At 33.7% G+C, this 57671-nt stretch carries 66 protein-coding genes, 4 tRNA genes and 7 pseudogenes (2 of these 77 cut by a window edge); 20 read left to right on the forward strand and 57 right to left on the reverse strand.

The features are described 5' to 3' along the window. The 3 genes and pseudogenes from wVul_RS01665 to wVul_RS01675 form a co-directional block, all read right to left on the reverse strand. A pseudogene (locus wVul_RS01665) lies at window positions 1-435 on the reverse strand (cbb3-type cytochrome c oxidase subunit I) (its annotated part extends 12 nt beyond the left edge of the window); the annotation flags it as partial. Between the two features lie 65 nt (window positions 436-500). Further along, window positions 501-1569: pseudogene (locus wVul_RS08310) on the reverse strand (transposase). A 363-nt stretch (window positions 1570-1932) separates the two neighbouring features. Further along, the gene (locus wVul_RS01675; RefSeq protein ID WP_047758887.1) at window positions 1933-2700 is read right to left on the reverse strand and encodes a response regulator transcription factor; all 768 of its coding nucleotides are present in this window, start codon (window positions 2698-2700) and stop codon (window positions 1933-1935) included. Between the two features lie 332 nt (window positions 2701-3032). On the opposite strand from wVul_RS01675, the gene wVul_RS01680 reads away from it, so the two are divergent. The 4 genes and pseudogenes from wVul_RS01680 (at window position 3033) to wVul_RS01695 (ending at window position 6474) form a co-directional block, all read left to right on the forward strand. Continuing rightward, window positions 3033-4016 (forward strand): NAD(P)H-dependent glycerol-3-phosphate dehydrogenase, encoded by a 984-nt coding sequence (locus tag wVul_RS01680; protein ID WP_047758888.1) that lies wholly within the window; start codon window positions 3033-3035, stop codon window positions 4014-4016. A gap of 19 nt (window positions 4017-4035) precedes the next feature. Next, a complete protein-coding gene (locus tag wVul_RS01685) occupies window positions 4036-4518 on the forward strand; it encodes a phosphatidylglycerophosphatase A family protein (protein ID WP_047758889.1) in 483 nt (160 codons plus the stop codon). Then, entirely contained in the window at window positions 4508-5287 is a 780-nt protein-coding gene (locus wVul_RS01690; RefSeq protein ID WP_047758890.1) for a GNAT family N-acetyltransferase, read from the forward strand. The genes wVul_RS01685 and wVul_RS01690 overlap by 11 nt, the downstream gene beginning before the upstream one ends. Window positions 5288-5335: 48 nt before the next feature. Then, window positions 5336-6474: pseudogene (locus wVul_RS01695) on the forward strand (hypothetical protein). Window positions 6475-6477: 3 nt separating this feature from the next. On the opposite strand, the gene wVul_RS01700 reads toward wVul_RS01695, so the two are convergent. From wVul_RS01700 to wVul_RS01725, 6 genes are all read right to left on the reverse strand, one after another. Then, window positions 6478-7266 (reverse strand): succinate dehydrogenase iron-sulfur subunit, encoded by a 789-nt coding sequence (locus wVul_RS01700; RefSeq protein WP_047758891.1) that lies wholly within the window; start codon window positions 7264-7266, stop codon window positions 6478-6480. 55 nt (window positions 7267-7321) lie between these two features. Further along, a complete protein-coding gene (gene ybeY, locus wVul_RS01705; protein WP_047758892.1) occupies window positions 7322-7780 on the reverse strand; it encodes an rRNA maturation RNase YbeY in 459 nt (152 codons plus the stop codon). Window positions 7781-8119: 339 nt separating this feature from the next. Beyond that, window positions 8120-8518, reverse strand: a complete 399-nt coding sequence (locus wVul_RS01710) for an EVE domain-containing protein (RefSeq protein ID WP_047758893.1) — start codon at window positions 8516-8518, stop codon at window positions 8120-8122. Beyond that, entirely contained in the window at window positions 8518-9702 is a 1185-nt protein-coding gene (gene ftsZ, locus wVul_RS01715) for a cell division protein FtsZ (protein WP_047758894.1), read from the reverse strand. The genes wVul_RS01710 and ftsZ overlap by 1 nt, the downstream gene beginning before the upstream one ends. Window positions 9703-9946: 244 nt before the next feature. Continuing rightward, window positions 9947-10465: a hypothetical protein gene (locus wVul_RS01720; RefSeq protein ID WP_238580357.1), complete on the reverse strand. Its 519-nt coding sequence runs from the start codon at window positions 10463-10465 to the stop codon at window positions 9947-9949. Window positions 10466-10550: 85 nt separating this feature from the next. Continuing rightward, window positions 10551-12059 carry a YifB family Mg chelatase-like AAA ATPase gene (locus tag wVul_RS01725; protein ID WP_047758895.1) on the reverse strand — a complete coding sequence of 503 codons (1509 nt, stop codon included), beginning with the start codon at window positions 12057-12059 and terminating at the stop codon, window positions 10551-10553. A gap of 120 nt (window positions 12060-12179) precedes the next feature. Here wVul_RS01725 and wVul_RS01730 point away from each other — a divergent pair, with 120 nt between their 5' ends. Then, on the forward strand, window positions 12180-13016 hold the full coding sequence (locus wVul_RS01730) for a polysaccharide deacetylase family protein (RefSeq protein WP_047758896.1): 837 nt from the start codon (window positions 12180-12182) through the stop codon (window positions 13014-13016). Then, window positions 12971-14527, forward strand: a complete 1557-nt coding sequence (locus wVul_RS01735; protein ID WP_047758897.1) for a penicillin-binding transpeptidase domain-containing protein — start codon at window positions 12971-12973, stop codon at window positions 14525-14527. Before wVul_RS01730 ends, wVul_RS01735 begins: the two co-directional genes overlap by 46 nt. A 98-nt stretch (window positions 14528-14625) precedes the next feature. Here wVul_RS01735 and lon read toward each other — a convergent pair whose 3' ends face one another. From lon to wVul_RS01760, 5 genes are all read right to left on the reverse strand, one after another. Then, the gene (gene lon, locus wVul_RS01740) at window positions 14626-17082 is read right to left on the reverse strand and encodes an endopeptidase La (protein ID WP_047758898.1); all 2457 of its coding nucleotides are present in this window, start codon (window positions 17080-17082) and stop codon (window positions 14626-14628) included. 15 nt (window positions 17083-17097) lie between these two features. Next, window positions 17098-18375 (reverse strand): ATP-dependent Clp protease ATP-binding subunit ClpX, encoded by a 1278-nt coding sequence (clpX, locus tag wVul_RS01745; protein WP_047758899.1) that lies wholly within the window; start codon window positions 18373-18375, stop codon window positions 17098-17100. Beyond that, entirely contained in the window at window positions 18375-19001 is a 627-nt protein-coding gene (clpP, locus tag wVul_RS01750) for an ATP-dependent Clp endopeptidase proteolytic subunit ClpP (RefSeq protein WP_047758900.1), read from the reverse strand. Before clpP ends, clpX begins: the two co-directional genes overlap by 1 nt. A gap of 11 nt (window positions 19002-19012) precedes the next feature. Beyond that, the gene (gene tig / locus wVul_RS01755) at window positions 19013-20356 is read right to left on the reverse strand and encodes a trigger factor (protein WP_047758901.1); all 1344 of its coding nucleotides are present in this window, start codon (window positions 20354-20356) and stop codon (window positions 19013-19015) included. A 157-nt stretch (window positions 20357-20513) separates the two neighbouring features. Beyond that, window positions 20514-20595: transfer RNA gene (locus wVul_RS01760), tRNA-Leu, on the reverse strand. Window positions 20596-20813: 218 nt separating this feature from the next. Between wVul_RS01760 and wVul_RS01765 the strand changes: the two genes are divergently transcribed. Beyond that, window positions 20814-21407: a BON domain-containing protein gene (locus wVul_RS01765; protein ID WP_047758902.1), complete on the forward strand. Its 594-nt coding sequence runs from the start codon at window positions 20814-20816 to the stop codon at window positions 21405-21407. A gap of 129 nt (window positions 21408-21536) precedes the next feature. Here wVul_RS01765 and wVul_RS10430 read toward each other — a convergent pair. Beyond that, window positions 21537-22040 (reverse strand): annotated as a pseudogene (locus wVul_RS10430) (transposase); the annotation flags it as partial. Between the two features lie 617 nt (window positions 22041-22657). Here wVul_RS10430 and fabG point away from each other — a divergent pair. Together fabG and wVul_RS01780 are read left to right on the forward strand one after the other, a co-directional pair. After that, window positions 22658-23392, forward strand: coding sequence for a 3-oxoacyl-[acyl-carrier-protein] reductase (gene fabG / locus wVul_RS01775; protein WP_047758904.1), 735 nt, complete (start codon window positions 22658-22660; stop codon window positions 23390-23392). Between the two features lie 93 nt (window positions 23393-23485). Continuing rightward, a complete protein-coding gene (locus wVul_RS01780; protein WP_047758905.1) occupies window positions 23486-23821 on the forward strand; it encodes a TrbC/VirB2 family protein in 336 nt (111 codons plus the stop codon). Between the two features lie 29 nt (window positions 23822-23850). Here the strand turns inward: wVul_RS01780 and wVul_RS01785 are convergent, their stop codons facing one another. The 36 genes from wVul_RS01785 to carA all read right to left on the reverse strand — a co-directional run bounded on the left by wVul_RS01785 (window position 23851) and on the right by carA (window position 44675). Further along, window positions 23851-25122, reverse strand: coding sequence for a M48 family metalloprotease (locus wVul_RS01785; protein ID WP_047758906.1), 1272 nt, complete (start codon window positions 25120-25122; stop codon window positions 23851-23853). 71 nt (window positions 25123-25193) lie between these two features. Beyond that, window positions 25194-25847: a 3,4-dihydroxy-2-butanone-4-phosphate synthase gene (ribB, locus tag wVul_RS01790; RefSeq protein WP_047758907.1), complete on the reverse strand. Its 654-nt coding sequence runs from the start codon at window positions 25845-25847 to the stop codon at window positions 25194-25196. Window positions 25848-25850: 3 nt separating this feature from the next. After that, window positions 25851-26345 carry a transcription elongation factor GreA gene (greA, locus tag wVul_RS01795; protein WP_047758908.1) on the reverse strand — a complete coding sequence of 165 codons (495 nt, stop codon included), beginning with the start codon at window positions 26343-26345 and terminating at the stop codon, window positions 25851-25853. A gap of 9 nt (window positions 26346-26354) precedes the next feature. Further along, window positions 26355-27896, reverse strand: a complete 1542-nt coding sequence (gene atpA, locus wVul_RS01800) for a F0F1 ATP synthase subunit alpha (protein WP_047758909.1) — start codon at window positions 27894-27896, stop codon at window positions 26355-26357. Next, window positions 27893-28444, reverse strand: a complete 552-nt coding sequence (atpH, locus tag wVul_RS01805) for an ATP synthase F1 subunit delta (protein WP_047758910.1) — start codon at window positions 28442-28444, stop codon at window positions 27893-27895. The genes atpA and atpH overlap by 4 nt, the downstream gene beginning before the upstream one ends. Before the next feature lie 38 nt (window positions 28445-28482). Further along, window positions 28483-28836 (reverse strand): YraN family protein, encoded by a 354-nt coding sequence (locus tag wVul_RS01810; protein ID WP_047758911.1) that lies wholly within the window; start codon window positions 28834-28836, stop codon window positions 28483-28485. Window positions 28837-28859: 23 nt separating this feature from the next. Further along, entirely contained in the window at window positions 28860-29288 is a 429-nt protein-coding gene (rplQ, locus tag wVul_RS01815) for a 50S ribosomal protein L17 (protein WP_047758912.1), read from the reverse strand. A 7-nt stretch (window positions 29289-29295) separates the two neighbouring features. Further along, a complete protein-coding gene (locus wVul_RS01820; protein WP_047758913.1) occupies window positions 29296-30363 on the reverse strand; it encodes a DNA-directed RNA polymerase subunit alpha in 1068 nt (355 codons plus the stop codon). A 21-nt stretch (window positions 30364-30384) separates the two neighbouring features. Next, on the reverse strand, window positions 30385-30771 hold the full coding sequence (gene rpsK, locus wVul_RS01825) for a 30S ribosomal protein S11 (protein ID WP_047758914.1): 387 nt from the start codon (window positions 30769-30771) through the stop codon (window positions 30385-30387). Between the two features lie 24 nt (window positions 30772-30795). Next, the gene (rpsM, locus tag wVul_RS01830) at window positions 30796-31164 is read right to left on the reverse strand and encodes a 30S ribosomal protein S13 (protein WP_047758915.1); all 369 of its coding nucleotides are present in this window, start codon (window positions 31162-31164) and stop codon (window positions 30796-30798) included. A 59-nt stretch (window positions 31165-31223) separates the two neighbouring features. Further along, entirely contained in the window at window positions 31224-31865 is a 642-nt protein-coding gene (locus tag wVul_RS01835) for an adenylate kinase family protein (protein ID WP_047758916.1), read from the reverse strand. Beyond that, window positions 31862-33190 (reverse strand): preprotein translocase subunit SecY, encoded by a 1329-nt coding sequence (secY, locus tag wVul_RS01840; protein WP_047758917.1) that lies wholly within the window; start codon window positions 33188-33190, stop codon window positions 31862-31864. The genes wVul_RS01835 and secY overlap by 4 nt, the downstream gene beginning before the upstream one ends. A 3-nt stretch (window positions 33191-33193) precedes the next feature. Continuing rightward, a complete protein-coding gene (rplO, locus tag wVul_RS01845) occupies window positions 33194-33664 on the reverse strand; it encodes a 50S ribosomal protein L15 (protein WP_047758918.1) in 471 nt (156 codons plus the stop codon). Window positions 33665-33667: 3 nt separating this feature from the next. Then, window positions 33668-34180, reverse strand: a complete 513-nt coding sequence (gene rpsE / locus wVul_RS01850; RefSeq protein WP_047758919.1) for a 30S ribosomal protein S5 — start codon at window positions 34178-34180, stop codon at window positions 33668-33670. A 12-nt stretch (window positions 34181-34192) separates the two neighbouring features. Next, window positions 34193-34564: a 50S ribosomal protein L18 gene (locus wVul_RS01855; RefSeq protein WP_047758920.1), complete on the reverse strand. Its 372-nt coding sequence runs from the start codon at window positions 34562-34564 to the stop codon at window positions 34193-34195. A 5-nt stretch (window positions 34565-34569) separates the two neighbouring features. Next, on the reverse strand, window positions 34570-35115 hold the full coding sequence (rplF, locus tag wVul_RS01860; RefSeq protein ID WP_047758921.1) for a 50S ribosomal protein L6: 546 nt from the start codon (window positions 35113-35115) through the stop codon (window positions 34570-34572). A 16-nt stretch (window positions 35116-35131) separates the two neighbouring features. Beyond that, window positions 35132-35527: a 30S ribosomal protein S8 gene (gene rpsH, locus wVul_RS01865; RefSeq protein WP_047758922.1), complete on the reverse strand. Its 396-nt coding sequence runs from the start codon at window positions 35525-35527 to the stop codon at window positions 35132-35134. A 21-nt stretch (window positions 35528-35548) separates the two neighbouring features. Then, window positions 35549-35857 carry a 30S ribosomal protein S14 gene (gene rpsN, locus wVul_RS01870; protein ID WP_047758923.1) on the reverse strand — a complete coding sequence of 103 codons (309 nt, stop codon included), beginning with the start codon at window positions 35855-35857 and terminating at the stop codon, window positions 35549-35551. 16 nt (window positions 35858-35873) lie between these two features. After that, window positions 35874-36407: a 50S ribosomal protein L5 gene (gene rplE / locus wVul_RS01875; protein WP_047758924.1), complete on the reverse strand. Its 534-nt coding sequence runs from the start codon at window positions 36405-36407 to the stop codon at window positions 35874-35876. Window positions 36408-36413: 6 nt separating this feature from the next. Further along, a complete protein-coding gene (gene rplX, locus wVul_RS01880) occupies window positions 36414-36731 on the reverse strand; it encodes a 50S ribosomal protein L24 (RefSeq protein ID WP_047758925.1) in 318 nt (105 codons plus the stop codon). Then, the gene (rplN, locus tag wVul_RS01885; protein ID WP_047758926.1) at window positions 36731-37090 is read right to left on the reverse strand and encodes a 50S ribosomal protein L14; all 360 of its coding nucleotides are present in this window, start codon (window positions 37088-37090) and stop codon (window positions 36731-36733) included. The genes rplX and rplN overlap by 1 nt, the downstream gene beginning before the upstream one ends. Before the next feature lie 18 nt (window positions 37091-37108). Next, window positions 37109-37339: a 30S ribosomal protein S17 gene (rpsQ, locus tag wVul_RS01890; RefSeq protein ID WP_047758927.1), complete on the reverse strand. Its 231-nt coding sequence runs from the start codon at window positions 37337-37339 to the stop codon at window positions 37109-37111. After that, on the reverse strand, window positions 37332-37535 hold the full coding sequence (gene rpmC / locus wVul_RS01895) for a 50S ribosomal protein L29 (protein WP_047758928.1): 204 nt from the start codon (window positions 37533-37535) through the stop codon (window positions 37332-37334). Before rpmC ends, rpsQ begins: the two co-directional genes overlap by 8 nt. 11 nt (window positions 37536-37546) lie before the next feature. After that, entirely contained in the window at window positions 37547-37960 is a 414-nt protein-coding gene (gene rplP, locus wVul_RS01900) for a 50S ribosomal protein L16 (protein ID WP_047758929.1), read from the reverse strand. Window positions 37961-37971: 11 nt separating this feature from the next. After that, the gene (gene rpsC / locus wVul_RS01905) at window positions 37972-38592 is read right to left on the reverse strand and encodes a 30S ribosomal protein S3 (protein ID WP_047758930.1); all 621 of its coding nucleotides are present in this window, start codon (window positions 38590-38592) and stop codon (window positions 37972-37974) included. A gap of 39 nt (window positions 38593-38631) precedes the next feature. Beyond that, window positions 38632-38982, reverse strand: a complete 351-nt coding sequence (rplV, locus tag wVul_RS01910) for a 50S ribosomal protein L22 (protein WP_047758931.1) — start codon at window positions 38980-38982, stop codon at window positions 38632-38634. A 5-nt stretch (window positions 38983-38987) separates the two neighbouring features. Continuing rightward, window positions 38988-39272 (reverse strand): 30S ribosomal protein S19, encoded by a 285-nt coding sequence (gene rpsS, locus wVul_RS01915; RefSeq protein ID WP_047758932.1) that lies wholly within the window; start codon window positions 39270-39272, stop codon window positions 38988-38990. 3 nt (window positions 39273-39275) lie between these two features. Next, the gene (gene rplB, locus wVul_RS01920; protein ID WP_047759089.1) at window positions 39276-40100 is read right to left on the reverse strand and encodes a 50S ribosomal protein L2; all 825 of its coding nucleotides are present in this window, start codon (window positions 40098-40100) and stop codon (window positions 39276-39278) included. A 1-nt stretch (window position 40101) separates the two neighbouring features. Continuing rightward, the gene (locus tag wVul_RS01925; RefSeq protein WP_047758933.1) at window positions 40102-40389 is read right to left on the reverse strand and encodes a 50S ribosomal protein L23; all 288 of its coding nucleotides are present in this window, start codon (window positions 40387-40389) and stop codon (window positions 40102-40104) included. Next, entirely contained in the window at window positions 40386-41000 is a 615-nt protein-coding gene (gene rplD / locus wVul_RS01930; protein WP_047758934.1) for a 50S ribosomal protein L4, read from the reverse strand. Before rplD ends, wVul_RS01925 begins: the two co-directional genes overlap by 4 nt. A 2-nt stretch (window positions 41001-41002) precedes the next feature. Continuing rightward, complete coding sequence (rplC, locus tag wVul_RS01935; RefSeq protein WP_047758935.1) at window positions 41003-41725, reverse strand: 50S ribosomal protein L3; 723 nt, start codon at window positions 41723-41725, stop codon at window positions 41003-41005. 9 nt (window positions 41726-41734) lie between these two features. Further along, the gene (gene rpsJ, locus wVul_RS01940; RefSeq protein WP_047758936.1) at window positions 41735-42055 is read right to left on the reverse strand and encodes a 30S ribosomal protein S10; all 321 of its coding nucleotides are present in this window, start codon (window positions 42053-42055) and stop codon (window positions 41735-41737) included. Window positions 42056-42069: 14 nt separating this feature from the next. Next, entirely contained in the window at window positions 42070-43242 is a 1173-nt protein-coding gene (tuf, locus tag wVul_RS01945) for an elongation factor Tu (RefSeq protein ID WP_047758937.1), read from the reverse strand. A gap of 77 nt (window positions 43243-43319) precedes the next feature. Further along, window positions 43320-43390, reverse strand: a tRNA-Gly gene (locus tag wVul_RS01950). A gap of 4 nt (window positions 43391-43394) precedes the next feature. Beyond that, window positions 43395-43477, reverse strand: a tRNA-Tyr gene (locus wVul_RS01955). A gap of 106 nt (window positions 43478-43583) precedes the next feature. Further along, the gene (gene carA, locus wVul_RS01960) at window positions 43584-44675 is read right to left on the reverse strand and encodes a glutamine-hydrolyzing carbamoyl-phosphate synthase small subunit (RefSeq protein ID WP_047758938.1); all 1092 of its coding nucleotides are present in this window, start codon (window positions 44673-44675) and stop codon (window positions 43584-43586) included. 201 nt (window positions 44676-44876) lie between these two features. Here carA and wVul_RS10155 point away from each other — a divergent pair. Then, a pseudogene (locus wVul_RS10155) lies at window positions 44877-45353 on the forward strand (hypothetical protein). A gap of 472 nt (window positions 45354-45825) precedes the next feature. On the opposite strand, the gene wVul_RS01970 reads toward wVul_RS10155, so the two are convergent. Both wVul_RS01970 and prfA read right to left on the reverse strand, forming a co-directional pair. Further along, a complete protein-coding gene (locus wVul_RS01970; RefSeq protein WP_238580360.1) occupies window positions 45826-46113 on the reverse strand; it encodes a hypothetical protein in 288 nt (95 codons plus the stop codon). A gap of 89 nt (window positions 46114-46202) precedes the next feature. Continuing rightward, window positions 46203-47283 (reverse strand): annotated as a pseudogene (prfA, locus tag wVul_RS01975) (peptide chain release factor 1). A 106-nt stretch (window positions 47284-47389) separates the two neighbouring features. Between prfA and yihA the strand changes: the two are divergent. The 3 genes from yihA (at window position 47390) to wVul_RS01990 (ending at window position 50251) form a co-directional block, all read left to right on the forward strand. After that, window positions 47390-47983, forward strand: a complete 594-nt coding sequence (yihA, locus tag wVul_RS01980; RefSeq protein WP_047758939.1) for a ribosome biogenesis GTP-binding protein YihA/YsxC — start codon at window positions 47390-47392, stop codon at window positions 47981-47983. Window positions 47984-47987: 4 nt separating this feature from the next. Beyond that, window positions 47988-48917, forward strand: coding sequence for an acetylglutamate kinase (gene argB, locus wVul_RS01985; RefSeq protein ID WP_047759091.1), 930 nt, complete (start codon window positions 47988-47990; stop codon window positions 48915-48917). 299 nt (window positions 48918-49216) lie between these two features. Further along, window positions 49217-50251 (forward strand): efflux RND transporter periplasmic adaptor subunit, encoded by a 1035-nt coding sequence (locus tag wVul_RS01990; protein ID WP_238580362.1) that lies wholly within the window; start codon window positions 49217-49219, stop codon window positions 50249-50251. Window positions 50252-50261: 10 nt separating this feature from the next. Here the strand turns inward: wVul_RS01990 and grxD are convergent, their stop codons facing one another. Genes grxD through wVul_RS02005 form a run of 3 tightly spaced genes read right to left on the reverse strand, consistent with a single transcriptional unit; the run spans window position 50262 to window position 52177 of the window. After that, window positions 50262-50585, reverse strand: coding sequence for a Grx4 family monothiol glutaredoxin (gene grxD / locus wVul_RS01995; RefSeq protein WP_047758941.1), 324 nt, complete (start codon window positions 50583-50585; stop codon window positions 50262-50264). Between the two features lie 15 nt (window positions 50586-50600). Then, complete coding sequence (locus wVul_RS02000; protein ID WP_047758942.1) at window positions 50601-50819, reverse strand: BolA/IbaG family iron-sulfur metabolism protein; 219 nt, start codon at window positions 50817-50819, stop codon at window positions 50601-50603. Window positions 50820-50857: 38 nt separating this feature from the next. Continuing rightward, window positions 50858-52177 (reverse strand): malic enzyme-like NAD(P)-binding protein, encoded by a 1320-nt coding sequence (locus wVul_RS02005; protein WP_153295438.1) that lies wholly within the window; start codon window positions 52175-52177, stop codon window positions 50858-50860. A gap of 72 nt (window positions 52178-52249) precedes the next feature. Between wVul_RS02005 and wVul_RS08320 the strand changes: the two genes are divergently transcribed. Next, window positions 52250-52420, forward strand: coding sequence for a hypothetical protein (locus tag wVul_RS08320; RefSeq protein ID WP_153295440.1), 171 nt, complete (start codon window positions 52250-52252; stop codon window positions 52418-52420). A 36-nt stretch (window positions 52421-52456) separates the two neighbouring features. After that, window positions 52457-53255 (forward strand): annotated as a pseudogene (locus wVul_RS02010) (transposase); the annotation flags it as partial. Window positions 53256-53299: 44 nt separating this feature from the next. Here the strand turns inward: wVul_RS02010 and wVul_RS02015 are convergent. After that, window positions 53300-53373 (reverse strand) — tRNA-Arg (locus wVul_RS02015). 151 nt (window positions 53374-53524) lie between these two features. Here wVul_RS02015 and wVul_RS02020 point away from each other — a divergent pair. The 5 genes from wVul_RS02020 to cysS all read left to right on the forward strand — a co-directional run. Further along, window positions 53525-54268, forward strand: coding sequence for an ABC transporter ATP-binding protein (locus tag wVul_RS02020; protein WP_047758943.1), 744 nt, complete (start codon window positions 53525-53527; stop codon window positions 54266-54268). A gap of 143 nt (window positions 54269-54411) precedes the next feature. Next, window positions 54412-54579, forward strand: coding sequence for a twin-arginine translocase TatA (gene tatA / locus wVul_RS02025; RefSeq protein WP_006013840.1), 168 nt, complete (start codon window positions 54412-54414; stop codon window positions 54577-54579). Window positions 54580-54828: 249 nt separating this feature from the next. After that, entirely contained in the window at window positions 54829-55923 is a 1095-nt protein-coding gene (locus wVul_RS02030) for a hypothetical protein (protein WP_047758944.1), read from the forward strand. Between the two features lie 154 nt (window positions 55924-56077). Continuing rightward, window positions 56078-56734 (forward strand): exopolysaccharide biosynthesis protein, encoded by a 657-nt coding sequence (locus wVul_RS02035; RefSeq protein WP_047758945.1) that lies wholly within the window; start codon window positions 56078-56080, stop codon window positions 56732-56734. Next, on the forward strand, window positions 56727-57671 hold the 5' portion of the coding sequence (gene cysS, locus wVul_RS02040) for a cysteine--tRNA ligase (protein ID WP_047758946.1). 420 nt of this gene lie beyond the right edge of the window; only the first 945 of its 1365 coding nucleotides appear in the window; it begins with the start codon at window positions 56727-56729; its stop codon lies off the right edge, out of view. Before wVul_RS02035 ends, cysS begins: the two co-directional genes overlap by 8 nt.

The following is a 57671-nucleotide window of genomic DNA, read 5'->3' on the forward strand; positions in this document are numbered from 1 at the left end:
AGCTTTGCCTTTAAGCAGATGTAAAAGCACAATTATTACGAATAACATTCCACCAATAACTGATATAGCTCCACCCGTAATAAAACAAGCACGTGCCAACATTGATGAAATGTTTGGCAGATCTGCAACTTTTCTTAAGGCACCATATCCACCAAGCCAAACAAGGCCAGTAATATGGAGAAAATGTCCCAAACTGTATGCATAAATCTGTAATCTTGCTATGGAGCTTTTTATTTCTTTACAGCCCAATTTTGGTAACAGCCAGTAGATAAAATTCATGAAAGCTATAGTAATACCAACTACAGAACCGTGATAATGCGCAGGAATGGTGACGTTTCCTTCAATAGTTAGAACTCCAAGCACGCCTCCATAGATGAACAATACAAACGAGTGCAGTAAATAGTTGCCCTTATCATTGAGCAGGGTTTTTATGTGTGCGCCAAGAAAAGCGCTTAGAATACAGTTGGTCAACCTAGGCAAAGTCTAGCCAACCATACGCGTCAAGTTAAGGAATGTAGAGAGCTTAAAGTAGATACCCTGGTCTTCCTATATCTGTCTTTCAAAGAAAACTTTGACCAGATTACAGTAAGCTTTTTAAGAAAAGTTTTCAAACTATTAACTTTATTCTTTAGTGCTAAAAATAACTCTCTAACCCGCCTTTTTAGCTCAATGAATGCCTTTGTTAAACTGTATTCTTTTTCATTTCTGTGCAACCAACTATGCCGTGAAATATAAGAATTGCGCACAATTTAGCATATAGTTCACATAATACTCTGCACGGTAGCTTATCAAGTCTGATATGGCTTTTATACAATTTAAATAATTTGCCACCTTACTCTGTTGCTCAGCACTAATTTTATTTTCTGGAAATTAGTATTGACCAGTTTAACAATTTTTGTAGAGGATGTATATCCTTGTGATCTCGCTAATCTATTAGCTTTCCTTCTTCTGGCCATACTCAGTTAGTTTTTGACATATAATTCTTACTCTAATTTTTACTTCCTTTCCTAATCTTTTTCGTGAAGATAATTGACCTTCCAAATACTCCAATAGCTCTATTTTTTGATTTTATCATATATATTGGTATCAACGACTTACAAAATATGCACCTGCTTCGTCAATCTGTTTAAAAGAACTAGGCACAAAGTAGCCAAAATCAAAAAATCATTGGCTGTTCAAGATAATCCCTATAACCTCGATCTGACCTCCATTAAATTTAATTTATCTAGCGCTTGATTCAGGTAATCAAAGACTAACTGTAGCTTTATTCTTGATTTAGTATTACTCTCACAATCTCTATAGCTATCCTTTGTACATATCTTCCATGCTACCGGGTATGCTAATGTAACTGCTATCCAATAATTTAACGCTTCCTAATTGCTGTAAAATTTTGCAATCAACTTGCAAGATATTTTTAAAGAGAACCACAGATTCATTCTTTTCATAAATTCCACTGCTTCTTCAGTAAATCTGAAATCCAATTATAAACCTTGTTGTAATTGAGATTTTGTCTGCTTTTTCATTAAAAAATTCTTTGAGCTTTTTTGAGATGCAAGTTATTTTATTCATTGGTTCTCTCACTAAAAGTATACCTGGGAGAACTTATTATTCTATCTCTTTCATACCTTTATTTCCTTAACTTGACGCCTATGGTTTATTTTACACTCCCCTTTACGCTCAACTTGACCACTTATGTTTCTTTTGCTTCTTGGCTTGTCTCTTTTTTATTTCCTTTAACTCAGCATTCTTTATCTCTAAAGCCTTATTTTCTTTCCTCTAACTTTTTAGCTCCGCTTCCAACTTTTTTATTTTTTGTTGTAAATCTTTCTAAAGTTCTAAAAGATTAACCATGTTACCTCACTTTTACGATTGATTTTTATCTTACTTAGTCTACCTATTTTGCTGCTTTAATGAATGGATAAATAAATCATTTCACGCACTGTCCTTAACTTGTTCTGTTTGATATCCACTACTACTTTCGCCTATAGCATTAGAATATTCTTCATCGTCAATATATTCTTTTAGAACATATCCTCTGCCCCAAACGGTTTCTATGTGGCTTATTCCATCATTTGCATTTTCAAGTTTCTTACGTAATTTGCACATAAAAACATCAACTATCTTGTTATCTGAAGGTTCGTCCAAGCCATTGTAAAGATGATTTAAAAACATTTCTTTTGTCAAAACCGTTCCTTTACGTAATGCCAACAATTCTATCATGGAATACTCTTTGTTAGTAAGGTGAACCGTTTTGCCTTTCACTTCAACAACCCTGTGGTCAAAATTGATATTTATATTACCAATCTTTATCACTGATTCGGGATGGCCTTTAGTACGACGCACTATGGCCTTTATTCGAGCTAATAATTCGCTCTTATGAAATGGCTTGGTTAAGTAATCATCGGCACCATACCCAAGTCCTTTAGCTTTATGGTTGACGGCGGAGATACACGAAAGTATTAAAACAGGAACTTTGATTTTTGCACTTCTTAATCTTAACAGTATATCATATCCATCAATATCACCAGGCAGGTGTATATCTAGAATAACTAGATCGTAACAATCTCCACCCGAGGAAACCATATTATTGTTATAATCTTGTGCAGAAGTAACAATGTCGCAAAAATGTCCATCGGAAGCTAAGGCATTAACTACAGTCTTTGCACTTACTTGATCATCTTCAATTAATAATATACGCATATTTTACACCCCATAAATAATTTATAATTTTAGTAATATATATAACCAAGGAAAGTAACAAATCAAATTTTTATTAACGAATAATAGAAATTACACTTATTAATTAATAGTTAACATGTCGTTCCAAAATTATACAAGTAGATCTAAAATATAATAGATATATTATATACTATAATAATAATAGTATTTTTAGTAAATATTGAAAAAAAGCTATTCTTATTAAAAGAATACTTAAGTTAATAGATATTTAACTATTTTTTATATCTATGTTATATTTTTAATTTACTTGTTTTACTGTTTTAAATTATAAGTAATACTTTCAGGAATATTGAGTGGCAATATCAATTTTAGGTGCTGGTGCATGGGGTACAGCAATTGCAATTTCACTAAGTAGTAAGAAAAATGTAATTTTGTGGACTCGCAATGAGGCCACATTTGAATCAATTAAGGAAAAAAGAGAAAGTGACAAGCTACCTGGTTATCCAATTTCTGATAATGTATCAGTAAAATTAGCTATTGAAGATACAGTTAATGCTTCAGTAATAATCCTAGCTGTTCCCACTCAGTCTCTAAGGGAAATATGTCATCAATTGCATGATTGTAACCTAAAAAAAAATGCAGCAGTAATTTTGGCTTGTAAAGGAATAGAAAAATCTACATTAAAATTACCTAGTGAAATAGTCAATGAAGTTTTACCTAATAATCCTATTGCTGTTTTTTCTGGCCCTAGTTTTGCTATAGAAGTTGCAAGAGAATTACCATATTCGATGGTTCTTGCATGTCAAAATGATGTATTATGTCCAAAACTAGTATCAGAGCTACAGCAAGAAAACGTTAAGTTATATCTCAGTAGCGATGTTATAGGTATACAAGTTTGTGCAGCGTTAAAGAATGTTTTTGCTATAGCATGTGGGATTGTTCTAGGTAGCAAGCTTGGGTTTAATGCTCATGCAGCATTGATTACGAAGAGTATGAGCGAAATTAAGAATTTATACTCGGCAAAAGTTGGTGACCATAATATAGATATGAATACACTACTTGGGCCAGCATGTTTAGGTGATCTAGTTATGACATGCACATCCTTGAATTCAAGAAATCTATCTTTTGGATTTAAAGTAGGTAGTAATAACAATAGCTTTGATGTTCAGCAAATTTTATCAGAAGGCAAATCAGTGATTGAAGGCTTTAACACTGCTAAGTCCGCGTTTGATTTAGCAGGAAAGCTAAAGATAAAAATGCCTGTATGTGAAGCGATCTATAGATTATTATATGAAAATACCTCCATAAAAGATACTATTTCTGTTCTTGTAACTTAGTTTTGTATTTTGGTATATTATGAAATTTTTATATAAACTGATATCAACATGGTGGCTATCTGGCACGGTAAAAAACATGCCAGGTACTATAGGCAGCTTGGCTGCTTACCCAATTGTTCCCGTAATACTGAGTGACAGAATTTTAGGTGTAGCAATTATTTTTTTTTTATTTTTGATTGGATTATGGTCTACAGGCAATTATATACAACATTACAAAGCTCCATGTGATCCAAAAGAGGTAGTAATTGATGAAGTAGTTGGTCAATTGCTGACAGTACTTCTAGTTTCAATATTATTAGACCAAGAAATGAATAGCTCTGTATTGTTGGCGTGCTTTTTCTCCTTTAGGTTTTTTGATATAATAAAAGTGTGGCCTATAAATTTGATTGATAGGAATACCAAAGGTCCTTTGGGTATTATGCTAGATGATGTTGTAGCTGCAATTTTAGCCTGCGTTTTTATAGGAGCCTTTTATTGTTTATTGTTGGTTTATGCAGGATAAAAAAATTTATTATTCAAACTTAATTGTTCAAAACCTGAAGGATTATATACTTTATGCAACGAATTTATCCAAGTGGGAAATACATGATAGATTTGATAACATTATATTTACAATAAATGGTACTAGGGAGTCATTATTTAATTTTGTGTTTTGTGAAGATCAATGTACTGAGCTTTCTATATGGAGAACTCTAGATTATCTCAGAGCAAGAAATATAGAAGCAACATGGGTAATGGACTCACATCTAAAAACAAGAGATATTTTAGAAAAGTATGAAATAAAACACGTTAGCACACCAAAAAAAGCTTTACTTAATATGAAAAATTATTTTTTACCTGCTGATGCTGTTCCGAATTTGAGATTGAATATTGTAAATAGTAGTGAACTCTTAGAACAGTTAGATTTGCACACTTCTAAAATTTTTTATCATAATGTTGGAATTGTCAGCACATTTTTTCGCCGGTTATCAAATTATGATGATAAGAGCTCAGGATTAAGATTTTTTCTTGTAAAATTAAATAATGAAATTATTGGGACATGCGGTCTTTATATTCAAGACAGCGTAGCTGGTTTTTATAGTGATGGGGTTTTGCCAATTTATAGGGATCATGGGTTAGGTACTCAAATTGTTTTAGAAAGAATAAAGATAGCTAAGCAACTTGAATGCAAATATGTAGTAGCACATTGTATGAAACCTTCTGTAAACCTTTACAAGAGGTTAGGTTTTCAGATGTTGGGCAACCTTTATCTATATACCTCTTCAGTATAATTTCTTTGCTGAGCAGTTGCAAGTTTTTACGTTCGTTTTAACAACGCTATGTTTTTTTTGTATGAAGTAGTTTTAATATTAATTCCTAATATTCTTTCTTTTTCTCATATTCTAAATTAAAAATTAGTAATAAAATTAAAGACTTACAACATCAAAATGTTATCATAAATAATTTAATAGATACTGTAAATGATGGATTTTATATTTGGGATGCAAAAAAACGTATAGAAAAGTTCTCTCCCAATTTACTAATTTTGCTTAATACTGTTTTTTATTCGTTTAATGAGTTTGTAAATTTTTTTGAGCAATCAGAAAGCTTAATTACAAGCTTTGCTGAGGCAAAGGAAATAAATAAATCTTTTACTCTAGATTTAAAGTCAAAAGACAGTGAGGTTTATTGTACATGTTATGGTAGAAGCATAATAGATTACTCTAATAACGTGATTGGTGTGTTGTTATGGATAAGGAATATCTCAGATTATAAGATAAAAGCTAACGAACTTGAGTTAGAAAATAGTAAGCTTATGCGAGAAGTGGAAAGCTATAAAAAAGTTTTTGACTCTTTACCATTTCCAATACTGAAGTGCAACAAGAATGAAAAAGTAAGGTTTTATAACTTATTTTATGATAAATATATAGGCAGCTCTAAAAAATTTACTGTTGCGAGTGGCTCCTATAACGTAAAACCAGGAAAGTGTGTAATAACTTACAAGAACGAACCTAAGGTTTTTAATTTTGTTAAAGTTCCAATACAAAATTCTAGTAGCATGGTAATGTATGGAAAAGATGTTAGTGATGAAGAAAAATTACATACTGAGCTAAACAATTGTTTGGCTGCACAAAAAAGTTTGCTTGAGAAGTTATCGATTGCTGTAGCGATATATAGTAAGAATCAAGAGTTAAAATTTTATAATAATGCTTTTATAAAAACTTTTCAGTTTGACCCAAAATTTTTGGCATCTGACCCAACTTATCACGAAATTATGCTTTACCTATTCGAATCTAAAAAGCTTTTAGGAAAAGAGGATTTTCAAACTATTAGTAAACAAAGACATGAGTTGTTCAAAGGATTATTTGAATCATATGATGAAACAATGCATTTCATGAATGGAAGAACGTTTAGAGTATTAACAATACCCTACGCTTCAGAGGGTTTACTATTTTCTTACGAAGAGTGTAAGAAATAATGCTCAAACTCCTTCTCTCTCTACCATGAGCTGTTTTACTTTTGCTATCGCTCTTGCTGGATTAAGCCCTTTCGGACAGGTTTTTGTACAGTTCATTATTGTATGACAACGATACAACTTAAATGGGTCGTTTAAAGAATCAAGTCTTTCTCCTGTCTTATTATCACGACTGTCGGCAATCCATCTGTAAGCTTGCAGTAATATTGCTGGCCCTAAAAATTTATCACTATTCCACCAATAGCTTGGGCAACCAGTCGAACAGCAAGCACATAGTATACAATCAGACAGACCATCTAATTTTTTTCTATCTTCAGGAGATTGAGGATATTCTTTATTCGGCAGGGTAGGTTTGTCTGTCTGTAACCAAGGCTTAATTGATTTATACTGCTCATAAAATTGGCTTAGATCTGAAACTAGATCCTTTACTATAAACATATGAGGTAGTGGATATATTTTTATTTCACCTTTTATATCACATATAGATTTAGTGCATGCAAGAGTGTTGGTACCATCTATATTCATTGCACAAGATCCACATATCCCTTCTCTGCAAGAACGTCTAAAAGTTAAGGTCGAATCTATTTCGTCCTTTATTTTTATTAATGCATCAAGTACCATAGGACCACAATTATCCATATCGATAAAAAATGTGTCTATTCTTGGATTTTTATCATCATCAGCAGACCAACGGTAAATTTGAAATCTTCTAATATTTTTTGCTCCAGTAGGAGTAGGATAAATTTTGCCCTTTTTATTAACTTTAGAATTCTTTGGCAAAGAAAACTGAACCATATTGCTTACCTTTTACAGCTAAAACCCCTTTATTTGTAAATAACATATTTTGGTATTATCTACCATACTTTTCCTTTTCAAATTCAAGCAAAGCTAAAATCTTATTTTCTAAATTCTTCATTATAATTTCCTCATCTTCTTTTTGATGATCATAGCCAAGTAAATGCAATAATCCATGAACTAACATGTGTGCAGTGTGAGTAAGGATGGATATACAGTACTCATGAGACTCTCTTTCTATTGTATCTATTGCAATTGCTATGTCTCCTAGATCACATTTACTAGATAATTGTTCGCATGGAAATGATAGTACATTAGTTGGCTTGTCTATTTTTCTAAACTTAAGATTAAGTTGATGTAGCAAGTTATCATCAGCGAGAGCTATTGATATATTTGGTTTATAGTGGTCTATTATTAATTCTTTTAGAGAAGCATTAATAATATTTAATACAAAACTCTCTGGGTCCTCCGTAATACTATGCCACCTCTTATCAAGAATGTTTACTTCTAACATGAATAACGCACCAGAAAGGACATTATCCCATAACTTGACATTGAAACCCAAAAAAGAAGAGTTATAGACCATCGTATCATACATACAACTATACGAATATTGTACACTAGAAGGATGCCATCCCAGTGCCCCGACATTGGGATCCAGGAATTCTGATTAGATATTAGGTGAGTGAATATAAAAGCTATATTAAAACACAACATTTTTAATGTGGTTGCATTACAGGCAGATTCCAGTGTCAAGCACTGCTTTGTGTTTGATGAAAAATCGGCTACTTCGAAACAAACACTCATACAGCTGTATGTTGTGTGCTGAGGTAATATTGTTTGGCAACAGGTATTACACATCACTCATCCTTATTATTTCATTCCACTCAGTCTCTAAAACTGGAGAAACTGATAAACGTGATTGTTTTAATATAACCATATTTTTCAAAAGTGGGTTTTGTTTTATACTTTTTAACGTCACTTGGTTACTTAAAGGTTTCAAAAGTTTTACATTCACTAGTCCAAATTTGGAATTATAAACATGATAATACTCCTTTAATACTTCAACTATTCCAAGTATAACTCTCTCTTTACCTGTATGATAAAAAAATGCAAGGTCGCCTAATTTCATAGCTCTCATGTAATTTTGAGCTTGATAATTGCATACACCATTCCACTGCGTCACCTGCTCCTTTCCCATTTTTTGCCACGAGTATTCACTTGGTTCTGACTTTAGTAGCCAAAATTGCATTATTTTTTTCTTCTTAAATAAGCTGGTATATCATAAACATTGCTACCCCACTTAACTCTTTCGTTTGTTTGCTCAGTTGAAGCATATTCTTTTGTTTCTAATGTTGGAATTTGATTATAAGGCCATTTAAAATTTTTTTCCTCTGCTGGGATCTTGTTTTGATTAACAGATGAATTGTCGTTACAGCTATCAATGCCAGTTGCAAGAACAGAAACTCTAACTCTTCCCTCCATCGCCTGATCAAAAGTGGCACCAAATATTATATTTGCATTTTCATCCACTTCTTCACGCACTCTATTGGCTGCAGAATCAACTTCAAATAGAGTCATGTCTCCACCACCAGTAATATTAATCAATATTCCTTGCGCACCTTTCATTGATACATTGTCAAGCAATGGATTAGATATCGCAGCCTCTGCAGCACTAATTGCCCTATCTTCTCCTTCTGCTTCTCCAGTACCAATCATTGCCTTACCCATCTCACTCATTACTGTTTCTATATCAGCAAAATCAAGATTAATCAGTCCTGGCATGATCATCAAATCAGTTACTCCTCTTATGCCAATATGCAGAACATTATCGGCGAGTTGAAATGCGTCAGCAAATGTAGTTTTCTCGTTAGCAATTCTAAATAAATTTTGATTGGGAATGACAATAAGTGTATCTACGTATTTTTGCAACTCTTCAAGTCCAAGCTCTGCAATGCGCATACGTCGCACACCTTCAAAACCGAACGGCTTAGTTACAACTCCAACAGTCAGTATCTTTTTTTCTTTTGCTCCTTTATCTTTAACTACCGCTCTTGCTTCTCTGGCTGCTTTTGCAATTACCGGTGCAGCACCTGTTCCAGTACCACCACCCATCCCTGCTGTGATAAAGAGCATATGGCTATCTTTTATATGCTCCATAATTTCATCAATTGATTCTTCTGCTGCACCTTTACCAACATCAGGCAAAGCACCAGCACCAAGGCCCTTAGTTAAGTTAATACCAAGTTGAATTTTTTTATCACATAATGACTTCTCTAACGCTTGAGCATCGGTATTTGCTACAACAAAATTTACTCCTTGTAAATTGGATTGAATCATGTTGTTCACAGCATTTCCACCAGCACCACCCACTCCCACAACGGTAATCCTTGGGTGTAATATAGGTAACTCCGGCAGACTAAGATCAATAGACATTTAAATTACTCAAATTTAGCGAATTCACTTGATAGTAAGTTACCGCTTTTTTAATAATATGCAAATACTTTTCACTTCTATAGGCTATAAATAGTAAATATGGTTTACTTATTCTTAATAATACTCAAGTACCATGAAACAACAGGCAAAAATTTTGCACCTATAGAGAGTGTAACTCCACTGGTGCAAAAAAATAGAAATATCTATGAAAAAAGGGATAGAAACTACCCTCTTGTTGTGTAGGCTATACCTGTGCTTTTTGTTCCCAACCGACTGCTACAGCAATCTTGTCTAAAACTGTTTCCGGATTCTCTACATTGAGCTTGGTAGTACCATTCTCTGTGTTTAATAACTCCTTCACTCCACCAATTTGACCCGCCTTACTACTGTTCATATATGCATATACAGGTGCAGCTATTAAAGCTGCCACCGCAGCAACAACTATAAAACTAGCAACTAGTGGATGAGCAACTAAAAATGCAGATACTGCAGTAATAGCAGGACTAACGAGTGTTGCAGCCTTTGTTCCAACCGTACCGACGAAAGCCGCATAAGCTGGACTCAAAAAATAAGCTGCTGTAAGCGAAGCTACTGCTGCAATTGCTACAAAAGTCGCGGCCGTCTTGTATGGATGGTGACATACGTATTGCCAATTTGCGCTAGCAACACCCTTAGTTGTATTCAAAAACCCTTTCTCAGACTGATCCCACCCTTTTCCATTAGCTTCCCAGAGGGAATCATTTTCTAAAACATTTACTGTCATAACTCTACTCCTTAAATAGAATATTAAAATTTCATTAAGAATAATATATAGTAAAAAAAAGCTGCCTGTCAAGTAATTTAATTTATTAGTATAATCTTATTCTGTAATTCAGCGCTTCAGCAATGTGTGCTCTTTTTACTTCTTCACTTTTTGCAAGATCTGCAATTGTTCTTGCAACTTTTAATACGCGTGTGTAGCCTCGATTGGAAATGTAATTTTCTTTCAGTACGTATTTTAGCAATTCTAACCCTGCCTGATCTGGTTCAGTAAATTTATTAAATGCTTCACCGCTTACTTCTGAATTGCAACGAATATTTAATTCACTATAGCGCTCAGTTTGAACTTTTCTTGCTGCTACCACTCTTTCTCTTATGATTTTAGTACTTTCTCCCTCCATAGAGATTTCAGGAGAGAGTATGCTAACGTTTGGCATTTCAATGCATATGTCTATTCTATCAAGCAATGGGCCTGATATTTTGTTTTTGTAATCTGTGCCACACTTTGGAGCTTTGTTGCACGATCTGCTTGCATCACCTAAATAACCGCACCTGCAAGGGTTCATTGCAGCAATCAGTTGAAAATTTGCAGGGTAGGTTATGTGAGCATTTGCCCTTGCAACGGTAACTTTTCTATCTTCAAGTGGTTGGCGTAGAGAATCAAGCACAAGTCTTGGAAATTCAGGTAGCTCATCAAGGAATAACACGCCATTATGAGCCATGGTAATTTCTCCGGGTTTTGCATTCTTTCCTCCCCCTATCATTGCTGGCATAGAGCATGAATGATGAGGTTCACGAAAGGGACGCGCTACTTTGAATATTTCATTACCAGTCTTTATTATACTGGAAATAATATTAACGTCAATCATCTCCTGTTCGGTCAAATCAGGCAGCAATCCTATAAAGCGCTTAGCAAGCATTGATTTTCCAGTACCAGGAGGGCCAACAAGAAGCATATTATGCCCACCTGCTGCCGCAATTTCGGCTGCTCTTTTTGCAACAACTTGGCCTTTGATATCCTTCATATCGGGAACCAATCTTTTTTCTTTGGGTGCAGCGCTATAGTTAAAAGTTACCGGCTGAATTAATTGCTCACCCTTAAAGTGTCTGATAATATCAGTTAATTTCTCTATAGCCAGAATTGAAACATTCTTCACCCATACAGTTTCTACACCATTTCCTCTCGGGCAAATTACTCCTTTATTTACCTGTTTTGCATTGATTGCTGTTGGAAGTACTCCTGAGATTGGTATGACTCTGCTGTCTAGTGCAAGCTCGCCCATAATTATATAAGACTGAACTTTTTCAACTGGTATCACATTCATGACAACAAGTAGTCCAACAGCAATAGCTAAGTCATAATGACTACCTTCTTTAAGCAAATCCGCAGGGGAAAGATTAACTGTGATTCTTTTTGGAGGTAGTAGTAAATTAATTGAGTTTAATGCCGCTCTGATGCGCTCTTTAGATTCTGCAACAGTTTTATCCGGCAGTCCAACAATATTAAAAGCTGGAATACCATTTGCCATGTGAATTTGTGCATTAACATTTACTGTGCTGGTTCCCTGAAGTGCAACGGTATTTATATTTGCAATCATACTATATTATATAAAGTTATTAATATAATATATTGACAAAGTAACGAAGTAAACAGTAGCTGTTAAAAGTGGTTTAATTTAGCAAAAAAGTGCAGTATTCTATCACTTTGCTGATTATATATGTTTATAAGAATAATCGCTTTTCTTTTGCTATATTCAAGCGCAGTTTTCTGTAGTGATTGTAACTTTAACTTACCGTATCGTGGGCTCAGTTGTGATTTGGATCTATCATATAGAAATTTAAGTAATATAAAGAAATTATTGAATAACAAAGATAAGTTTGTTGCACTTACGTTTGATGATGGACCGTCTTATAATAGAGCAGGAGATATTATTAATATTCTGGAGAGCAATAAAACAAAAGCGACATTTTTTGTGCTTGGTGAACGTATAAATAAAAAAACATATGAGATAGTAAAGAAAATCCATGAAGCAGGTCATGAGTTAGGCAATCACTCTTGGTCGCATAGGAAGTTGACATCACTTTCAAGTGAGGAACAATTGCAAGAGTTGGAAAAGACAAATATAGCAATTAAAAATGTAACAGAACAGAGTGTAAAATGGTTTCGTCCACCATATGGATGTCACAATGATAATTTGATCGAAAATACTAATAGATTAAATATGTATTCCATATTATGGACAGTTGACTCTCTGGACTGGCAAGGCGATAAATCAGAGATTTTAATTGAAAGAATTGTAAGCAACGCACATAATGGAGCAATTATATTATTCCATGATCACGATAACAAGTCAAATACAGTTGAAGCTTTACCTCAGATTATTGAAATACTAAAAAAATCAGGTTACGAGTTTGTTACCTTAAGTGAGTGGGAGGAAAGGGTTTGTAATGTAGTAAAAGCTAGAAATGTGCCAATAAAAGGAGGAGGAGTGCATTTTAAAGGAATCCTATGTGGACAAAAAACAAGGTCTTCAACCGCAGAGCATTTATATTAGGTGGTATTCAGCTTACTATTTCTGCTATTTTTAGTTATAGGTTGTATACTTTACAAGTACGAGATAGACAAAAATATGAAGTGCTATCCAATAATAATAGGATAAAAGTTGTTACTATTGTGCCTAAACGAGGCAGGATTTTGGATAGGAATAGCGCTGAACTCGCAGTAAACAAAATTTCGTATATTGTTTTGTTTGATGGGCAAAGAACCTTTACTAGGGAAGTTGATTTGCAAATGTTATCAGAAATTAAACCTGATGCGACAAAATCATCAGAAACGAAAATAACTGCTCTTTATAAACGTTACTACCCGTTTGGTTCGATATGTTCTCATATAGTCGGATATACAAAAAGACAGCAAGGCATAAACGAAGCAGGGGTCAGCGGCATTGAATATACATATGATCATATATTAAAAGGCAAGCCAGGAAAGTCTGAGCAGGAAATAAATTCTAAGAAGCGTATCATGAGAGAGTTATCTAGCATACCGCAGCAAGACGGACAAGATGTACAGCTGACAATTGACGTTGATTTGCAGAGGAAAATTGCAGAGGTATTTAAAGACCACCAAGGTTCCACAGTGGTAATTGATGTAAATAACGGAGAAATTTTAGCATTGTATAATTCACCTTCTTACGATAATAATCTTTTCACTAGCAGATTATCAAATGAAACTTGGGAAAATTTAAACAATCCTTCATTACCGCTTGTAAACCGTGCATTATCATATCAAATTCCACCTGGTTCAATATTTAAAATAATAGATGCGCTTGCGGGTTTAAAAGATGGAATAATAACACCAGAAGAAAAATTCTCGTGTAGGGGCTATATGAAGATAGGTGAGCGGAAATTTCGTTGCCTAAAAAGCAAAGTCCATGGATATGTATCTTTAAACGAGGCAATGGCCTTCTCATGCAACACTTACTTTTATAATATAGGAAAAAAAATAAATGTAGATTCTCTACTAGAAATGGCTAGCAAATTTGGTATAGGAAGTGGACCATTAATTGGAATGTTTAAGGAAGAAGCTCCGGGATTGTTGCCTGATGTGGATTGGCGTGCACGCAAGCTATATTCAGAGTGGTATTTAGGTGATACCATTAACTTAGTTATAGGACAAGGGTATTTACTTACAACGCCATTACAGCTTGCGGTTCTTGCAGCGAGGGTTGCAACAGGAAAGGAGGTAATTCCCCACATTGAGATGAGTAAATCAGGGCAAGACTTTCTTGATATTGATGTGAATCATGAGCATCTTAGTGTGGTTCGAAAAGCTATGTTTGACGTGGTGAATTCTAACTATAGAAAAGGGCTAGGCAGTGTACAAATTGCTGGAAAAACTGGTACACCAGAGATAAACTCTAAGGGTGAAAGTCATAAATTGTTTATCGCTTATGGCCCCTACCATGATCCGCGCTATGCAATCTCAGTGTTTATAGAACACGGCAAAGCTCCACGCCAAGATGTTGCAATTGCTAGTGAGATATTGCGATATATGCTTGAAAAATGACCTTATGAAATGGTCATATATGTTACTTGTAATTCATCTATCCAAATCATAACTGTTTAGACTGAAAAAAGAAACGAAAATTGTATAAACCTTTCAATTTAGTGCTTTAATGTTTCTGACAAAGGAAAGGCATTATCTTTATTTTCTATAGAGAGAGACACACTACTTTCATTGTTATCATCAATTGAAGTAATAGGGTGCATCAAAGCAACTTTTATAACTTTATCAATATTCTTAGCAAAAATTACGTTGATCCCTTTTTTAATATTTGCAGGAATCTCTTGCATATCTTTCTCATTTTCACTTGGTATAATCACAGTTTTGATCGATCCTCTTAGCGCAGCAAGCAACTTCTCTCTCAAGCCCCCAATAGCTAAAACTCTACCACGCAATGTTACTTCGCCTGTCATAGCAACACTTTTGTTAACTGGTATATTTGTCATAAGAGAAACAATAGATGTACATACTGCACTGCCAGCAGAGGGACCATCTTTTGGCACAGCACCCTCAGGTACATGCAAATGTATATCATTATTTTGAAATTTTTCGGGTTTTATACCGAAAAATAAACAATTTGACCGTACATAACTATATGCAGCTTTTATAGACTCTTGCATAACCTCTCCAAGCTTTCCTGTGTATTTTATTTCCCCCTTACCCGGAATTAGGACTGACTCTATCATCAAAATATCACCACCTGTTTCAGTATAGGCGAGACCAGTTACTACCCCTACCAAACTCTCATTTTCTGCAATGCCAAAGATATACTTACGTACCCCTAGATAATCTTGTAAATTACCAACCTCCACCGATATTTTCTTATTTTTATCAGTTAATATTACTTTAACTGCTTTCCTCATGAGCTTTGCAAGTTCCCTTTCTATGCTTCGCACGCCGCTCTCACGTGTATATAAACGTATCAACTCGTATAATGCTTCATTAGTTATTTCCCACTCCTTCTGATGCAAACCATGCTCTTTCTTTAATTTTGGAATAAGGTGATGTGTAGCAATACTGATCTTCTCATCTTCGGTATACCCGGATAATTGTATAACTTCCATCCTATCACGCAAAGGATGCGGCAAATTTAAGCTATTTGCTGTAGCTACAAACATTACACTTGAAAGATCAAACTCAACTTCCAAGTAATGATCCGTAAAGTGTTTATTATGCTCAGTATCTAAAACCTCAAGTAATGCAGATGCAGGATCGCCACGCGAATCAGAACCCATCTTATCTATTTCATCAAGCAGAAAAAGTGGATTGCATGACTTAGCTTTTTTCATATGTTGAATAATTTTACCAGGCATTGAGCCAATATAAGTTTTTCTATGTCCTCGTATTTCAGACTCATCACGTACACCACCAAGAGATATGCGAACAAAATCTCTTCCTACTGCTTTTGCCATAGACTTAGCTAAAGAAGTTTTACCAACACCAGGTGGTCCAACTAAGCAAAGTATAGGACCTTTTATCTCTTTTACTCTCTTTAATACTGCTAAAAATTCTATTATTCTATCTTTTACTTTCTCTATGCCATAATGATTTTCATCTAAGATTTTTTTAGCTGCATTTAAGTTAATTTTTGCATCTTTGTACTTTCCCCACGGCAAATCAAGCAACCAATGCAAGTAACTAGATATAACTGTTGCTTCAGGAGAAATGGGATTCATTTTCTTATATCTCTTCAAGTCAGTTATGGCTTTTTCTCTCGCTTCTTGAGAAAGCTTTGTTTCATTTATCTTTTTTTCAAATTCATTGAGTATATTCCCTTCATCCCCATTTTCAAATTCACCTAATTCTTTCTGTATAGCTTTTAATTGCTCGTTAAGGTAGTAAACTTTCTGAGTACTTTCAACCTGTGATTTAATTGTTTTATACAAGCGGTTTTGTGCGCTCAAAATACTTATTTCTCTCTCAACAAGAGCAAAAACTTTTTTTAAACGCTCTTTTGGGTTATAAACTTCAAGTATGTTTTGCTTATCTGATACCTTTATATTTAAGTGTGAAGCTACCATGTCTACAAGTTGATCAACCTCTTTGACTTGATCAATAGGGTTAATGATAATCTCGGGCTGACTTTTCTTGTTTAATTTACACCAACTGTCGAATGCATCTATAACAGACCGCCTTAAAGCTTCTAAATCAATATTATCTTCATTTTCTCCATATTCATAATAACCATCCAATGCTACTTTAGCCTGTAATAAAGTATGAGAGCTAATATATTCTATAACTTCTCCCCTTCTCACTCCCTGAATCATGACTTTTACCGCGTTGTCAGGCAGTTTTATTAATGGTTGTATAATGTTTGCTAACACACCTACTTTATAAAGATCCTCTGATTCTGGATTATCAACAGAGCCATCTTTTTGTGCTATAAGAAAAATCTCATTTTGGTGACTACTGCTACTTATTGCATACTCTAATGCATGAACAGATTTTTCTCTACCTATGAATAAAGGTACCATTATATTTGGAAAAATTACTACATCTCTTAGAGGTAATACTGGTAATACAGCAGAATTAAAGTTTACAGCACGTTCAATACTCATAATATATGTCTCAAACTAATCATTAACCGTTATAACACCACTCCTATTACTATGATCAAGCATCACTTTTCCTAATTCTACCATTTTCTTAGTGATCGTTATAGCGCTACCTTCAAAACCTCCATTGCCAGCTGTATACATAACATCAAGCAAAAGTGACTCTAAGATAGCACGTAACATCCTTGCACCTGTTTTATAACTTATAGCTTTTTTAGCAATAGCTGATATTGCTTCATCTGAAAACTCAAGGTTTACTTTACTAAATGCAAGTAATGCTTTATATTGTTTTACTAGCGCATTTCTTGGCTCCGTCAACACATGTATTAAATCCTCATGATCCAGCTCATCTAAAACAGCAATTATTGGAACCCGCCCTACAAATTCGGGTATTAAACCGAATTTGATTAAGTCCTCAGGTTGAACATCATGTAAAGCATTTTTTTTCTTTTTTTCTTTAGACTGACTTATGTCCGCTCCAAAGCCAACTGACGTTCCCTTTTTTCTTGCCTCAATAATTTTATCGAGGCCCTCAAAAGCTCCTCCACAAATAAACAGTATGTTACTAGTGTCTACTTGTATAAACTCTTGTTGTGGATGTTTTCGCCCTCCTTGTGGCGGAACATAAGCAACTGTATCTTCCATAATTTTAAGTAGAGCTTGCTGTACCCCTTCACCTGAAACATCACGGGTTATTGAAGAGCTTTCAGATTTCCTTGTGATCTTGTCTATTTCATCGATAAACACTATACCGCACTGTGCTTTTGCAACGTCGTAATTTGCAGCCTGCAATAAACGTGACAACACACTTTCTACATCATCACCTACATAACCTGCCTCAGTCAAAGTTGTCGCATCAGCCATAGCAAATGGCACGTCTGAAACTTTAGCAAGTGTTTTGACTAGCAAAGTCTTACCAGAACCAGTGGGGCCGATAAGCATTATATTTGACTTCTCGATTTCAATATCACTTATAGTATGAAGTTGTACCATAGATTGACAATGGTTATACATAGCTACAGATAAAACGTGTTGCGCATGTTCCTGACCTACAACATGCTTGCTAAGAAAATTTTTTATATCTTTAGGTTTCTTTAGTAACAGCTTCATATCAGGTATACGATCTAAATTAAAAGCTCCCTCTTTCTTTTGACTTATTGCTTTATGGGATAACTCTATGCATTCATTACAAATAAACACCTTTAAACCTTCTGAAGAGTTAGTAATCAGTTTATCTACCTCGTTTTGTGCTTTATTGCAAAAAGAACAGTAGTGTAAATCATTATTGTTATCCATTAAACTACCTTTTGTTTAACTTTAATGTTTTCAATCTTAATATCTTTACGCTCAGCTATTACTCTGTCAATTAAGCCAAGTTTCATTGCTTCTATAGGATCCAAAAATTTATCTCTTTCCATCATTACTTCAATCTTCTTTAGTGAATGCCCAGTATGTTTTTCATAAATTTGATTTAGCTTTTTCTTAATTCGCAAAATTTCCTTAGCATGTATTTCTATATCAGTTGCTTGACCTTGATAACCACCAGATGGTTGATGTATCATAATTCTTGAATGAGGTAGAGAGTGGCGCTTACCTTTCGCACCAGCTGCAAGCAACAAAGAACCCATAGATGCGGCTTGACCTATACATAAAGTTGAAACGTCTGGCCTTATGTACTGCATTGTATCGTAGATTGATAAACCAGCAGTTACAACACCACCTGGCGAGTTAATATACATATGAATGTCTTTATCGGGGTTTTCCGATTCTAAAAATAAAAGCTGTGCTACTACTACACTGGCCATGTTGTCTTCAACAGGACCAGTTACGAAAATTATTCTTTCTTTCACTAGTCTTGAATATATGTCATAAGCACGCTCACCACGACTAGTTTGCTCAACTACAATTGGTATAAGAGTCATACCTTTTCCTATTAAATATTATCAAATAATTCCTTTAATTCTTTCACAGAAACAATCTGCTCTTCTTTATTAACTTTTTCTATTATATAATCTGTCACTTTATACTCAAGCGCTTGCCCTCTAACTAATTCTTGAAATTGCTTATCTGACTTAAAATGCTTAAGTACCCTGTCGAATTGCACATCTTTACTGACATATTGATTTACAATAACATTCAAAATATCATTTTGAGTTAATGATATTTTATATTCTGCACTAAATTTCATAAATAACATAGCAAGCTTTACGCGTTTCCCAGCTTCTTTACAAGGATCATCTTGAATACCCATTTCTTTTTGCACTCTTTGTTGCTCCTGTTTTACTATTTCTATAGGTAAATCAAAATTATAATTAGCATCCAAATAATCAAGTAACTCCTTTTTGATTAAGAGATTCCTCATTTCAGTGCATTGACCACTAATCACTTTTTTTGCATGACTTATCAGTGCAGAGTAATCTTGAAAACCAATACCCTTAGCTATTTCATCATCACTTTCAAAATCTTTGACAACTTGGATTTTATTAACTCGCACAAAAAAATCGGCTTCCTGTCCTGCAAGGGAAATGACTTGATAATCTTCAGGAAATTTCAACTTAAAATTTTTTGTTTCTCCCTTTTTCATACCAGTTAATTGATCCTCAAAACCATTAATAAATGTGCCAGACCCTAAATTAACAGCAAAATTTTTGCTACTTCCACCCTGAAAGAGCTTATTCCTAATCCGTCCTTCAAAATCAATTATCAATTTATCCCCATCTTTCGCTTGATAAGAAGCATCTTCAACAGAGATAAAGGAGGGAAACTTTATTTTGGTGGAATCAATGAATCCTTTTATATCTCCCTCTTCAATCTTTACTTCAATTTTTCTTAAGTTTATTTTATCAAGATCTATTACTGGTACTTCCGGCATCGATTCAAAAGATAGCTTGTATACAAAATTGCCTTCCTCATTCTCTTTGCTCAAACTTGGTAATGATATAACATCAACCCTAGGATAGATGTGGAACTTGACTTCGATTTTTTTTATCAAATCACTTGAGCAATGATCTATTGCATTATTCATCACATATTCCAAAGCTTCGTTTTTATAATTTGCAACAACAAGGTCATAAGGCATCTTTCCAGCCCTAAATCCAGGTGACTTCGCATTTTCTGCTATCTCTTGCAACCTGGAATTTACCTTTTGTTTTATATAATCACCACTAACTGTGATTTCATATTCGTGCCTTAGTTTACCTACGCTTAACTCTTTGTAAGTATACATATCATTTGATGCATCTGGTTCAACTATATTTTGGGGTGCGTTATTAGACATTATGATTCATTAATTGATATTTTAATTTATATCTTAATAAGGTTATTTTACCACAATCTAAGTTAAATGCAATCCTTAAGAACAGGTTTTTATACAAACAAAAGTGTATTAAGTGATTATAAATTTTCCCTTAAAACCCAAGTCACATGACTTTAAGTGCGGATAGAGGGACTTGAACCCCCACGAGCAAGCTCACCAGGACCTAAACCTGGCACGTCTACCAATTTCGCCATATCCGCAAGAGCCCTTCAGTAACTTATAGATAACCATTTCTGTCATCTTATGCAATTTAAAGATTAGATTACAGTGTCACAAACTGAACTAATAACACTGGCTTCACTCAATCTAAGTCTTAATCACTTTAAAATATTTAAAATTTATTCAATTTATAGTATTTACACAATAAAAAAAGCTTATTAATATTTCTTAATTAAAGCTCTAATTCTGGAAATTAATAATGAGATTAATAGCAAGCTTCTTACTCGCAATTTTTCTGATTACACAGAATGGCTGCACGACTCTTGTGGGTAGTATAGTGGTAACAGCAACGGCTACAGCAATAACAATGCAAGATAAATCCTTGGGAAACATTGTTGATGATACAACTATAGTAATAAGAATCAATAGGGGGCTCTTAAAACATGGACTATTCTCATCCATAAAAGTTAAAGTGAGTGAAGGAAGAGTATTACTCATTGGAAATGTTGATAGTCCTGAAAAGCAATTTACAGCAGAAAAAATAGCTTGGCAGCAGAAAGAGATTAAAGAAGTGATAAATGAAATAAGAGTCACACCAATTCAAATGACTTCTATGCTAGACGTTACTGTAGATGGTATGATAACAGCAGAGATAAGAACAAGACTTTTGGGAAAAAGAAATATTAAATCAATTAATTATAGCGTTAATACAGTTGATAGAGTCGTTTATTTGATGGGCATAGCTCAAAACAAGGCGGAATTAAAGTCTGTAGTAGCAATTGCAAGAAAAGTAAAAGGAGTGAAGCAAGTGGTAAGTTATGTAAGGTATAGACATAGCAAATTGCGTCATTGATGAAAATTGACTTGAGTGTTAGCGTTGTGTAACTAAGCAATAAAACTCCTTTAGGGAGTGTTAAATATTATTGCCTCTTTCTATAATTTTGAGCTGCTTCCTTAGGTTATGCAAGAAGTCTATTGTATCGCTTTTTTCCTTCAAATCAGGATCAGAGTTCTTCTATATCTTTCCTAACTTGCTCTTTTGCAAATTCTATCTGTCTTTCTATATATTTTCTGGCTTTTCCTGTTGCAAACGGCACTTGTTTCCATATCGCTTAGATTGCGCTCAATTGCTCTTTCAATTCCTCATGCTTTTATGAAGCTATACATTCTTTTATCTCATCATTCTTCGTGATAAATTCAGCATATTTTTCTAATAATTTTGCATCTAATTTATCACTCTTTGCAAAGTGATTGCATGCTTTTGCAAACCCGATTTGGGTGAGCTCTATGAACAACTATGTTATATTCTTGTAATAATTTTATTACAAGCTTTTCGTAACCCCCTGTTTACACATAACTTAACAAATACGTTAGCCATTTTTGACTTTATAAACTCAGATATAGCTGTCTCGACATTTTCTATACGCTGATGTTTATTACTGATTGAGATATCAAGCGTTTCTTTTGAAACATCAAAAATACCCATTTTGTACCTACAAATATAATCAAATAATGCTGTACAGGATTGTTTTTAGATCCTTCTACCGTTCGTACTACATTTTTTAAGCTAGGAGTATTCCTACCATTTTTATCAATCCAGTTTGCTCATTATAACTTTACGGCTTTGATTTTATATATAATCCAGATTAGGCACTAAGTTGGTAAAAACGAAAGCGCTTTTTTGATGGAACTGCGCAAAAAGACTGGATGCCAGTGTCGAGCACTGGAATGACACCCTCCATATAAACATTAAGAAATTTACTAAACGGGAAAAAGGCAAAAGAAACCCTGTCAGCTACTATCTATTTTTTTAATTGGCGTTTTTTATTGTCTTAAATGCTTTAATAAGCGCATTTTAGCTTATGTAGGTGAAAGTTTTATAAAGACATAGAGTGCACATAGTGCAAAAAATTAAACATCAAGTATATTGAGTTTTTTGTCGTTTTATCTGCACAGACTGAAATATAGCTTCACTCTCAATAATAAGGAAGTTTGCCAAGTAAGTTTTGTCGTTTCTATTAAATGAAAGTTATGATTTATGAAAAAAATCTATTGCAAGCCTGTCAATATTCTGTTAAGAGCTGAGGTAATATAAAAATTATTATGTTTAGATTAGAGAACAAGAAATTTCTGATTACTGGTGCGTCAGGCGGAATAGGTCAGGCAATTGTAGAAGTTATGCATAAAGCCGGAGCAACTTTATGTATTTCTGGCACAAAAAAAGAAGTACTCGAAGAAGTTGCTAAAAAATATGAAAAAAACATTCATGTACTTCCTTGTGACTTATCAAATGCTGAGGAGGTAAATCAATTAATAAATAAAGCAAGTGAATTGATGAAAGGCTTTGATGGGCTCATATGCAATGCAGGCATTACACAAGACAGTTTATTGCTGAGGATGACAGATGAAGTATGGCAAAAGGTGATTGACATTAATTTGACCTCCACATTTAAGCTAAATAGAGAAGCATGCAAGAAATTAATTAAAAATAATTGGGGAAGAATTATAAATATTTCCTCAATAGTAGGTTTAACAGGCAATGCCGGGCAAGTAAATTATGCAGCTTCTAAAGCTGGGGTAATAGCCATGAGTAAATCTATAGCAAAAGAAGTTGCAAGTCGTGATATAACAGTAAATTGTATTGCTCCTGGATTTATAGATACTAAAATGACCGAAGTTTTAAATGAAGGACAAAAGGAAAAAATATTAGATAATATCCCAATGAAAAGAATGGGAACAGGGAAAGAAATAGCAGCAGGAGCCCTGTTTTTAGCAAGCGATGAGGCAAAATATATAACGGGGCATGTGCTTAACATCAATGGTGGACTATTCATGTAGCAACACTTATTTGTGGACAAATTATAAGTTTTACCCTAAAATAAATATATATAGGTTTAGATTCGCGTTAGTTTATTACTTGGAGGCAGAAGAATGAGCTATATAATAAAAAAGTTTTTTGATGCTTTATGTATAGTGTTATTTCTCTCTTTCTCAGGTTACGCAAGTGCCGCTAACGGTATAGATGATACAACTGCCCAAGTAATATGCAATATTATTGGTTATATTTGGGGAATAGGTGGACCGCTTATGACTGTAGTAATAATAGGTGCAGCTTTGCTTGCAATATTTGGCAGAATGCCATGGCCAGCTCTCTTTGCCTTAGGTATGTTTTGTGGTGTATTTTTTGGTGCCAAAGCGATTATAATGAAAATTATACCCGATAGCATTAAACAAGATAGTATGTTGAGCAAGTGTGGGGAAAAATAACCAAAAAAGTGATAGTGCATCAAAGTGGATCATCCATTAAATTGCTTCATATCTTCAATCTGTAACAAATAATGACTGTCTTTTGGTAAAGTTTTAACAGCTAACTCAGCGTACTTCATAAATTTCTTTAAATTACCTTCAATACAAGCCTTTTTTGTCAAAGCAAAATAATACATTGCCGTATCAGCGCTACGTTTATATGCAATACTTAAATACTTCCAGACAAAAGCGTTATTTGCTTCTACGCTTGCAATCTGCTCCAGGCAAAAAATTGCCTTCTCTACGTCACCGTGTAATAATAAAGTATGAGATAATGCAAGTTTCACTAAATAGTTATTCTTCTCAGATAAATACCTAAGTGATTCTTCATACATTTTTATTGCTTCACTTAAATTTCCAGCTTTGTATAGCATCTCTGCTTTTAATTCATATAAGTACGGATCATTGCGTGACTCTTGAATCAATGAATTAACTTTAGTAATAGCCTCTTCTATCTTTCCTTGCCTATAGTCAATTACAGCATTTACATACTTAGAATTATCTTCATATTTATTAAATAACACATGAATAGGGGTAAAAAAAGAGTCTAGCTTTGCAACCATACGCTCAAACTTCAACAATTTATCTGCAAGAATTGGTTTTATATTGTTTTTAACCTTATAATTCTGTACAGCAAATATGCGTTTATCACTAAGTGGGTGAGTACGAAAATACTCTTCAGCATTCTCATGCTCAATACTCTTAAAATAGTCAAAAATCTCTTTCATACCCGAATTATCATAGCCAGATTCATCAAGGTATCTTAAAGCATAGCTATCTGCTACATTCTCTTGTTCTTGAGAATAGTTAAAAAACAACCTTGAACTAAGCGTTACACCACTAAGCAAGATTGCACTAGCAACCTGAGGGTTAATGACAACACTAGAAACTAATCCTACCATATAACTAATCATTGCTATTGATTGAAAATAACCTATAGCACTACTCATTTGTAATACATGACCAGCAGATATATGAGCAATTTCATGTGCTAATATACCAAGCAAGACATAAGGTTCAGTCGAATATTGCAAAAGCCCTAAATGAATGAAGATACTGTTATTGTTAATTACAAAAGCATTAATCGATCTATCATTAACTATAAAAACTTTTATTTGATCATTATCAATATCCGCAGCAGAAAATAAAGGTTGCGCTAGATCCTTCACTACCGCTTCCACTTCACTATCTCTAATAATACTAACAGAGTAAGCACTATTACAATATGCAAAAAAGAACAGTAAAACAAAAAGCTTAGACATGGAAATTCCTTGTTTGTATAACTTTCAGGAATTTTACATTTTAACACTTAAACTATACGAATCTATAAATGCTAGTTTAACTTTTTAATGTAACTGATAAGTTTATCGATGGTAGTTAACTTAATCTTATGTTGTTCAGCAAATTCAAGCAGCTGAGGTAAGCGCATCATAGAGCCATCATCATTTACTAATTCACATCCTACAGCCGCATGATTAGATCCAACCAATTTTGCTATTTCAACACTTGCCTCAGTATGACCATTGCGTGCTAAAACCCCGCCTTCACTTGCAATAATAGGGAAAACATGCCCTGGAGTGATAATATCGTCCTTAGTACTCTTTTCATCAATGGCGGTAAGTATCGTATGTGTTCTATCATAAGCAGAAACACCTGTTGTGATACCATACCGTGCATCAATTGATGTAGTAAATGCAGTATGAGGAGCAATCTTTTCGTCTACATTACTTCTCTTCATAAACTCAAGATCTAGTTTACTCATATGAAGCTCTGTCATGGCTAAAAATACAATACCAGTACCGTATTTAACCATAAAGGCCATATGTTCCGGCTTTATTTTCTCAGCTAAGACAATCAAATCGCCTTCATTCTCTCTACTTTCATCATCAACTAAAATGAACGATTTACCAGAACGAGCGTCCTCTAATACATCTTCCACAGAAGAAATACCAGGTAGACTCATTAAAGCATAAGTGGCCTGTACCATAATTTACTTAAATTCAATCTTAACTACTTTATACAATTTTTCTCCATTTGGCACTATCACTTCCACATACTCACCGACTTTTTTGCCAATTAAAGCACTCCCGAGTGGTGAATCGGTAGAGATCAACTGCTTTGAAGCATCAGCTTCATACCCACTTACAATCTTATAAACATATTCAACTTCACTGTTATCATCATTTAACATGCTTAACGTCACAGTTGTGCCAAACATTACTGAATCACCAGACAAATTTTTTACTTCTATAACTTCTGCATGTGAGAGTTTACTCTCTACCTCAATTATACGACCTTCAATAAAACTTAATCTTTCTCGTGCTGCATGATATTCTGCATTTTCGGATAAATCACCTTGATCACGAGCATCAGAAATAGCCTGTATGATAGAAGGTTTTTCTTCCTTTAACTTTTCAAGTTCGACTTGCATATTCTCAAAACCTTCCCTTGTAATAGGAAATTTATTAACAATAGATGAAGTCATAATCACTACCTAAACGCAATTAAATTGAGTAACAAAAGCACTCACAATACCAAGAACATCATTTTTTATATCATCATTAATGTCACTTGACAACTTTTTTAAAACTCCAGGATGCACAGTTTGAAAATAATTGATAAGATTGTACTCGAATTTATTGATACTGCTTATCTGTATCTTACTTAATTGATCATATAGATTAGAAAAGATATACATGAGCACTACTTGCTCTTCTATTGACATAGGTGAATGCTGTTTTTGCTTTAATAGTTCAATAAGATATTTACCCCTGTCTAACGACAATTGAACACTAGCATCAAGATCAGAACCAAATTTAGCAAAGTCTTCCAATTCTCTATATTGAGCCAAACTTAGCTTTACAGAGCCAGCAACTTTTTTCACAGATTTTAATTGTGCAGCAGAGCCAACCCGAGAAACTGATAAACCTATATTCACCGCAGGGCGAAATCCTTTGTGAAACAACTCAGACTCAAGAAAAATTTGCCCATCGGTAATTGAAATCACATTAGTTGGAACATATGCAGATACATCACCGGCCTGAGTTTCAATAATCGGCAAAGCAGTCAAAGACCCATGTCCTTTTTCATCAGACATTTTAGCAGCTCTTTCAAGCAAGCGAGAATGTACATAGAATATATCTCCAGGATAGGCTTCACGACCAGGAGGACGTCTGAGCAATAAAGACATCTGCCTATATGCCACAGCATGCTTAGATAAATCATCATATACCACCAAGCAATGCATTCCATTATCACGGAAAAATTCTCCAATAGTGCAACCGGTATAAGGTGCTAAAAATTGCATAGGCGCGCAGTCAGATGCACTAGCGACAACTACAGTTGTATACTCTAATGCTCCACTTTCTTTTAGCTTGTTTACCACTTTTACCACTGTTGAAATTTTTTGTCCGATAGCAACATAAACACAATAAACTTTTTGATTTTTTTCTACTTCGTCATTTATCTTCTTCTGATTAATGATAGTATCAAGCGCAATAGTAGTTTTCCCGATTTGTCTGTCGCCAATAATTAATTCACGTTGCCCTCTACCTATTGGAATTAGCAAATCTATAATCTTAGTTCCCGTTTGCAGAGGTTCATGCACAGATTTGCGATCAATAATGCCTGGCGCTTTAGATTCTATATTCATTTTGTTTTTGGCTCTAATTTCTCCGCCATCATCTATAGGATGGCCCAGCGCATTTACAACTCTCCCTAATAATTCATGACCTACAGGCACTTGTACAACATCGCCACTACATTTTACAACCTCCCCTTCTTTTACATCACGGTCATTGCCAAGCACAACTATTCCAGCTGTATCATGATCTAAATCAAGAACTATTCCTTCTACACCGCTTGCAAAAAATACCTTCTCACCAAACTTTGCTTTTTCCAGCCCATAAACCAATGCGATACCATCTATTACTGAAATTATTTTACCTATACTTTCCCGCTTTATAGGATTATCAAATGTCTCAACTTTTTCTCTTATTATACTTTCTATTTCGGAAAAATTCATACCGTTCTTCATACACAATTCCTTACTTTTAATATTTCCATTTTACTTAAGTCAACTAATCTATCTAAGTAACTTTTTAGCGAAGCATCGATTAAATTAAAACCATACCTAACTACGAAACCACCTAATATAGAAGGGTCAACCACATTACTGACTTTTATTATTTTACCAAGAAAGCTCAAAGATTCAGTAATTATTTTTATATCAGGTTTCTTTAAAACCTCTGCTGATTTTATAGTGATTTCCAATTCATTTTCACTTTCCCTTACAAGACTTAAGAATTTCTCTAATATAAGGATTAATAAACGGGAGCGCTTATTTGCAAGTGTAACCATAATAAACTTCACTAAGTTTTCACTCAATTTCTCATTTATAGAAAGTATTGCCTCTTTTTTCTTTGCAAGAGAAGTCATAGGATGGGATAGGTATATCAAAACATCATGTTGATCTTTAAAAAAAGCCAATAAAAATTCTACTTCTTTTCTTATAGTACCTAGCTTATTTTCTGAGACATAAAACAGCGCTCTAGCATAAGATGAAACTAAATTATTGCTTTTCATATAAAATTACCTATTCTAGTAAATCTAAATTATTTCAGCTACCACTCTTCAATCCAAGCACTTTTTATATAAATAGGTCTTCTCTTTAAGGAAAGAAAACATAAATCATATCTGACTGAATAATCTAAAAAATCAAGATTTTTACTTAAGAAATACTTAGAAGAATTTATAATAGACTGACATTGAAGATGAGATATCGGTATTTCTTTTCCAAGTAAACTTGTTTTAACTTCTATAAAAATCAGCTCCTTTTTTTTAGATACAATTAAGTCAATTTCACCCAACTTACAACGGTAACGACGTTTTATAACATTATAGAACTTGAGTTTTAAGTATACTAAAACTAACAACTCACCACAGCAACCTACAAAGTAGCGCAATCTACTTGCCATAAAAAGAACAATTACGATAATAATTAACTTTGTGTAACTACTTTACCTCCTTTTCTATTTTTACTGTAAATCTCACCTTTTGCTGAAATATCCCTATCAATTAACTCTATTACTGCCATTGGAGCGCAATCACCCTTTCGAGTACCAAATTTTATTATTCTAGAATACCCACCTTTACGGTCTTGATAACGGTTAGCTAAAACGTTTAATAATTTATCAACTACTAACTTACTATTATGAAGACGTGAAAGCAAAAGCCTTCTACCGTGTAAAGAATTCTTATTCTTAGCAATTGTAATAAACTTTTCCACATATGGACGAAGTGCTTTAGCCTTTGGTAAAGTAGTTACAATCTGCTCATGATTAATTAATGAGATAGATAGATTCTTTAACATTGATAATCTATGCTCGGTACAACGAGACAATTTACTTTTTTTTATTCCATGTTTCATATACTACCTAATCCTCATCAGTATGTTGTTTAGCTAGTTCATCTATATCTTTAGGTGGCCAATTTGGCACATTCATACCCAAAGACAAACCTAAACTATTTAAAACTAGCTTGATTTCATTCAAAGACTTTCTGCCAAAATTAGAAGTTCCTAACAGTTCAGCTTCCGTCTTTTGAACAAGATCACCTATATAAATGATGTTTGCGCTTTTCAGACAGTTATGAGACCTAACAGATAATTCCAATTCATCTACTCTACGCAATAAGACAGGATCATAGCCCAAATCTTTAGCACCATTAGACGAAGAAACTTGCGATTTTTTATAACTTACATCAGAACTAATAAAAGGCTGAAATTGTTCCTGTAATATCCTTGCAGCATAGTCAATAGCTTGACTTGGAGAGATTGTACCATCAGTTTCAATTGATAATATCAGCTTATCTTTATCAGTAACTTGACCAACACGACTATTCTCTACTCTATACGAAACCCTCTCGACAGGGCTATATAAAGCATTAACTGGAATAAAACCAATTAAATCTTGTTCACTCATAAGCTTTAAAAATTCATTTTCTTTATATTTAGTTACAGGAAGATAACCTTTTCCGTTAGCAACATATATAGTGATGTTAAGCTCTACATCTTGCCCTAGTGTACATATCACCAAATCTTTATTAACAATAGAGCATTGGTCATCAGTTTCTATCATTCCAGCTAATACTTGACAAGGCCCTTTAGCGCTCAAATTTAAGCACTTATTAGACGTGTTATTTAACTTACATCTCAACATGCCCATATTTAATACTATATTAGTTATGTCTTCCCTAACTCCTTGAATCGAAGTAAATTCATGATTCACACCTTCAATTTTTATTCCATAAACAGCACTACCGCAAAGAGAAGATAACATTGTACGCCTTAATGCATAACCTAATGTTAAAGCAAAACCACTTTCCAAAGGTTCTAGGACCACATCACTTTTTTTACTTGAATCACCTGATATTATCTTAATTGAATTAGGCTTAGTTAACTTATCTAAATTTCCACAGAAAGAAACATTATCACTATAATACATAAAATAAACCTTTCAAATATCTTATACTCTTCTTTTTTTCCTTAACCTGCACCCATTATGAGGTATTGGCGTTTCATCTGCAATTGAAGTTACAGTCAACCCACAGCTCCGAAGTGCTTTAACTGCAGCTTCTGCACCAAAACCAGGACCGCGAATTATTACAGAAACAACTTTCATACCAAATCCGTCTATTACTTTCTTCGCAGCAAAATCAGCAACCTTACCTGCAGCATAAGGTGTGGATTTTCTCGAACCAGAAAAACCACATGCACCAACAGAAGTTTGGTACAGCGTATTACCATAAACATCGGTTACATTTACAAAAGTATTATTAAAAGTTGCACGAATATGAACAACACCATTAATAAACGCTTTTATATTCTTACTAAACGTTTTAACTTTTTTCATAAAAACCCACGATAATAACAAATTTTATTTTTTCCCAGCAACAGGCAACCTAGATCTGCCTTTACGAGTTTTAGCATTAGTATGAGTTCTTTGTCCTCTCACAGGCAAACCCTTTCTGTGCCTTACTCCCCTATAACACCCCATTTCCACTAAAGATTTTATGTTTATAGCCACTTCTTTTCTGAGATCACCCTCTATGACATAATTTTGCCTAATAAAATTACTGATTTTCTCTATATCTTCATCTCGTAATTCTGAAACACGCTTGCGCTTATCAACTTCACAAGCATGACAAACTATATTCGCAGTAGTAATACCTATACCATATATATAAGTTAATGCAAAAGGAACACACTTCTTTACCGGAACATTTATACCTGCAATACGTGCCACTAATACCTCGATACCTTATTAATAATAACTCTTAATTTATACCACAAAACAACTTATAGTCAAACCAAATTACAAGAAATTTTACTTTCAATCTCTTGCATTACTCTATCAATACTCAAATTAGCGTTAATTGTTAACAATTTGCCCTTATAATACTCGCGTAAATCCTTCATCTGAAAGTAATATTCTCTTATTCTCTTATTAATTGCAGACATATTAGCATCATCAATTCTCTTCTCTAACCTCGTACTTTTACATTTAGCACAAGTAGTATTTTTAAAAGAAGATATACTATATATACTTTTACAATCCAAACATGTAAGACGATCTTTTAATCTATCAATTGCAATATTATCATCAAGCTGCAACTCAATTACAACATCAACATCCCTATTACATCTTTCTTGCAAAACTTGAGTTAAAAAACGAGCCTGGTTTAAATTTCTTGGAAAACCATCCAACAAAAAACTACCATCTATTGATGCAAGCTGGTCACACAATAATCTACATATAACTTCATCTTGAATTAAATTACCAGATTCGACAGTATCCTTTATTTCTTTACCTAATTTACTTCCGCTAGATATAATATTCCTTAATAAATCTCCTACTGAAATTAATTTCAAATTATATTTTGCTATTAATAAACTGGACTGAGTACCCTTACCAGAGCCAGGAGGACCAAAAATTGTAATAATCACTTCAGTCTCCTTGTTTTAGACTCATATTTCTTTATCCAACTGTCGTACCTATTCGAAAAAATATAAGATTGTACTTGCATAATAGTATCAGTAATAACGTTAACTATAATCAGCAAGCTCGTTCCACCAAAAATAAATGGTATATCATAATGATACCTCATAATTTCAGGTATAGTACATATTACCACCAAATACGCAGACCCAATAAATGTTAATTTGAAAACTATATCTTGAAGATAATCAGAAGTATGTTTTCCAGGCCTTCTACCAGGAATAAAACCACCATTTTTCTTAAGAAAATCAGCATTTTCCTCTGGATTAAATATAAAATTGGTATAGAAAAAGTTAAAAAATACTATAAGTATTAAGTAAGTTATGATGTACACTACTTTATTTGCCATAAAGTAATTTAAAATAAAATCAGCAATGGCATGATCCTTATAGAAACTTGCGATTGAAATAGGCGTTAATAGAATTGCATTAGCAAAAATAGTTGGTATGACACCAGATAAATTGATCTTTAATGGAATATAAGTAAAATCGTCATTATGTAATTTTTTAAACTGTTTTTTGGGATATTGAACAATTACTTTTCTATAAGAAGATTCTGTAAAAATAACTAAAAGGAGCAGTAAAAAAAACAATACTACAACAAAAAGGATAATGAATAACGACATGCTACCATTTTTATTTAATATTAACAGAGATGACAAAGCATTATGTAATTCGGATATTATGCCAGTAAAAATGATTAATGAGATACCATTACCTATACCGCTAACACTGATCTGCTCACCAAGCCATATTAAAAATACAGTTCCACCTAAAAGGCTAAAGACACCTATAGTATGAAACATAATACCAGGTTCGACTACAACTAATACTCCTTCCCTATTCATTCTTTCTAACCCTATTAGGATCGTAATTGATTGAAAGATACAAAACACTATAGTCATATAGCGTATATAAGAGTTCATTTTTCGACGTCCCAACTCTCCATCATTTTTAATTTCATTGATTCCTTTAACGGCAGAAGATAATAATTGCATAACTATGGATGCAACTATGTATGGCATAACGTTTAATGCCAAAATTGTCATTCTAGCTAAAGCGCCACCAGAAAATAAATTAAATACTCCAAAAACACCAAAACTCTCTTTTGGAAATATATCATTGATTATATCAAGGTTAATTCCAGGAATAGGTACATAAGTACCCAAACGATAACAAACTAAAGCCACTAGCGTAAAAAATATACGCTTTAATAAATCACCTTTATATAATAACGTAGAATCCAAACTATTAAATGCAAATTTACTGTTCATGATTTACGATAGTATTTCCACACTACCACCAACTGAAGTTACAGATCTTTTTGCAGCTTCCGATGCAAAATCAACATGAAACACAAATTTTTCGCTCAATTTACCTTTATTAAGAAGTTTTATTTCGCTCTTAATAGATCTGATAAAACCTAACTTATGTAGCAACTGCTTATCTATGATAGAGTCCTTTACTATTTTTTTAGCTTCTATTAAACGCTGTACATCACCAACATTAAATATAGAGTATACATTTTTGCGTATAGGCTTAAAACCTCTTTTAGGTAAACGAGTATATATAGACTGTTGCCCACCTTCAAAACCATTTATGGAAACCCCACTTCTAGCTTTCTGCCCCTTATGTCCTCTACCGGATGTTTTACCTTTACCACAACCAATACCTCTACCTAACAATTTAGGCTTTTTTTTCTTAGATAATTTGGTAAATATAGAATTTAATTTTACAGCATCATTCATACTTTACCTATTTTCAACTATCTCACTAATCTTTTTACCCCTCTTGCCTGCCACTTGGCGAGGAGATAACATAACACCAAAAGCCTTAAACACTGCACATATAATATTATGAGGATCATTTGATCTAGTAGATTTAGCTACCACATCCTTTATACCTAATACCTCAAAAACCAACCTCATTGCTCCACCAGCAATAATACCTGTTCCAGCCCTTGCAGCTCTTAAAACTATCTCACCAGAACAAAATTTAGCTTTAATATCATGATGTAAAGTTCTACCTTCACGTAAGTACACTCTAATCATCGACTTCTTTGCAGCATTTACAGCTTTCACTCTTGCTTCAGCAACCTCTGCATGCTTACCTATTCCACATCCTACCCTACCCTTCTCATCACCAACAACCACCAAAATTGAAAATGAAAATCTTCTACCACCTTTGGTAACCGTTGTTACTCTTCGCACTGAAACTAAAAGCTCTAATAAATCATTATTATTTTGTAAATTCTTTATAGCCATACTCAAAACCTTCTAAAATTCAAATCCAGAGCTTCTTAAAGCTTCAGCAAATTGAGAAATTAATCCTGTATATTTATATGCACCACGATCAAACGCAAACCGCTGCTCCAATTTCATACCAGACAGACGCTCAATCATTAAAGAAGAAACTTGCTTTATAGTTTCAGGATTGACCCTACCTTTACATATGCCCCTAATTTTAGCATCCAAAGTAGAAGTAGAAGCGATGGTGATTCCTTTTGCATCGTTAATCAACTGAACGTAAAAATGTTTATTAGACTTAAATATGGATATACGTAAACGCTCAACACCATTATTGAGCTTCTTTCTATTACGTAACTTCCTTTTCTTAGCATTACTTAAAAAATTATACAATCTTTTCATTTTAATTACTTCTTTTTACTTACAACCTTACGCGGCATAAATTTGCCTTTTATTCTAATACCCTTACCTTTATAAGGATCATATTTTCTAATTTTGCATATATCAGAAGCCACCATATAGACTTTTTGCTTATCCATACCGCGAATCACTAAATGAGTTGGCTTTATACACTTAATCTCAACATCTTTAGGCACTTTATACTTAACATTATGGCTATAACCAAGATACAAAGTCAAATACTTATCATCACACTCTGCTTTATACCCAACACCATTAATTTCAAGATTAACAGAAAAATCATTAACCATACCGTTAATAATATTATTAATATTACTTCTACAAGTACCCCACATAGATTTTATTTGATCATAATCATCGCTATTTTGATCAACAGAAAGTAATAATTGATTATCAACTACCTGACACAGAATGTTACCACACAGGCTCAGCTCCTTTTCTGCCTTAGCATTTTTTATTAATATCCTACCATCATTATATTCAACTGAAAAATCAGCAGGAATATTAATAGGTGCAGCACCTATACGAGACATATATTTCTCCTATCATTCAAAACACACGACACAAAACTTCTCCACCAACCTTTAATTTACGCGCGTTATAATCAGTCATCACTCCTTTCGATGTAGATATAATAAAAATACCAAGACCATTATATGCTTTAGAAATGTCCTTATACTTAGAATAAAAACGACAACCAGGCTTTGACACCCTAATTATGTCACTAATTACAGATGACTTTTCATAGTACTTCAACTTTACAATGAAAGAAGGTATATTACCTATAACTTCTTTTTGATAATCAAGGATATATCCTTCATCTTTTAAAATCTTCAATATAGAAGAATTTAGTTTGGAAAACAACACTATTGTTGTTCTATGCACTGCTAATTGAGCATTACGTATCCTTGTTAAAAAATCACCAATACTATCAGATAACGCCACAATATACTCCTTATATTATATTCACCAACTAGACTTTGTAACTCCTGGAACTTGCCCAAAAGAACATAAATCACGCAAAACAATTCTACATAAACCAAATTTTCTATATACCCCTCTTGGTCTCCCAGTTAAAGCACACCTATTTCTAATTTTGGTTTTAGAAGAATCTCTAGGCAATTTTTTAATCAGATTGTTTTGAGCAGCAAACCTCTCGTCAAGAGATATCTTCTTATTATTCATTATAGATTTCAACTCTTCCCTTCTCTCCTTATACTGATCGCATAGCTTCATTCTACGAAGATTCCTCTGTACCATAGATTTTTTTGCCATATATTTTTTCTCTCAATTAATCAAAAAAAGGAAACCTAAAAGCCAGTAATAACTCCTTTGCTTCTCTATCACTAACCGCACTTGTTATAACATTAATATCCATACCTCTAATTTTACTTATTTTATCATAGTCTATTTCTAAAAATGAGATATGCTCCTTGATACCAAAGGAAAAATTACCATTACCGTCGAATTGCTTCACACTAAATCCTCTAAAATCTTTTTCCCTTGGTAAAGTAATATATATCAATCTTTCTAAGAACTCATACATTTTATTTCTACGCAATGTTACTTTGCAACCTACTGTAGCACCTTTTCTAATCTTGAAACCAGAAATAGATTTTTTTGCAAAAGTTGACACAGGCTTTTGCCCAGCAATCAAATATAGATTATCAAATGGCTCATTTATCGCTTTACTATCTGCAGCAGCATCTCCAACACCCATATTAATACATACTTTAACAAGTTTAGGTACTTGCATTATATTGTCGTAATTGAATTTATCCTTTAGAGACTTTACTATACTACTTTTATATAACTCTTTAAACATATCAACCTAATCTATTACTTCTCCAGAAACTTTTGCAAAACGAACTTTTCTATCATCTATAACCTTAAACCCTACTCTAGTTGGAGTTTTATACTTAGGATCCAATGTTGCAACGTTGGATATATCAACAGCTAACTCTTTATTTAATACACCACCACTACTACCAGCTTTTGGTTTAGTATGTCTTTTATGCACATTTACGCCAGAAACAATTACTTTCTTTTTAGCATCACGTGTTATAACTTTGATTACCTTACCAATTTTTCTCTTATCCTTACCAGTTAAAACTATAACATCGTCACCACTTTTTATTTTAGCACTCATTATAAAACCTCAACAGCTAATGACATTATCTTCATAAAAGAACCAGATGATAACTTTTTTACTGGACCAAACACCCGAGTACCAAGCGGTTCACCTTGATCATTAATTAAAACCACAGCATTGCTGGAAAAACGAATTACAGAGCCATCAGATTTCTTAACACTATTTTTCACTCTAACAACAACTGCTTTATATACCCTTCCTTTTTCAACTTTACCTTTTGGATTAATAGATTTAGTAGATATAATAATCACATCACCTACAGATGCAGATTTCCTACCACCTAACAAGCCAATACAAAGCACTTCACGCGCACCAGAATTATCAGCTACTTCTAATAATGTATTTTTTTGAATCATATAAACACCTATTCCATCTTAGCTATTGATCACAACCCATCTTTTAGTAGCAGAAAGAGGCTTATGTTCCTGTATTAAAACCCTATCCCCTTTTTTGCAACTATTATTTTCGTCATGTGCTGTATACTTCTTATATTTTTTGATAATCTTCTTATACAGCTTATCCTTATACACTTGCAATACTGAAACCTTTACAGTCTTATCACACTCAGCCTTAGTTACAGTACCAGAAAAAATCTTCTTAGGCATTTTTTTCCTCTCTCCTTCTTATATTTAATACAGTTAGAATACGAGCTATGCTCTTTCTTATTAAGCTAAAACGTGAAACATTGTTACATTGCCCCAACTTCTTTTGAAAAACCAAATTAGTAAATTCTTTTCTCAAATTCACAAGAATTTCATGTAACTCTTGTGAAGATTTTGATTCAACTTCAAGTATATCCATTACAACTCCATTCAATCATGATTAGATACAAATTTACACTTCATAGGAAGCTTAGCAGTCGCCTTTTCAAGCGCCAATTTTGCTAAATGCATTGGAACATCACTGCTAATTTCAAATAAAACCCTACCGGGCTTAGCCTTAAATATCCAAAACTCAACACTACCTTTCCCTTTACCCATACGTACATCTGCTGGCTTTTTACTAACCGGGGTATCAGGAAAAATTCTTATCCACACTTTACCAGAGCGTTTTAACATTTTAGATATTACACGTCTTGCAGTTTCAATATGCTTAGACTGAACCTTACCTACTTCCACAGCTTTTAAGCCATAATCTCCAAAAGATAATGTACTACCACCCTTCGCATTACCCTTAATTCGCCCTTTAAACACCTTTTTATATTTACTCTTTTTGGGAACAAACATTTCAATATACCTTAACTACCAATATAAACCCAAACTTTAACTCCTATAATACCACATATAGTTTTCGCTTCACAAAAAGCATAATCTATATTAGCACGTAAAGTGTGCAAAGGCAAACGACCTTCTTTATACCATTCAGTACGAGCTATCTCAGCACAGTTAAGACGCCCAGAACAACTCACCTTAATACCTTTAGCACCCATCCTCAAACAACTTAGAATAGCTTTTTTCATCGCTCTTCTAAATGAACCCCTTTTTTCTAACTGTTGTGCAATGCTGTTTGCTATTAAAGCTGCATCTACTTCAGATCTTTTAACTCCTACTACATTCACTTCAACATTACTTTTTACTTTTTCAGCTATTTTTTGCTTTATCTTCTCAATATCTGACCCTTTCTTACCTATTATCACTCCAGGCCTAGAAGAATGTATTATTACAGACACTAAATTGACCGTACGCTCTATAACTACCTTAGAAACACCAGCATGCTTAAAAGATTTATTTATATAACTGCGAATAAATAGATCTTGATGTAATCCCTGTTTATAACCCTTTTCAGCATACCAAATTGAATTCCAGGTATTAGTATTTACTTGCAACCTAAACCCTATAGGATTAACCTTTTGTCCCATATTTTTACACTTTCCTTATTAATTTTCCATTTTTATGAATCATATAATTACCCCCAATTTTACAGTTATATTACTATAACGTTTACTAACTCTATTAGCCCTACCCATAGCTTTTGGATATACTCTACGCAAAGTAAGAGACTTACCTATTAAAATTTCTTTTATATATAAATTATCAATGTCCAATCCATAGTTATTTTGAGCATTAGCAATTGCAGAATTCAATACCTTCATTATAAAATCAGCAGCTTTTTTTTCGCAAAATCTTAATTGTATATTAGCAAAAGAAACTTTTTTATTACGTACTAAATCAGCAGCCAAATTCAATTTACGAGGAGTTGATTTTAAAACCCTAGAACCAGCCTTAACTATTACATCTCTGTTTTTCATATCAATCACCTTCTTGTTGCCTTCTTATCACCACTATGCCCAGTAAATTTACGAGTGGGTGAAAATTCACCAAATTTATGACCTATCATATTCTGATCATTAACATTAACAGGAATGTAATCCTTACCATTATAAACAGCAAACTTTAAACCCAAACAACTAGGAGGGATTACAGAAGCTCTAGAGCGAATTTTTATGACCATATTAACAAGCCCTTTCTTTAAAGCAGCTTTTACTGCTCTTATTACAGAAGGATGACAAAAAGGCGGCTTCCACACAGATCTACTCATAAATTACCCTTTTAATTGCTTTATATATTTATTACTAGGTTTGTTTTTCTTTCTAGTTTTCCTACCATTAGTTGAAACACCCCAAGGAGTAACAGGATGACGACCACCAGAAGTTTTTCCTTCTCCACCCCCATGAGGATGATCAACCGGATTCATCGCAACCCCACGCACAGTAGGTCTAATTCCAAGCCACCTACTTCTCCCAGCTTTACCTAGCTTTCTATTCTTATGATCAGAGTTAGAAACTACACCAATAGTAGCTTTACAAGAAGATAAAACCAGCCTAACTTGATCAGACCTAAGTCGCAATAAAGTATACTGACCATCACGCCCAACAATTTGCGCATAACAACCGGCAGCTCTAGCAATCGCAGCACCATTACCTGGTTTCAGCTCAATATTATGAACAAAGGAACCAACAGGTATATATTTCAATAACAAACAATTACCTGGTAGAATATCAGCATCATTTCCAACTGTAACAATATCACCAAGCTTCATACCTTGAGGAGCTAATATATAAGACTTAGTATCATCTTCTTCATATGATATCAATGCTAAAAACCCACTTCTATTTGGGTCATACTCTATTTTTTCAACTACACCCCGACCACTTCTATTACGTTTAAAATCTATCATCCTATACTTCTTCTTGTGACCACCACCCCTGTGACGAGTTGTAATTCTACCTTGATTATTCCTTCCACCACTGGATTTCTTACCAAATACAAGAGACTTTTCTGGCTTATCTTTTGATAAACCAGCTTTACTTATTAATACAGTCCCACGAGAAGACGGAGTAACAGGATTAAAAAATTTCATACCTATATTAAACACTCATTATATCTAATTTCTGACCATCTATCAAAGAAAAATAAACCTTTTTTTTCTGTTTTTCACAACCAATCACACCCCTGAAACGCCTATATTTCGGTTTTACTTTAATAACATTTATAGAAGAAACCTTAACATTAAATAGAGACTCTATTGCCGACTTTATTTGACACTTATTTACATTCACAAAAACATACAAAGAATATTTATTAAACTTCTCCCTCAAAAAAGAGGCCTTTTCTGTAATTATAGGAGATTTTATTATATTATTATATTTGATCATAATAATCTACCTTCAAGATGCTTTAAAGTATCTTTTGTTAACATCACACATTCATGATTCAATATATCAAAGACATTTAACCCAATAGGTTTGATTAAGTCCACATAATGCAAATTTCTAACAGCACGCAACAAATTATCTCCATAATTCCCAACTATCAAAAAGGAAGAAAATTTAAAATTTTTAATATATTCACACATTTCAGATGTTTTCTTCACATCAACATTTAAATTATCCAGAATAATCACTTGATTATTTAAATATTTTAGAGATAAAGCAATTTTTAAACCAAATTTGCGTACCTTTCTATTAAGAGAATAAGCATGACCCCTCACAACAGGGCCGAAAATAACCCCACCACCTCTAAATTGAGGAGATCGCAAACTCCCTTGTCTTGCTCTACCAGTACGTTTTTGACCATAAGGTTTAGCTGTTGTGCCAGAAACATCACTGATACCTTTTGTTTTATGAGTACCAACTCTTCTCTTTGCTAATTGCCATCTCACTACATCATGCAAAATACTCAAATTTTGCTTGGCAGAAAATATCAAAGGGTTAAGCTGAGCAGTACCTACATTATTATTAGATAGATTAACTAAATTACATTCCATAACTAACTCACCAAATTACTAGTATCATCATTTGCATCTAACAGCAAACCCACCGGAAAAGGAGCATCTTTATGTAAAGATTTTTTAACTGCATCTCTCACAAAAACATAAGAATTTTTAAACCCAGGAACATTGTTACCCTTTACAGCAATTATACTATTTTCATAATCAATAGATAATATCTTCATATTTTGTGCAGTTACTCTGCTATTACCTAAATGACCAGCCATTTTCTTTCCTCTGAATACTCTACCAGGATCCTGACATTGACCAGTAGAACCTTGCGATCTATGAGCAATAGAAACACCATGAGATGCCCTAAGCCCACTAAAATTATGCCGTTTCATCACACCAGCAAACCCTTTACCTACAGAATAACCCGTAATATCAAGATATTGACCAACTACAAAATGATTAATTCCCACCTTTTTACCATATTCTATTCCCAACAGGTCATTTAATCTACTTTCGTATAACTTGCATTTATTATTTATACCATTTTTCTTTAAATATTCCAACTGAGGTTTTGCTATATTTTTAAAATCTCCTGCACCTAAAATGACTGAATTGTAGCCACATTTATCTTGTCTTTTTATACCAATAATATAAGTTTCGCTGAGATGCAATAAAGTTACAGCCATGCGACTATTATCAGAGTATATAGCAGTATGACCAATATTCGTCATTAATAAACCAATTCTCCTCAGCGAATTTATTCTCTTCATTTCCTTCTCCTAAACCTTAACTTCCTTAACTTTTAGATCCACTTCCACGCCAGCAGAAAAAGATAAACCTGTAAGCATCTGCATCATAGTAGGAGTAAGATCATGCAAGACAATTAAACGCTTGGAAATTCTCATTTCAAATTGTTCACGAGATTTTTTATCAACGTGAGGAGATCTATTAACAATAAATTTAGAATCTTTTCTTGGCAACGCAATCGGACCAGATAATTTTGCACTAGACCGCTTTAATTCATCAACAAATTTTCGAACACACTCCTCTAATAAAGAACAATCGAAAGCCTTAATCTTAATGTATATATCTTGCTTCATCTCAATTATTACACTTACTCCAAAATTTCCGAAACCACACCAGAACCAACAGTTCTACCACCTTCTCTTATCGCAAAACGCAACCCCTTATCCATTGCTATTGGTGCTTGCAATTCTACTTCTACACTCACATTATCTCCTGGCATTACCATCTCCTTCCCATCTAGCAATTTTATGCTCCCAGTTACATCCGTTGTCCTTAAATAAAACTGTGGCTGGTAATTCGCAAAAAATGGTGTATGCCTTCCTCCTTCTTCTTTCTTCAATATATATACCTCCGCATTAAATTTCTTATGCGGCGTTATTGTCCCCGATTTTGCTAATACTTGCCCTCTTTCCACCTCCTCTCTCTTTGTCCCCCTTAGTAATATCCCTACATTCAGCCCCGCACTCCCCTTATTCAGCAACTTCTTAAACATTTCTACACCAGTACATATCGTCTTTTGCGTCGCTTTTAGACCTATTATCTCTATCTCATCACCTGTTTTTATCTCTCCCTTTTCTATCCTTCCCGTTACTACCGTCCCACGCCCCGATATCGAAAATACATCTTCGATTGGCAATAAAAATGGTAAATCTACAGGCCTTGGTGGAATCTCCACATATTCATCTAATTTTCCCATCAATTTGTCTATTGATTTCTTTCCATATTTACTGCTATCATCCTCCAGCGCCTTGAGTGCTGAACCAACTATCACAGGTACTTCATCCCCCGGAAATCCGTACTTGCTCAGCAACTCTCTCACTTCCATTTCCACTAAATCTATCATATCAGCATCAGCAACATCAGCTTTATTTATGTATACCACGATATATCCAACACCCACCTGCTTTGCCAGCAATATATGCTCTCTCGTTTGTGGCATTGGCCCATCAACCCCCGACACCACCAATATTGCTGCATCCATCTGTGCTGCACCTACTATCATATTCTTTACATAATCAGCGTGCCCAGGACAATCAACGTGTGCATAATGCCTTTTTTCCGTCTGATATTCAACATGCGCTGTTGCTATTGTTATTCCCCTCTTTCTTTCTTCTGGCGCTTTATCTATTTGATCATATGCTATAAAGTTCCCGTAATGTTTTGTTATTGCCGCTGTTAACGTTGTCTTTCCATGATCCACATGTCCTATCGTTCCCACATTTACATGCGGCTTGTCAAATGCTTCTACTACTGCTGTCATAATTTTAACTCTTCTATCTAAAATACAAATACATCAATAAATAATATGTTGATTTTATATAAATACAACAAAAAAAGAGCGGATAGTGGGAATCGAACCCACGTCACTAGCTTGGAAGGCTAGAGCTCTACCATTGAGCTATACCCGCACAATGGAGGAGGTAGGATTCGAACCTACGTACGCTCACGCGGACAGATTTACAGTCTGTTACCTTTAACCACTCGGTCACTCCTCCACAAAAATTTGTTAAGAGAACACTACCTTAACTCAAGCTTTTATTGTATTTAATACTAAACGCCTAAAATTAAAAAATCAAGCAATAAAACCTACCTTAATTAAAATCACGCAGATTTCATTTTATACAACACAATATTATCAATAAAACGTCTAAACAAATAGTGCGAATCATGCGTACCTGGAGCTTCTTCTGGATGATATTGCACAGAAAAGACTGGGTAATCCTTAATCATTATTCCCTCTACAGTATTATCAAATAGAGAAATGTGAGTAATTTCAACATTACTTGGAAGAGAAGCTGAATCAACAACAAAACCATGATTTTGGCTAGTGATCTCAACTTTTCCACTAATTACATCATAAACTGGATGGTTACTCCCTCGGTGACCAATATCCATCTTGACGGTCTTTGCTCCCAAAGTAATCGCAAGTAATTGATGCCCCATGCATATGCCAAAAATTGGTATTTTAGATTTTATAATAATGTCTATCTCTGAAACTACACTTTCTCCTATTTCTTGCGGATCACCAGGACCATTTGAAAGCACTATACCATCTGGATTCATACTCAACACTTTTTGAGCAAAACCTGTGCTTGGTCTGATTAATTCAACTGTACAACCAAGTTCTATTAAGCGTGAAACTATACTGATTTTTACGCCAAAATCAACGATTACAACCCTATATTTTGCATTAAGGTCACTTTTAAAATTACTATGCAAGCTGACTTTATTGGTTATTTCTATCCCATTTACAGATTTGTATTCCTTCAATTTGTCCAACGCATGCGCCTTACTCGATGAGCATATCATTCCATTTTGAGATCCATGTTCTCTCAAATGTCTCGTTAAAGCTCTAGTATCAACTCCTGATATCCCAATTACGTTATTTTTCTCTAACCAATCATTTAAACTGATATATGAAGAAGGGTGGGACATAGAAGAAAGTTCACGCATAACCACACCACTTGTAAAAATTTTCTTTCCTTCATTATCCTTATGGTTTATTCCAACGTTACCAATATGAGGAAAAGTGAACGCTATTATTTGATCAGCAAAAGAAGGATCAGTTATAGTATGCTGATAACCGGTCATACCAGTGGTAAAACAGACCTCACCTATGCACTTGCCTTTTTTACCTACTGATTTTCCCCAAAAGCATTTACCATCTTGTAAAATTAAAACTGCGTCCTGCACTTCATTATCTATTTAACTGATTCAAAACAGTATACAAGAATTTCAAATAATACGTAACTCTTTCTAAAATTCCAAATTTAACCACGAGGCAGCGAAGAACAACATGAAAAAAACTTTTAACGTGCCCTTTCATAAAATATGTTGACTATCTCCGTATTTTATATTAGATATACTCCGGCAGTTATGAAATGGAGGTTTATTATGTCAAATGAAATCCAACCTAAAAATAAGTTACTAATTGTAGGAGCTGGCTTACTATTCTTTGCGATGGTGTTCCCATCATTTTTTCTCTTAGCAAAAATAGCCATAGGATTAGCTATGATCGCAATTGCAACAATCGCGGTAAAAATTGCCTCAAAAACAATATCAAACGTTCTTGAAGAGAAGGAAGTAGGTCAAAATCAGGCAGCATAACAAACAACACAAAGTAAAATTATAAACCTAGCTATTGGATTAACATCTATACTTGTAGGAGGATTATCACTATTCATTATAGCACAAACTGGCTTAATTGCAACATGTGCAGCTATAACCGCTTTAGCTCTATACGAATATATTAAAGATGAAGAAACAGGTAAGACTATAAATGATAAATTCGATGAAATAGCTAACAACACAACTGAGTTTTGTGTGGACAGCATTGAAAAACTTATTCCATCACAAAGCTGCGGAGTGTGACCTTTTAGAAGTAATAATTAAATTTAAAAAAAAACACGGACATTGTTTTCATTAGGAAAACCCAATAAAAAATGGCCCATCTTACAGCGTTTAAGTTTGCGCTGTACAATTGCAATAAAAATTACTTGACAGATTTTGACAGCTGCTATCTCCCTCCTTTCCTGGTAAGCTATCTTTTATCCTCTCCCACTGCTCGTCCTTCAAGTCATATAGCATCTTTTACTTTTCGCAAAAGTACTATTATAATTCTATTATCTTGAATGTCTACACTGCCTAGAGACTAATCCTTTTTTCCTCTCCTTTCTTATCTTATTTTTTGTTCACATAGACTAGCATGATCAAAATTATCAACTAATGGATTTTCGCAATAACGTCAATAGCAGCTACACCTTTTAGCAGGTCTATAGTTGAATTTGAGCGTTCTATAAGTAGCAACAAATAAATATAACTTATTTTTTTCTATATAACACTGTTAGCCGAATAGATATTCGCTTGACGTTTCTATGCCTTCATTATCATTAGTAATACTCAAGGAAAAACTAAACTTAATAAGATTTGGAAGCATATTGTTGTTCCATGATTCACGTAATGCTGCTATACCTTCGTTGCAGATATCGTCATAAAGTAAATTAAATTCTTTGATATTTGAAAAACTACCATCCTTTAGCGCATTCATTAATATTACTCCACTTTCAATATCAATATCATTAGAAATTAAATCAAGTTTAACAAGATTTGGAAAGTTACCATTCTTTAACAATTTAGTGATTGCTATTGAACCTTCTTCACCAATAATGCTAGAAGTTAATTTACACTCAGTAATATTTGGAAGATTAATATTCTTTAATGCTAACCCCCTCCGGCCAACCTTTCTGCTTCATTACGTGAAATCAATGCCTCAATAAATTCATCTAGTTCACCTTCTTTTATAATCTGCTCTAATCGATGTGAAGTTAGATTAATTCTATGATCTGTAATTCTTGATTGTGGAAAGTTATAAGTTCTTATACGTTCAGAGCGATCTCCAGAGCCAATTTGACTTTTTCTCATTGTTGACCTTTCCATTTCTTTTTTTTGTCTTTCAATTTCATATAGCCTTGCTCTCAAGACTTTCAGTGCTTTAGCTTTATTTTTGTGCTGCGATTTTTCGTCTTGCTGTATTACAACTATTCCTGTTGGCAAGTGGGTTACCCTTACTGCACTATCAGTAGTATTCACTGATTGCCCTCCAGGGCCACTAGATCTGTAAACATCTATTCGTAAATCTTTCTCTTCTATTTTAAAGTCAACCTCTTCAACTTCAGGTAGTATTGCAACGGTGGCTGCTGAGGTATGTAGCCTTCCTGAGGATTCAGTTTCTGGTACTCGCTGTACTCTGTGTACTCCTGACTCAAATTTTAGCCTTGCAAAAACTTCTGTTCCGTTAATAAGTGCAGAAGCTTCCTTATAACCACCTATACCTGTGTTAGAAATGCTTATTGGCTCGAATTTCCAATTTCTTCTTTCTGGCATATTTTTGGTACATACGAAACAATATTGCTGCAAATAGCGCTGCTTCTTCTCCTCCTGTACCTGCTCTGATTTCTAATATTGCGTTTCTTGAGTCATCTTCATCTTTTGGCAATAGCGCTAACTTTAGCTTGGCTTTTACTTTTGGTAATAGTATCTTTTGCTTCTCAAAAAGTTCTTCTTTTGCTAACTCTTTTATATCATTTTCGCTATTTTCATCTTTCATTATTTCTTCTAAATCTGAAATTTCCTCTTTCAGTGTATTATATTCATCGATTATCTTGATGATTGGTCTGAGTTCAGAGTATTCCTTTGAAAGACTAATGAATTCTTTTTGACTCAAATTGGTAGGACTTTCCAAACTCCTCTCTATCTCATTAAATTTTTTTTTTAAGTCTTGTAAATTATTCTCTATATCCATATAACACAGTTTCAACTGTTTAAGTAAGTAATATATACTGAAATAAAAAATTTCTTATATCAAGCAATAACACTATAATTACCTAGGATATTTCTACCTGAACATAATGGCAAGACAGATAACATCAAGCTGCAGCTTCATATTTGGAGCTTCAGACAAAAAATCATTACCAGATGAATCAGCTCCAGAGATTGCGTTTGCTGGTAGATCAAATGTAGGAAAATCGAGTTTGATCAACTTACTGATAAATAGCAAAAAAGCTGCAAGAGTTTCCTCTAAGCCTGGATGCACTAGACAAATAAATTTTTACTCTATGTACAATGATAAGTTCAGGATTGTCGACCTACCGGGATATGGCTATTCTCGTGCAAGCAGGGAAGAAGCAATACAATACTTAAATCTAATTGAGTATTATCTAATTCAAAGGAGAAATCTAAGAAGAGTGTTTGTGCTTATAGATAGCAAGGTAGGATTAAAAGAAATAGACAAAGACTTTGTTTATTGGTTAATATGTAATAACATTAACTTTAACATTGTGTTAACAAAAATAGATAAAGTGAGTCAGGAAAGCCTAGATGCTACTCTAGAAAGCACTCAAAAGTGGATTAATAATGAGCATGTGTCAATTCATCAAATAAGCATCTGTGTTAAGCATAAAATAACCAAGGTAAGAGATGAGTTTTTCAAGTTTACAAGATAAAAAAATGAAGAGCGATGAATTTTCAAATGGTGAGATACCATTTAAGCAAAAAGCAGAAATATTACTTGAAGTGCTGTCTAGCATACCTAGCTTTGTAGGCGAAACTTTTATCATCAAATGCAGCAGTGTAACAATCTCAGATAAAACGCTGCTTAATGCTTTTGTGCATAATATTGTCCTGTTGAAACAGCTTGGTATAAATCCGGTGATAGTTCATGACGGAGAATATGAAATTAACTCAGTGTTAAAAATGCTAGGTATGAACAATAAGCTTGTAAATGGTGTCAGACTTACAGACAAAAGCACTATGAAAATCATTGAAATGGCACTATGTGGTTCAGTTAATAAAAAAATTGTTCAGCATATAAATTCTGCCGGTGGTTCAGCTATTGGATTATGTGGAAAAGATGGCAACCTCATAAAAGCTGAAAAGACAAGCACTACGCTTAGGGAAAACAGATTAAATAATATTGAAAAAATACTAGACATGGGATTTATCGGTAGACCAACTGAGATCAATCCTGATATATTATTTTTTATTGAAGAATCAGATTCTATACCAGTTATTGCACCTATCGGTTATGGAAAAAATGGAGAAACATATCATATTGATGCCGATAGAACTGCAAGTGCAATTGCAATTGCAGTTTCCGCGTCTAAAATGATAATCTTGAGTGATACGGATGAAGAAATAAACGCAATTGGCAATGGAAGAGTCTTGATTAAAAGTTTAAATGCATCAATTGATCGTGGCGAAATTAAAGGAGAAAAACTTGTTGAAAGGCTTATGGCATATACTAAAATGGTGGAAGAATGTGCTGGAGTTGTTCACATAGTTAATGGTAGAATACCTAACATTATGCTTGATTTATTTACTAAGAATAATTCAAGCATATCAATCATGGATGATTTAGTACTGCCTATAACGATATGAACGTTGGAAATTTGGGAACCACTATTTAAATATATATTTATTTTTGTTACAATATTCTTATTTCCATCATATCATTTGATGGAAATTTTCAGTCTTATGCACGACTTTATTTACATTTTTATTTGATTAAAAATTGCATTTTAGCAATAAAAAACTTATTTATTGTAGGAAAACTTGTGTTTGTTCTCACATAAAGCTATTTATGGAGTGATAATGGATGTATTATACTTACATTTCTGGTTCGGAATTTTATGCAGTTGTTTCTAACAAGATTAGTCAACAAGTTTTATTGTTTAAAGATGAGAAACAAAGTTATTATTACTACTAGTGCCATTCTTATTTTACTATTTGTTGTCAATAATGTGTTTTTGAGGAAGAATCAAACAGTTCATAGTGATAATACAACTAATAGCTTTTCAGTAAAAACTCAGGAATATACGCCACAAAACCGCACTATATATTTAAATTCTTCTGGTACAGTAAATCCCTTGCATAGGACCAATCTTATCTCAAGAACAAGTGGTCAAGTTATTGCTGTTTATTTCTCTGATGGTGAAAAGGTAAAGAGAGGTAATGTAATTTTAAAGATAGAAGATTATGACAGAGTTGAGCAAGTTGAAAAAGCCAAAGCCTTATTAAAGCAATGTGAAATTGAGTATCATTCCTCTCAAACATTGAATAAAAAAGGCTATGGAGCACAAATACGAGTGGAAGCAGCTTTTACCAGATTGCAGAGTGCAAAAGCTGACCTAAAAAGGCTAGAATTGGATTTAGAAAATACTGCAGTTAAATCTCCTATTGATGGTTATATTGATAAAATCAATGCAAACGAAGGGGATTTTGTTAATGCTGGGCAAAAAATAGCTGAAGTGGTTAATTTCGATCAAATTCTTGTAGTGTTATACGTTTCGGAGAATGAAGTAAATAAAATAGAGCTAGGCAGCACAGCTCAAATTAATTTACTGGACGGAAAAGAATTGGCAGGTGAAGTAAGTTTTATTACTAAAATTATTGAGCCTAGAACTGGATCCTATAGAGTAGAGGTAAAGGTAACTGATAATGAGATTATATCCTTGCAAGGACTTACTGCTAGTGTAAGTCTACCTTCAGGCAAAAGGTTTGCATATAAAATTCCTTCTTCAGCCTTGAGCTTAAGTGATGATGGTGTTCTTGGAATAAAGATTGTTGATGACAATAATTATGTAGTATTTACACCAATAGAAATTGTTGATCATGAAAACGATGGGGTTTGGATAGTAGTAAATAACGAAAATAAGCCTATAAAGTTAATAACATTGGGCCATCTATTTGTTAAGCCTGGTGATAAGGTTTAAGTTTGGGAACTTATTCCGAAATAATCTTTTTTTCCTTTAATAAATTTTGTAATTCACCTTTTTCATACATCTCGCGGGTTATGTCACAGCCACCAATAAACTCTCCCTTTATATATAATTGTGGAATTGTTGGCCAATCAGAAAAACTTTTTATAGACTGACGTATTTCATCATTCTCGAGCACGTTGATGCATTTAAACTTTACATTCAACTTTTTGAGAATTGACACCACGAGTCCAGAGAATCCGCATTGAGGAAAATCAAAGGTGCCTTTCATATACAACACTACATCATTTTCTGCTATATCTTTTTTTATTTGTTCAAAATTGCTCATAAATTCACCTTAATTTTAAGCGCTAGTTTCTAATTGCAATGCATGTATAGACTGACCTTCAAGAGCTTTATATACCATTCTATGTTGTTCTATTTTTGTCTTGCCGGAAAAACACTTGGAAGTTATTTTTAAATGGTAATGATCATCATCTCCAGCAAGGTCCTTAATCTTTATATCAGCATCAGGAAATGACTGTTTGATAATTTTCTCTAATTTATGAATTACAATAGTCATAAGTTTATTTTAATTATAAGTCTAAAATATGCAATTGATTATTGTGAAGACAATAGATCCAGCGTATTAAGAACACTAGCAAGACGAGATTTTAATTGATCTTCATATTCACTCCAATCTTGAATTTTCTTTCTTGCAACACCTGAGTCAATCGCGGCTTTTGCAACAGCAGGAGATACTATAGAAATTAATCTTGGGTCAAAAGGAGTAGGTATTATATATTCACGTCCATAGCTCATTTTACGACCACCATAGGCTGCAGATATCTCATTCGGCACTGGCTCGCGAGCAAGCTTTGCTATTGCATCTGCAGCAGCAATTTTCATTTCATCATTTATTGTCGTTGCATATATATCAAGTGCCCCTCTGAATATGTAAGGAAATCCCATTACGTTATTGACTTGGTTGTTATAGTCTGACCTACCAGTTGCAATTATTGCATCTGGCCTTACAGATTTTGCAAACTCAGGCCTTACTTCTGGATCAGGATTAGCAAGAGCAAAAATGATCGGGTCTTTACCCATGCTTTTTAACATCTCTTCGCTAAGCACATTTTTTGCAGATAGTCCGATGAATATATCAGCGTCTTTTATGGCATCGAGTAGAGAACGTTCTTTAGTGTCAGTTGCATATTTTTCCTTCCACTCATTCATGTCCTCTCTTCTGTCTTTGTGTATTACTCCTTGTTTGTCACATAATACTATGTTCTTAGCACCCATGGACTTTAGTATTTCCAAACACGCAATACCAGCTGCTCCAGCTCCATTCATGATGATCTTGACATTCTCTAATTTCTTTCCAGCAATATCGAGGGCATTTTCTATACCAGCTGCAACAACCACTGCAGTTCCGTGTTGATCATCGTGGAACACTGGAATATCCATCAATTCATTTAGACGTTTCTCTATTATGAAACAATCAGGAGATCTTATATCTTCTAGATTTATTCCCCCCCAACTTGGTCCAAGATACCTTACTGCATTGATGAAATCTTCTATATTTTCTGTGTCAACTTCTATATCGACTGCATCAATGTCAGCAAAACGCTTAAATAAAACAGCTTTGCCTTCCATGACGGGTTTTGAAGCAAGAGGACCGATATTACCAAGCCCAAGCACTGCAGTGCCATTTGAAATAACAGCTACATAATTGCTTTTTGCCGTGTAATCATAAACAGCTTCAGGATTTTTAGCTATTTCAAGGCATGGAGCTGCAACACCAGGAGAATAAGCAAGTGATAGATCATACTGTGTACATAAGGTTTTTGTTGGTATAATCGACACTTTACCAGGCTTATCACCCCTATTATGATACTTAAGTGCTTCTTGTTTTGCGGTATTATCTAAATCATCGTTCATTCTTATGTTTTAAGCTCGTATTTTTTAAGTATATGGAGTTTTTATGAATGTTCAATTGTAAACTATTAACTTGTGAACTCGATTGTATTTCTATATAAATTTATCTACTACACAGCAGCCAAGCAACAAATTGCTGGTTACACCAAAGAGAAACTCATTCATTCAGAAGAGCTACTTGAGATCATAAGAGAACAGCTAAATAAGGATGATGTGAGGATTTTAACTGATACAATTGAGGTGTAATATTATTCCAGTGGATATTTATGCTAAGCACAATCAGAAGAAATAATTGAAGGAGAGAGGAACCCTGAAAAACTAGCTGAATTTAGAAGTTCGAATATGAAGAACGATAAACATACTATAGCAAAAGCATTAACAGGCGATTATAGAGAAGAACACTTGTTTGTATTGAAATAAGAATATGCAGCATATACTTTTTTTTCAAACCGAATGTGATAAAAGCATAGAAAATTACTATAAAACATTTGAAACAAAGTTGAATGAGAACGGAACATTGAATAAAATAAAAAAGCGGAAGCAGAAGAATAGTCCAGATTTTGCCGTAGACGAAGATTTATATCTAATAACGGGAATGGATTTTACTAAAGTTCCAGGACTTGATGTATTAAGTGTACAGGCTATCATTTCAGAAATAGGTATAAATCACAATAAATGGCAGACAGAAAAGCATTTTTCTTTATGGCTCGGGCTGAGTCCTGGTAATAAAATCACTGGAGAGAAAGTGTTTAGCACGAAAACTTGTAAAGTCGTAAATCGTGCTGCAAATGCCTTACGGCTTGCTGCACAATGTGTATCAAAAAGTAATACTGCTCTTGGTTCACAATGCAGAAAGTGGAAAAAACGACTGGGAGCTCCAAAAGCGATCACTGCTATGGCAAGGAAATTAGCATGTATCTTTTATAATATGCTAAAGTATGGACAAGAGTATGTCGAAAAAGGAATTGATTCTTACGAAAAACTTTATCAAAACAGGGTTATGAAAAATCTGAGTAAAAAAGCTTCTGAATTTGGCTATATCCTGGTAAAAAAAGATGAGTTAGTTCAAGGAGTTTCTTAGGAGAGCCTAGTTTCTTGATTTTAAACCACTTTATTAAGATTAAGTGGGACTAGTGCGATTCGAACGCACGGCCTTCGGATTAGGAATCCAACGCTCTATCCTACTGAGCTATAGCCCCGTGTCTTCTACTATTTATGCAAAATTATAGCAAAAAGTCTCTAATCTTCCTAGTTCTTCTGTACAATTAATTCATAATAGTAAAAAATATTTCTGTATTTTTTGAGTGTAATACTGTTATATTTAATAACACGGTTCCAATTGAAAGATTAATGCTAGTTAACAATATTAGTTATTTTTATAATAATCAAGATGGCTTTGCTTTAAACGATATAAACATTAAGGTAAAGAAAGGAAGTATTGCCTGTTTACTAGGACATTCTGGCTGTGGCAAGTCAACAATTTTAAAATTAATCGCAGGAATAGAAAATCCAAAATATGGAACCATTATTATAAATGATAAATTAGTTGCAAGTAACAAAGTATCAATTGCGATAGAGCGTAGAAATATCGGATTGATCTTTCAGCATTCTGCATTATTTCCTCATAAAACAGTAATAGAGAATATAACTTTTGCTATTTGCAGTCCTTCTAAGAAAGAAAAATACTTTACTGCATTGGAAATCTTGAAGCTATTTAATATAGAAAAATATGAAAACATGTACCCTCATGCTTTATCAGGAGGACAGCAGCAATTAGTTGCAATAGCAAGAGTAATGGCACAAAATCCTGATGTTGTTTTGCTCGATGAACCATTTTCTAATTTAGATATACTGCTCAAATACCGAATAAGACAACATATATTGTCATTTTTTAGAAGTAAAAATATTCCTGTACTCATGGTAACTCATGACCCACAAGAAGCGTTGAAAGTTGCAGATTTTATTTATGTAATGAAAAACGGTAAAATTATTCAATCAGGAGTCCCCAGCTATATATATAATAGGCCTAAAGATGATACGTTAGCAAAGTTTTTTAGTGAGCTTCCTCTTACTCTACAGCTAAACGAAACCTAATCTCTTCAAGCTAATCTGAAGCTGTTATAAAATAGATCGAAAAATTTTGACCTATAATTAAATAAAGGTGATATAATTCATGTGTTACTTGGCTTCAGTCAGGTTTTAATATCTAAAAGTTAATATTTTCAATGGAGGTGAAAATGAGTTTAGGACCATGGCAATTGTTTTTAGTCTTAATAATAATCTTAGTTCTGTTTGGTGCAGGCAGACTACCGCAAGTTATGGGTGATTTAGGAAAAGGCATTAAAAACCTTAAACAAGAACTTAAGGATTCAGAGAAACTATCATCTAACGAGCCAGATCGTTAGCGTCTCCATACTCCATAACACGCACTAAGGTGCGTGTTATTTGTTCAAAGTATCGCTATTTTCTACTTAATTCTTTCCTCTGGTTTTTCTAATACCGTTAAAATGCTTTATAGAAATTTTCGCAATCACTTTATATGACATACAAACAAGTTCTGTAGTGAAAAAAATGCAATCACTGTTATTAATAAATTTTTATGTGTATTACGTTGATAATGTAGAAATAAAGTTATTTAAATGTGAGGTATGAAAATGAGTAAAAATAACAATCAACAATACAAAAACTATTCTGAAGATTATAATGGTAAAATAGGTATTGACACTAATGGACAAAAGTTTCAATTAATCAAAAACAACTCAAATCCTGTATACAATTATGAAGTTCGTGATATGGATGGGAATCATATATATAACATTAGAGAACAATGTATACCAAAATTCTTTAATAAGATATATAAGCCTGCAGAGTCAAAGATTTTTGATAAAGCACCAGAAGCTATAGAGGAAGTATTACCAAAAGTATTTTCATTTCAAGATGAAGATATAAAATATAACATAAGGTATGACGACATGTCATCACAAGAGAAATTCCAAATTCAAAAGGACATTCATACTGCTTATGAAAATTTTAAAAAATTGTTTGATGTAAACAAACCTGAAACAACTTTAAATTTAGAAGTTAATGTTTTTAACAACAAGAATGATTACCAGAAATATAATGAATTAGCTGGCATTGACGCAGATAATGCTTATGGTGCAACTGATGGTAAAGCGATAGTAGTATACAAATTTGCCGGTATGGACTTTGTTTTAGGTCATGAGCTGGGCCATGTGTTCCAAAATGAGCTATTAACAAGTATGAAGAATTCATTAGACTCTGAATTAGTTGGAAATTTGATTGGGAGTCAAGTAGAAAAAGAAAACAAAAAAGATATAGATAGTGGAGAGATAAAAGAATATCAAACTGAAGAGTATGAAAATCCAGCTCATAACAAGGCATTAGAGCTTAGAGAAAGCAATGAAGATGATAAAAAAACAAATATAGTGGAGGAAGAGGAAACAGAAGGAGATAAACTATATAATAACAAAGAACTCTATAGAGAAAAAAGAGAAGTGCAAAAAGAAGCTGCTAAGCTAGATGAGAATACAGAAGAGAGTCAATCTACACAAACAAGTGAACCTGGTATATTTTCATCTCTTTTTAGAAGTTTTATATCATGGGTGTTTGGTACAGGAGAAGAAAGTGAATCTATCGAATTGTCGCAGAATTCATTGTATTCTGCTCAATTAAGTAATGACTTGGACGAAAGTCATTATTCTCAATCAGATACTAATAATATACTATAACTTTTTTAGGTAGTTTAACCCTTGCGTTATATACACGCAAGGGAAACCTGTTTGAACTTCATCTCCACCAACTGCAAGTATAATGATAAAATAAAGATGTGTATTGAAACAAAGCAATAATTGTGTTATGAATTATTTTTACTAAAAGGCAGCTGTGCAAAAAAGTGAGAAATTAATTAAAAGTAAAAAATTGGCTTCCGATATTCTAAAAGAGGTTGCAGATACTAATAACAATGCTAGTGATAAAGTAACATTATTCGATATTAAGACAGCTTTGCATGAGCGCGGTTTTGGTATTTTAATAATCATCTTCTCCTTACCACTATCGGTACCTATACCTGTTCCACCTGGCTACACAACTATTCTTTCTATACCTTTAATCTTATTTGCGCTGCAGCTTCTATTTGGGTTTGATTCTCCTTGGATGCCTAATTGGCTAGAAAGAAAATCTTTTCAACGTTCAACACTAGCTCTTGTGGTAGAAAAAACTTCACCTGCATTAAAAAAAATAGAAAAGTTCATGAAACCAAGAATGTCTTTCATTTTTTACGGGCCTGGCGAAAAAATTTTAGCTTTTATAATGCTGCTTTGTGCATTATCAATAGCTCTTCCATTACCTCTTACTAACTTTATTCCCGCAATTGGCACAACTCTCATTTCACTGGGTATTATGAGCAAAGATGGACTTCTCTCTATACTGGGGGTCTTATTATCTTTATGTGGGCTATTACTTACTCTTGTTGTCATAGTCAAAGGACCACAACTTATAATCGGAGCATTTTCTTTTCTAAAAAGTTTTATATATGGTTAGGCTTTACAACACTTTAACAAAAAAAAAAGAGTTCTTTATACCAATCAATCAAGATCATATAAAAATGTACGTTTGCGGACCAACAGTATATGACAAGGCCCATATAGGCAATGCACGTTCTATTGCTGTTTACGATGTGTTATTTCGACTGCTTAAATTTTGTTATGGTAAAGTTACTTATGTGCGCAATATAACCGATATCGATGACAAAATAGTCAATACAGCAAATGAGAAAAGTAGTAATATAGAAAGTATCAGCGCATATTATACCAAAGCTTTTCATGAAGACATGAGAAGCATAAATTGTGCAGAACCAACATATGAGCCAAAAGCAACAGAAAACATAAATAATATTATCAAGTTAATTAAGTCTTTGCTGCAATCTGGTCATGCCTATGAATTCAATAAACATGTATATTTTAGTATAGAGTCTTATCCTGAATACGGTGCATTATCAGGAAAAAAAATTGATGAATTGGATCATGGCAGTAGAGTTGAAGTTGATGAAAGTAAAAGACATCCAGGAGATTTCGTACTGTGGAAACCTGCAAATGATACTGACTATAAACTTTCAAGTTACTGGAGTAGCCCATGGGGAGAGGGAAGACCGGGATGGCATATAGAATGTTCAGCAATGTCATATGCTTACCTTGGCAAAGATTTTGACATTCATGGCGNCGGTATAGACTTGCAATTTCCTCATCATGAAAATGAAATCGCTCAGAGTAAGTCTGCATTTGCTGGATCAATTTTTGCGAAATATTGGATACATAACGGTTTTCTTACGGTAAATGAAGAGAAAATGAGTAAATCCTTACTTAATATAGTTAAAGTAAGGGATTTGCTAGATAGTGGAATAAAGGGTGAAGTAATACGTTATGCGCTGCTTAAAACTCACTACAGAAAACCACTTGATTGGACAGAAAATGTCATCTCT

The organism is Wolbachia endosymbiont of Armadillidium vulgare str. wVulC (assembly GCF_001027565.1).
Lineage (GTDB): Bacteria > Pseudomonadota > Alphaproteobacteria > Rickettsiales > Anaplasmataceae > Wolbachia.

Coding starts and splice junctions, on each gene's coding strand:
- wVul_RS01675 (WP_047758887.1), bottom strand. CDS start 2,700: ATGCGTATATTATTAATTGAAGATGATCAAGTAAGTGCAAAGACTGTA.
- wVul_RS01685 (WP_047758889.1), top strand. CDS start 4,036: ATGAAATTTTTATATAAACTGATATCAACATGGTGGCTATCTGGCACG.
- wVul_RS01690 (WP_047758890.1), top strand. CDS start 4,508: ATGCAGGATAAAAAAATTTATTATTCAAACTTAATTGTTCAAAACCTG.
- wVul_RS01700 (WP_047758891.1), bottom strand. CDS start 7,266: ATGGTTCAGTTTTCTTTGCCAAAGAATTCTAAAGTTAATAAAAAGGGC.
- ybeY (WP_047758892.1), bottom strand. CDS start 7,780: ATGTTAGAAGTAAACATTCTTGATAAGAGGTGGCATAGTATTACGGAG.
- wVul_RS01710 (WP_047758893.1), bottom strand. CDS start 8,518: ATGCAATTTTGGCTACTAAAGTCAGAACCAAGTGAATACTCGTGGCAA.
- ftsZ (WP_047758894.1), bottom strand. CDS start 9,702: ATGTCTATTGATCTTAGTCTGCCGGAGTTACCTATATTACACCCAAGG.
- wVul_RS01720 (WP_238580357.1), bottom strand. CDS start 10,465: ATGACAGTAAATGTTTTAGAAAATGATTCCCTCTGGGAAGCTAATGGA.
- wVul_RS01725 (WP_047758895.1), bottom strand. CDS start 12,059: ATGATTGCAAATATAAATACCGTTGCACTTCAGGGAACCAGCACAGTA.
- wVul_RS01730 (WP_047758896.1), top strand. CDS start 12,180: ATGTTTATAAGAATAATCGCTTTTCTTTTGCTATATTCAAGCGCAGTT.
- wVul_RS01735 (WP_047758897.1), top strand. CDS start 12,971: ATGTGGACAAAAAACAAGGTCTTCAACCGCAGAGCATTTATATTAGGT.
- lon (WP_047758898.1), bottom strand. CDS start 17,082: ATGAGTATTGAACGTGCTGTAAACTTTAATTCTGCTGTATTACCAGTA.
- clpX (WP_047758899.1), bottom strand. CDS start 18,375: ATGGATAACAATAATGATTTACACTACTGTTCTTTTTGCAATAAAGCA.
- clpP (WP_047758900.1), bottom strand. CDS start 19,001: ATGACTCTTATACCAATTGTAGTTGAGCAAACTAGTCGTGGTGAGCGT.
- tig (WP_047758901.1), bottom strand. CDS start 20,356: ATGTCTAATAACGCACCCCAAAATATAGTTGAACCAGATGCATCAAAT.
- wVul_RS01765 (WP_047758902.1), top strand. CDS start 20,814: ATGAGATTAATAGCAAGCTTCTTACTCGCAATTTTTCTGATTACACAG.
- fabG (WP_047758904.1), top strand. CDS start 22,658: ATGTTTAGATTAGAGAACAAGAAATTTCTGATTACTGGTGCGTCAGGC.
- wVul_RS01780 (WP_047758905.1), top strand. CDS start 23,486: ATGAGCTATATAATAAAAAAGTTTTTTGATGCTTTATGTATAGTGTTA.
- wVul_RS01785 (WP_047758906.1), bottom strand. CDS start 25,122: ATGTCTAAGCTTTTTGTTTTACTGTTCTTTTTTGCATATTGTAATAGT.
- ribB (WP_047758907.1), bottom strand. CDS start 25,847: ATGGTACAGGCCACTTATGCTTTAATGAGTCTACCTGGTATTTCTTCT.
- greA (WP_047758908.1), bottom strand. CDS start 26,345: ATGACTTCATCTATTGTTAATAAATTTCCTATTACAAGGGAAGGTTTT.
- atpA (WP_047758909.1), bottom strand. CDS start 27,896: ATGAAGAACGGTATGAATTTTTCCGAAATAGAAAGTATAATAAGAGAA.
- atpH (WP_047758910.1), bottom strand. CDS start 28,444: ATGAAAAGCAATAATTTAGTTTCATCTTATGCTAGAGCGCTGTTTTAT.
- wVul_RS01810 (WP_047758911.1), bottom strand. CDS start 28,836: ATGGCAAGTAGATTGCGCTACTTTGTAGGTTGCTGTGGTGAGTTGTTA.
- rplQ (WP_047758912.1), bottom strand. CDS start 29,288: ATGAAACATGGAATAAAAAAAAGTAAATTGTCTCGTTGTACCGAGCAT.
- wVul_RS01820 (WP_047758913.1), bottom strand. CDS start 30,363: ATGTATTATAGTGATAATGTTTCTTTCTGTGGAAATTTAGATAAGTTA.
- rpsK (WP_047758914.1), bottom strand. CDS start 30,771: ATGAAAAAAGTTAAAACGTTTAGTAAGAATATAAAAGCGTTTATTAAT.
- secY (WP_047758917.1), bottom strand. CDS start 33,190: ATGAACAGTAAATTTGCATTTAATAGTTTGGATTCTACGTTATTATAT.
- rplO (WP_047758918.1), bottom strand. CDS start 33,664: ATGAATGATGCTGTAAAATTAAATTCTATATTTACCAAATTATCTAAG.
- rpsE (WP_047758919.1), bottom strand. CDS start 34,180: ATGGCTATAAAGAATTTACAAAATAATAATGATTTATTAGAGCTTTTA.
- wVul_RS01855 (WP_047758920.1), bottom strand. CDS start 34,564: ATGAAAAGATTGTATAATTTTTTAAGTAATGCTAAGAAAAGGAAGTTA.
- rplF (WP_047758921.1), bottom strand. CDS start 35,115: ATGTCTCGTATAGGTGCTGCACCTATTAATATTCCTGCTGATTTTTCA.
- rpsN (WP_047758923.1), bottom strand. CDS start 35,857: ATGGCAAAAAAATCTATGGTACAGAGGAATCTTCGTAGAATGAAGCTA.
- rplE (WP_047758924.1), bottom strand. CDS start 36,407: ATGTTTAAAGAGTTATATAAAAGTAGTATAGTAAAGTCTCTAAAGGAT.
- rplX (WP_047758925.1), bottom strand. CDS start 36,731: ATGAGTGCTAAAATAAAAAGTGGTGACGATGTTATAGTTTTAACTGGT.
- rplN (WP_047758926.1), bottom strand. CDS start 37,090: ATGATTCAAAAAAATACATTATTAGAAGTAGCTGATAATTCTGGTGCG.
- rpsQ (WP_047758927.1), bottom strand. CDS start 37,339: ATGCCTAAGAAGATTTTTTCTGGTACTGTAACTAAGGCTGAGTGTGAT.
- rpmC (WP_047758928.1), bottom strand. CDS start 37,535: ATGGATATACTTGAAGTTGAATCAAAATCTTCACAAGAGTTACATGAA.
- rplP (WP_047758929.1), bottom strand. CDS start 37,960: ATGTTTGTTCCCAAAAAGAGTAAATATAAAAAGGTGTTTAAAGGGCGA.
- rpsC (WP_047758930.1), bottom strand. CDS start 38,592: ATGGGACAAAAGGTTAATCCTATAGGGTTTAGGTTGCAAGTAAATACT.
- rplV (WP_047758931.1), bottom strand. CDS start 38,982: ATGAAAAACAGAGATGTAATAGTTAAGGCTGGTTCTAGGGTTTTAAAA.
- rpsS (WP_047758932.1), bottom strand. CDS start 39,272: ATGAGTAGATCTGTGTGGAAGCCGCCTTTTTGTCATCCTTCTGTAATA.
- wVul_RS01925 (WP_047758933.1), bottom strand. CDS start 40,389: ATGATCAAATATAATAATATAATAAAATCTCCTATAATTACAGAAAAG.
- rplD (WP_047758934.1), bottom strand. CDS start 41,000: ATGGAATGTAATTTAGTTAATCTATCTAATAATAATGTAGGTACTGCT.
- rplC (WP_047758935.1), bottom strand. CDS start 41,725: ATGAAGAGAATAAATTCGCTGAGGAGAATTGGTTTATTAATGACGAAT.
- rpsJ (WP_047758936.1), bottom strand. CDS start 42,055: ATGAAGCAAGATATATACATTAAGATTAAGGCTTTCGATTGTTCTTTA.
- tuf (WP_047758937.1), bottom strand. CDS start 43,242: ATGACAGCAGTAGTAGAAGCATTTGACAAGCCGCATGTAAATGTGGGA.
- yihA (WP_047758939.1), top strand. CDS start 47,390: ATGGCAAGACAGATAACATCAAGCTGCAGCTTCATATTTGGAGCTTCA.
- argB (WP_047759091.1), top strand. CDS start 47,988: ATGAAGAGCGATGAATTTTCAAATGGTGAGATACCATTTAAGCAAAAA.
- wVul_RS01990 (WP_238580362.1), top strand. CDS start 49,217: ATGAGAAACAAAGTTATTATTACTACTAGTGCCATTCTTATTTTACTA.
- grxD (WP_047758941.1), bottom strand. CDS start 50,585: ATGAGCAATTTTGAACAAATAAAAAAAGATATAGCAGAAAATGATGTA.
- wVul_RS02000 (WP_047758942.1), bottom strand. CDS start 50,819: ATGACTATTGTAATTCATAAATTAGAGAAAATTATCAAACAGTCATTT.
- wVul_RS02005 (WP_153295438.1), bottom strand. CDS start 52,177: ATGAACGATGATTTAGATAATACCGCAAAACAAGAAGCACTTAAGTAT.
- wVul_RS02020 (WP_047758943.1), top strand. CDS start 53,525: ATGCTAGTTAACAATATTAGTTATTTTTATAATAATCAAGATGGCTTT.
- tatA (WP_006013840.1), top strand. CDS start 54,412: ATGAGTTTAGGACCATGGCAATTGTTTTTAGTCTTAATAATAATCTTA.
- wVul_RS02030 (WP_047758944.1), top strand. CDS start 54,829: ATGAGTAAAAATAACAATCAACAATACAAAAACTATTCTGAAGATTAT.